The 57,671-nt window shown below is 65.0% G+C and carries 44 protein-coding genes and 1 tRNA gene (1 of these 45 running past the window's edge); 27 read left to right on the top strand and 18 right to left on the bottom strand.

The genetic code is table 11. The features are described from left to right. From J3U95_RS14295 to dnaE, 5 genes are all read left to right on the top strand, one after another. Positions 1–2,528: the 3' portion of a DUF4214 domain-containing protein gene (locus tag J3U95_RS14295; protein ID WP_208279233.1), read on the top strand. It extends 745 nt beyond the left edge of the window; only the last 2,528 of its 3,273 coding nucleotides appear in the window; its start codon lies beyond the left edge, outside the window; its stop codon occupies positions 2,526–2,528. Between the two features lie 290 nt (positions 2,529–2,818). Then, complete coding sequence (locus J3U95_RS14290; protein WP_208279232.1) at positions 2,819–6,175, top strand: DUF4214 domain-containing protein; 3,357 nt, start codon at positions 2,819–2,821, stop codon at positions 6,173–6,175. Between the two features lie 283 nt (positions 6,176–6,458). Further along, complete coding sequence (locus J3U95_RS14285; protein ID WP_208279231.1) at positions 6,459–10,247, top strand: DUF4214 domain-containing protein; 3,789 nt, start codon at positions 6,459–6,461, stop codon at positions 10,245–10,247. A 105-nt stretch (positions 10,248–10,352) separates the two neighbouring features. Next, complete coding sequence (locus tag J3U95_RS14280) at positions 10,353–11,885, top strand: class I SAM-dependent methyltransferase (RefSeq protein ID WP_208279230.1); 1,533 nt, start codon at positions 10,353–10,355, stop codon at positions 11,883–11,885. A gap of 154 nt (positions 11,886–12,039) precedes the next feature. After that, positions 12,040–15,534: a DNA polymerase III subunit alpha gene (gene dnaE, locus J3U95_RS14275; RefSeq protein ID WP_208279229.1), complete on the top strand. Its 3,495-nt coding sequence runs from the start codon at positions 12,040–12,042 to the stop codon at positions 15,532–15,534. Between the two features lie 53 nt (positions 15,535–15,587). Here the strand turns inward: dnaE and J3U95_RS14270 are convergent, their stop codons facing one another. Then, positions 15,588–16,406 carry a glycosyltransferase family 2 protein gene (locus J3U95_RS14270; protein ID WP_208279228.1) on the bottom strand — a complete coding sequence of 273 codons (819 nt, stop codon included), beginning with the start codon at positions 16,404–16,406 and terminating at the stop codon, positions 15,588–15,590. Between the two features lie 87 nt (positions 16,407–16,493). On the opposite strand from J3U95_RS14270, the gene J3U95_RS14265 reads away from it, so the two are divergent. Further along, complete coding sequence (locus J3U95_RS14265; RefSeq protein WP_229519840.1) at positions 16,494–17,735, top strand: O-antigen ligase family protein; 1,242 nt, start codon at positions 16,494–16,496, stop codon at positions 17,733–17,735. Then, on the top strand, positions 17,725–19,449 hold the full coding sequence (gene msbA, locus J3U95_RS14260) for a lipid A export permease/ATP-binding protein MsbA (RefSeq protein WP_208279226.1): 1,725 nt from the start codon (positions 17,725–17,727) through the stop codon (positions 19,447–19,449). Before J3U95_RS14265 ends, msbA begins: the two co-directional genes overlap by 11 nt. Before the next feature lie 8 nt (positions 19,450–19,457). On the opposite strand, the gene J3U95_RS14255 is transcribed toward msbA, so the two are convergent. Further along, positions 19,458–21,719, bottom strand: coding sequence for a family 1 glycosylhydrolase (locus tag J3U95_RS14255; protein WP_208279225.1), 2,262 nt, complete (start codon positions 21,717–21,719; stop codon positions 19,458–19,460). A gap of 151 nt (positions 21,720–21,870) precedes the next feature. Between J3U95_RS14255 and J3U95_RS14250 the strand changes: the two genes are divergently transcribed. Then, complete coding sequence (locus J3U95_RS14250) at positions 21,871–22,107, top strand: hypothetical protein (RefSeq protein WP_208279224.1); 237 nt, start codon at positions 21,871–21,873, stop codon at positions 22,105–22,107. On the opposite strand, the gene J3U95_RS14245 is transcribed toward J3U95_RS14250, so the two are convergent. After that, complete coding sequence (locus tag J3U95_RS14245; RefSeq protein ID WP_208279223.1) at positions 22,104–23,594, bottom strand: class I adenylate-forming enzyme family protein; 1,491 nt, start codon at positions 23,592–23,594, stop codon at positions 22,104–22,106. The genes J3U95_RS14250 and J3U95_RS14245 overlap by 4 nt on opposite strands. Before the next feature lie 198 nt (positions 23,595–23,792). Here J3U95_RS14245 and J3U95_RS14240 point away from each other — a divergent pair, with 198 nt between their 5' ends. The 4 genes from J3U95_RS14240 to J3U95_RS14225 are packed head-to-tail and all read left to right on the top strand — an operon-like array spanning position 23,793 to position 26,854. Continuing rightward, the gene (locus tag J3U95_RS14240; protein WP_208279344.1) at positions 23,793–24,677 is read left to right on the top strand and encodes a formate dehydrogenase accessory sulfurtransferase FdhD; all 885 of its coding nucleotides are present in this window, start codon (positions 23,793–23,795) and stop codon (positions 24,675–24,677) included. Continuing rightward, positions 24,678–25,385, top strand: coding sequence for an ABC transporter permease (locus tag J3U95_RS14235; protein WP_208279222.1), 708 nt, complete (start codon positions 24,678–24,680; stop codon positions 25,383–25,385). Next, a complete protein-coding gene (locus tag J3U95_RS14230) occupies positions 25,382–26,035 on the top strand; it encodes an energy-coupling factor ABC transporter ATP-binding protein (RefSeq protein ID WP_208279221.1) in 654 nt (217 codons plus the stop codon). The genes J3U95_RS14235 and J3U95_RS14230 overlap by 4 nt, the downstream gene beginning before the upstream one ends. Positions 26,036–26,050: 15 nt before the next feature. Next, entirely contained in the window at positions 26,051–26,854 is an 804-nt protein-coding gene (locus tag J3U95_RS14225; RefSeq protein ID WP_208279220.1) for an ABC transporter substrate-binding protein, read from the top strand. A 6-nt stretch (positions 26,855–26,860) separates the two neighbouring features. Here J3U95_RS14225 and J3U95_RS14220 read toward each other — a convergent pair whose 3' ends face one another. From J3U95_RS14220 to J3U95_RS14205, 4 genes are all read right to left on the bottom strand, one after another. Further along, positions 26,861–27,805, bottom strand: a complete 945-nt coding sequence (locus tag J3U95_RS14220) for a zinc ribbon domain-containing protein (RefSeq protein ID WP_208279219.1) — start codon at positions 27,803–27,805, stop codon at positions 26,861–26,863. A 129-nt stretch (positions 27,806–27,934) separates the two neighbouring features. Continuing rightward, positions 27,935–30,346 (bottom strand): catalase, encoded by a 2,412-nt coding sequence (locus J3U95_RS14215; RefSeq protein ID WP_208279218.1) that lies wholly within the window; start codon positions 30,344–30,346, stop codon positions 27,935–27,937. A gap of 145 nt (positions 30,347–30,491) precedes the next feature. Then, a complete protein-coding gene (locus J3U95_RS14210) occupies positions 30,492–30,680 on the bottom strand; it encodes a molybdopterin-binding protein (RefSeq protein ID WP_208279217.1) in 189 nt (62 codons plus the stop codon). A 430-nt stretch (positions 30,681–31,110) separates the two neighbouring features. Continuing rightward, on the bottom strand, positions 31,111–31,629 hold the full coding sequence (locus J3U95_RS14205; RefSeq protein WP_229519838.1) for an HD domain-containing protein: 519 nt from the start codon (positions 31,627–31,629) through the stop codon (positions 31,111–31,113). Between the two features lie 344 nt (positions 31,630–31,973). Here J3U95_RS14205 and J3U95_RS14200 point away from each other — a divergent pair, with 344 nt between their 5' ends. Beyond that, on the top strand, positions 31,974–32,147 hold the full coding sequence (locus J3U95_RS14200) for a hypothetical protein (protein ID WP_208279216.1): 174 nt from the start codon (positions 31,974–31,976) through the stop codon (positions 32,145–32,147). A 143-nt stretch (positions 32,148–32,290) separates the two neighbouring features. On the opposite strand, the gene rng is transcribed toward J3U95_RS14200, so the two are convergent. The 9 genes from rng to J3U95_RS14155 all read right to left on the bottom strand — a co-directional run bounded on the left by rng (position 32,291) and on the right by J3U95_RS14155 (position 40,244). Then, positions 32,291–33,754, bottom strand: a complete 1,464-nt coding sequence (rng, locus tag J3U95_RS14195; protein WP_208279215.1) for a ribonuclease G — start codon at positions 33,752–33,754, stop codon at positions 32,291–32,293. A 68-nt stretch (positions 33,755–33,822) separates the two neighbouring features. After that, on the bottom strand, positions 33,823–34,440 hold the full coding sequence (locus J3U95_RS14190) for a Maf family protein (protein ID WP_208279214.1): 618 nt from the start codon (positions 34,438–34,440) through the stop codon (positions 33,823–33,825). Positions 34,441–34,494: 54 nt separating this feature from the next. After that, positions 34,495–34,965: a 23S rRNA (pseudouridine(1915)-N(3))-methyltransferase RlmH gene (rlmH, locus tag J3U95_RS14185; RefSeq protein ID WP_208279213.1), complete on the bottom strand. Its 471-nt coding sequence runs from the start codon at positions 34,963–34,965 to the stop codon at positions 34,495–34,497. A gap of 8 nt (positions 34,966–34,973) precedes the next feature. Then, a complete protein-coding gene (gene rsfS / locus J3U95_RS14180; RefSeq protein ID WP_208279212.1) occupies positions 34,974–35,690 on the bottom strand; it encodes a ribosome silencing factor in 717 nt (238 codons plus the stop codon). Then, positions 35,690–36,376, bottom strand: coding sequence for a nicotinate-nucleotide adenylyltransferase (locus tag J3U95_RS14175; RefSeq protein WP_208279211.1), 687 nt, complete (start codon positions 36,374–36,376; stop codon positions 35,690–35,692). Before J3U95_RS14175 ends, rsfS begins: the two co-directional genes overlap by 1 nt. Continuing rightward, positions 36,373–37,284 carry an oxygen-dependent coproporphyrinogen oxidase gene (hemF, locus tag J3U95_RS14170; protein WP_208279210.1) on the bottom strand — a complete coding sequence of 304 codons (912 nt, stop codon included), beginning with the start codon at positions 37,282–37,284 and terminating at the stop codon, positions 36,373–36,375. The genes J3U95_RS14175 and hemF overlap by 4 nt, the downstream gene beginning before the upstream one ends. 85 nt (positions 37,285–37,369) lie before the next feature. After that, the gene (purD, locus tag J3U95_RS14165) at positions 37,370–38,635 is read right to left on the bottom strand and encodes a phosphoribosylamine--glycine ligase (protein ID WP_208279209.1); all 1,266 of its coding nucleotides are present in this window, start codon (positions 38,633–38,635) and stop codon (positions 37,370–37,372) included. Between the two features lie 12 nt (positions 38,636–38,647). Then, the gene (locus tag J3U95_RS14160; protein WP_208279208.1) at positions 38,648–39,373 is read right to left on the bottom strand and encodes a YebC/PmpR family DNA-binding transcriptional regulator; all 726 of its coding nucleotides are present in this window, start codon (positions 39,371–39,373) and stop codon (positions 38,648–38,650) included. Positions 39,374–39,452: 79 nt separating this feature from the next. Continuing rightward, complete coding sequence (locus tag J3U95_RS14155) at positions 39,453–40,244, bottom strand: DUF2182 domain-containing protein (RefSeq protein ID WP_208279207.1); 792 nt, start codon at positions 40,242–40,244, stop codon at positions 39,453–39,455. A 343-nt stretch (positions 40,245–40,587) separates the two neighbouring features. Between J3U95_RS14155 and J3U95_RS14150 the strand changes: the two genes are divergently transcribed. From J3U95_RS14150 to J3U95_RS14120, 7 genes are all read left to right on the top strand, one after another. Then, positions 40,588–41,025: a methylglyoxal synthase gene (locus J3U95_RS14150; protein WP_229519837.1), complete on the top strand. Its 438-nt coding sequence runs from the start codon at positions 40,588–40,590 to the stop codon at positions 41,023–41,025. 22 nt (positions 41,026–41,047) lie between these two features. After that, positions 41,048–42,025: a quinone oxidoreductase family protein gene (locus J3U95_RS14145; RefSeq protein WP_208279206.1), complete on the top strand. Its 978-nt coding sequence runs from the start codon at positions 41,048–41,050 to the stop codon at positions 42,023–42,025. After that, a complete protein-coding gene (locus J3U95_RS14140) occupies positions 42,022–42,183 on the top strand; it encodes a hypothetical protein (protein WP_208279205.1) in 162 nt (53 codons plus the stop codon). The genes J3U95_RS14145 and J3U95_RS14140 overlap by 4 nt, the downstream gene beginning before the upstream one ends. Positions 42,184–42,187: 4 nt before the next feature. Continuing rightward, complete coding sequence (locus J3U95_RS14135) at positions 42,188–43,108, top strand: TIGR03571 family LLM class oxidoreductase (RefSeq protein ID WP_208279204.1); 921 nt, start codon at positions 42,188–42,190, stop codon at positions 43,106–43,108. Between the two features lie 572 nt (positions 43,109–43,680). Beyond that, on the top strand, positions 43,681–44,937 hold the full coding sequence (locus tag J3U95_RS14130; RefSeq protein ID WP_208279203.1) for a glycoside hydrolase family 2 protein: 1,257 nt from the start codon (positions 43,681–43,683) through the stop codon (positions 44,935–44,937). Between the two features lie 35 nt (positions 44,938–44,972). Continuing rightward, entirely contained in the window at positions 44,973–46,034 is a 1,062-nt protein-coding gene (locus J3U95_RS14125) for a LacI family DNA-binding transcriptional regulator (protein ID WP_208279202.1), read from the top strand. Positions 46,035–46,131: 97 nt separating this feature from the next. Next, the gene (locus J3U95_RS14120; protein ID WP_208279201.1) at positions 46,132–47,484 is read left to right on the top strand and encodes an enolase C-terminal domain-like protein; all 1,353 of its coding nucleotides are present in this window, start codon (positions 46,132–46,134) and stop codon (positions 47,482–47,484) included. 228 nt (positions 47,485–47,712) lie between these two features. Here the strand turns inward: J3U95_RS14120 and J3U95_RS14115 are convergent, their stop codons facing one another. Then, complete coding sequence (locus tag J3U95_RS14115; protein WP_208279200.1) at positions 47,713–48,360, bottom strand: DUF4136 domain-containing protein; 648 nt, start codon at positions 48,358–48,360, stop codon at positions 47,713–47,715. Positions 48,361–48,544: 184 nt separating this feature from the next. On the opposite strand from J3U95_RS14115, the gene pepN reads away from it, so the two are divergent. The 3 genes from pepN to J3U95_RS14100 all read left to right on the top strand — a co-directional run bounded on the left by pepN (position 48,545) and on the right by J3U95_RS14100 (position 52,450). Further along, positions 48,545–51,202, top strand: coding sequence for an aminopeptidase N (gene pepN / locus J3U95_RS14110; protein ID WP_208279199.1), 2,658 nt, complete (start codon positions 48,545–48,547; stop codon positions 51,200–51,202). Positions 51,203–51,233: 31 nt separating this feature from the next. Then, positions 51,234–52,235: a class 1 fructose-bisphosphatase gene (locus J3U95_RS14105; protein WP_208279198.1), complete on the top strand. Its 1,002-nt coding sequence runs from the start codon at positions 51,234–51,236 to the stop codon at positions 52,233–52,235. A gap of 139 nt (positions 52,236–52,374) precedes the next feature. Next, positions 52,375–52,450, top strand: a tRNA-Thr gene (locus J3U95_RS14100). Between the two features lie 213 nt (positions 52,451–52,663). On the opposite strand, the gene J3U95_RS14095 is transcribed toward J3U95_RS14100, so the two are convergent. Next, positions 52,664–52,972, bottom strand: coding sequence for a helix-turn-helix domain-containing protein (locus J3U95_RS14095; RefSeq protein WP_229493814.1), 309 nt, complete (start codon positions 52,970–52,972; stop codon positions 52,664–52,666). Positions 52,973–53,086: 114 nt separating this feature from the next. Between J3U95_RS14095 and J3U95_RS14090 the strand changes: the two genes are divergently transcribed. The 4 genes from J3U95_RS14090 to J3U95_RS14075 all read left to right on the top strand — a co-directional run bounded on the left by J3U95_RS14090 (position 53,087) and on the right by J3U95_RS14075 (position 57,599). Next, the gene (locus J3U95_RS14090) at positions 53,087–53,578 is read left to right on the top strand and encodes a hypothetical protein (protein WP_147936193.1); all 492 of its coding nucleotides are present in this window, start codon (positions 53,087–53,089) and stop codon (positions 53,576–53,578) included. Positions 53,579–53,591: 13 nt separating this feature from the next. Next, positions 53,592–53,861, top strand: coding sequence for a hypothetical protein (locus J3U95_RS14085; RefSeq protein WP_147936194.1), 270 nt, complete (start codon positions 53,592–53,594; stop codon positions 53,859–53,861). Positions 53,862–54,269: 408 nt separating this feature from the next. Continuing rightward, positions 54,270–54,704: a hypothetical protein gene (locus J3U95_RS14080; protein ID WP_147936195.1), complete on the top strand. Its 435-nt coding sequence runs from the start codon at positions 54,270–54,272 to the stop codon at positions 54,702–54,704. A 246-nt stretch (positions 54,705–54,950) separates the two neighbouring features. Then, positions 54,951–57,599, top strand: coding sequence for a restriction endonuclease (locus J3U95_RS14075; protein ID WP_229519836.1), 2,649 nt, complete (start codon positions 54,951–54,953; stop codon positions 57,597–57,599). Positions 57,600–57,671: the final 72 nt, after the last annotated feature.

Below are 57,671 nucleotides of genomic sequence, written 5' to 3'. Positions count from 1 at the left end.
CCCTGCAGGACGTGGTCGTGGCGCTGGCGCAGGGCGGCCTGCCGGCCGCGATCGAGGTCGTGTATCCGTCGGCTCCGTCGACTCCGGCGCCGAGCGGCGTCACGCTCAAGTTCCTGAGCGTCGACCAGGGCCCCGACGACAGCGTGAACGATGCCGTCACCAACCAGCAGGTGGTCGACGTCAAGTTCGGCTATACCGGCGAGCTGCGTCCGGGCCAGGGTTTCCAGTACAGCACCGATGGCCAGAACTGGACCGACATCGCGGCGGTCGACCGGGTCATCACCATCAAGCACCTCGACCTGCTGGACCTGGGCAAGGAAGAGGGCGGCCTCGAATACCGCATGGGCATCATGGAAGTGATCGGCGACCTGGTGACGACCGTGCAGGTGCGCGTGATCGACGCCAACAAGAACCCGGTCAAGACGCTGGCGCAAAAAATCACCTATGACACCACCGGGCCGTCCGGTGACCTGAGCTTCGTGCGCATCGAAGGCAAGGCCGATGGCGCGCTGGTGACTGATCAGGACAGCGCCAGCGTCACCTTCACGATCGACGAGCGCGACGGCGGCATCGTCCAGTGGCGCCTCAAGGGCGACGATGGCTGGACCAACGTCGACAAGATTGGCGGCAACGGCCACTTCACCCTGGAAGGCATCGACCTGCGCGAAGCCGACCCGACGGTCGAAGTGCGTGTGATCGACGCCGCCGGCAACGTCGGCGACACCATCAGCCGCACCATCGACGGTCCGTTCGCGGCCAACCTGACGGCGACGCCCACGGTCAATGGCCTGACCATCACCAGCCCGATCGCCGGCTCGCTGGCGCTGGGTCCGTCCCCGCTGTTTTCGACCGACAAGGATGGCGGCGCGATCAAGGGCACCGTCACGGTCGGCCAGCAGCAGTTCGAGTCCGCCGGCACCCTGAGCGTGATGCCGATCGGCGGCGGCACGCCCCTGGCCGACCCGAGCGGCCGCGTCTACCACTTCGGCACCGCAAAGGGCGAGCTGCTGTCGGGCATCACCCACCAGTGGGGCTTCGGCGGCAATGACACGCTGCGGGGCACCAAGGGCGACGATTTCCTCAGCGGCGGCGATGGCGACGACGAGATCTTGAGCTATGGCGGCAGCGACGTCATTTCGGGCGGCGCCGGCGGCGATACCATCACGCTGGTCAAGGATGGCGTGTCCAGCACCCTGTTGTACGAAGCCGGCGATACGCTCACGGGCGAATTCCTCAACGGAGGCTCGATCGCCGGCATGGACCAGATCAGCGGCGCCGAAGCGGGCGACGTGCTCTCCATCCTCGGTTTCGACGGCAGCGCCGTGCAATCCGTCGGCAAGGGTTATCTGACGACCACCGCCGACGGCCAGGCGGCTGTCGTGCGCGGCAGCGTGACCTCGAGCGGCGGCTTCGAGACCGACCTCAAGGGCACCGCCTACCTGCTGCAGTGGACCCAGGATGCCACCATCAACAGCCTCCTGTTCACTGACTACGCCAGCAACGGCGGCCCGAGCCTGACGTTCAAAGGCAGCGCCATCACGCTGGCGAAGATGCCGGTGGCGTCGAACGTCTATAACGTCCAGTTCGGCTTCGAGGCCGGCGTCGACACCACCTTCACCCTGGTCTCCATGCCGGACCAGGCCAAGCCGGTCGCTACCACCGTTAATGGCCTGCTCGCGGATGGCGAGTTCATCTTGACCGACGTGCGCAGCGGCCAGCAGGCGACCGAGTACACGGACGGCCCAGGCTTCGGCGTCAAGGACGGCGGCGTAGTCCAGCTCGACGGCACCCTCGCGGCCGGCATCTACCGCATGGCGTGGGATGGCGAGACCTTCGCGACCGCGGGCGGCACCCTGGCGGCCAACCAGGTCACGTTCGCGGGCGGTGTGAGCGGCAAGGTCGTCGTGCCGGGCTTTACCATCTTCAGCGAGCTCAAGCTCAAGGACGGCATCAGCGGTAACGACAACAGCCCCTTCAACTTCCTGTACCGCAGTACGGCCGGCACCAGCGCCGAACTCGTTACCGGTTACAACGCCGACGTGGTGATCGCAGACGAAGGCGCGGTGAACGTCGTGTACAACGACGTCAATATCAGCGCACAAGACCTGATCCTCGGCTTCGGCGTCGACGACAGGATCACGCTGGGCGGCGATGCGCAATTGGGCCTCGAGAAACACGCCAATGGCAAGCTCGAATGGGCCGCCGAAGGCGACGTGGTGGAAATCCTGGAGATGACCGAGGCCGCATCGATCGCGCTTGACGCGACCTTTGTCGTCGACCACCTGGCCCAGGAGGGCTCGCTGACCCTGGAAGCGCTGAACGGGCGCCTGAACCTGGAGACGATGAAGGCGGGCGACAGCCTGCTGATCCTGGCCAAGGACGCGTCCAGCGACGCTGCGATCCTCCTGTACTACACGGAGCAGGATGGCAACGGCGAGATCAATGCCGACGAAGCGACCCTGCTGGCGGCCTTCGTCGATGGCGTGCCGACCATGGAGCAGATCACCCTGGTCGGGCTGCCGGATTGAACTGAACGTTGAACGTCGTGGGCGTCATGAGGCGCCCACGCGGAGCCCCGTTTGCATCATGCAACGGGGCTTTTTTTTGGGGATATCAAGTCGCAAATATGAAATTTTTCTCATGATTTTTGATGCTGAGTTATGCCATAGACATGTTGCAGCATTAAAATTGTCGAATTTATGTCGGCAAAAGACGACAAGGCGGTAAAAACTGAAAATTTGTGTATGCCTGTAATCACACGTGTGGAGATAATTGACGCATGGCAACTCTCGCCATGCCTACCCAATCTTTATCTCACATGAGCACACTGAGCAACTTCGACTCGACCGTCAATTCCTTCTACCTGGCCTTCTACGGCCGGCCTGCCGATCCGGCTGGCCTGAAATTCTGGTCGCAGCACCTCGCCGCCAGCAACGGCGACCTGGGCGCCATCACCCAGGCATTCGCCACCTCCGAAGAAGCGCAGGTGCGTTTCGGCGCCGATTCGCTGGGCGACCGCATCGGCGAGATCTACCAGCAGCTGTTCAACCGCACGATCGATGCCGATGGACTGGCCTACTGGACCGACGTGGTCGAGCAGGGCGGCGCCTCGCTGGCCGACGTCTCGATCGCCATCCTGGGCGGCGCCCGCGGCAGCGACCTGACCCTGTCGGCACTGCGCCAGAAGGCGGTCGACGACTTCACCGCGCAAGTCGAGGCATCGGGCAGCGAATACAGCGGCTATGCGTCGATCGAAGCGGCCCGCATCCTGGTGCGCGCCGTCACCGCGAATGCCACCGATGCCGACGTGGCGCAACTGGTGAAATCGGCGGTCTCGTTCGCCGATACCGCCAGCAAGACGCCGGCCGTGGTCGAAGCGATCGCCGTCAACACGACGCTGCTGGCGCTGTTCGACACCACGCGCGGCAAGGGCGATCCGGTCGCGCTGGCGCAGGCGCTGGCCGACACCGCCAAGGCCGCTGCCGGCGACCCGGTCACGCTCGAATCGCTGCTGCGCGGCGGCGGCATGGACAAGGTGCTCAAGGTGATGCCGGCCGCGGCCACCCTGAAGGACGTCGTCAAGGCGCTGGCCGAAGGAGGCCTGCCTGCGGCCGTCGAAGTGGTGTATCCGACCGCGCCGGGCGGCACCCCGACCCCGACGCCTGCGGCCATGAAGCTGTCGTTCGACAAAGTGGCCCAGAGCCTGGACGACCATGTGCTCGACAAGACCACCAATCTCGCCCACGCCGACGTCACGTTCAAGTACACCGGTCCCGACCTGGTGAAAGGCCAGCACTTCGAGTACACCATCGATGGCGGCAAGAGCTGGCTCATCGACGGCCTGAAAGAAGATACCGTCGCCAACACCGTCACCATCCAGGAACTGTACCTGGGCGGCGTGCGCGATGCCGACCGCGTCGGCACCGTGTCGGTCCTGGACTTCGACGCCCCGGCCAACGTCACGACCTCGATCCAGCTGCGCGCACGTGAAGGCAGCCGCGACATCGCCTCGGCCACGACCGAGATCGTCTACGACCGCGCCGCACCGGAGGCGTCGCTGACCTTCCTCGGCATCGACGGCAAGGCGGGCAACACCACCACCGAAAAGATGGTCGACGTCGACTTCACGCTGGCGGGCGAACTCGGCGCCGGCGACTTCATCGAGTACCGCATGCTGGGCAGCGACACCTGGACCACGCTCGACGGCAAGTACGTCAAGGACGGCATCGTGACCATCCCGGGCGTCGACCTGAGCACGGCCGACCAGACCGTCCAGGTGCGCGTGACCGATAACGCGGGCAATGCCACCGAGACCGTCGCCCAGCTCATCGATGGCCAGGACGCCGTCCCGCAGCCACCGACCTTCATGATCCTGCCAACCAGCAAGGGTCTGTACGTTGACAGCACTGTGCAAGGCACGTTCCAGCTGGTCGATGACAAGACCGTCACGCCCCTGAAGTTGAGCGAGGTCGAGTACGCTCCAGGCATGAAGATCCCTGTCATCGGCGCGCAGGAAGATCAGGTCAAGGGGACCTTCCAGTTCACCCCGAGCGGTGGAACGCCGATGACCCATCCCCAGACCGGCGACTACGTCTTCAACTTCGGCAGCAACGATGACGACATCATGTCCGGCGCGATCGTCTGGGGCTTCGACGGCGACGACATCATTACTGGCATCGGTAGCCAGACCAATCTGTTCGGCGGCGACGGCAACGACACGATCACGGGCGGCGCCGGTCGCGACCTGATCATCGGCGGCAAGGGCGGCGACCTGATCGATCTCGGCAAGGACGAGGTTTCAGACACCGTGCAGTACGAACTGGACGATGTTGACGAGCTGCCCTTCGTCAACAACACCAGCACCGCCGCCATCGACAAGATCAGCAATTTTGGCGTGGGCGATGAGCTGCGTATCGGTATCATGTTCGGCCAGACGCCGGTACGCAAGACCGATTACCTGAGCGCCGGCGGCAATCCCGACGAGTACGCCATCGTGCGCGGTTCGGACGACGGCGGTGTCTTCATCAAGGGCTCTGAGGAGAGCGACGACGACTACATGGTCCAGTGGAGCAATGGCGGCAAGGTGACCAGCACCATCCTGCACAATTTCGGCACCACGGCGCCGAACCTGTTTGCCTATTCGGGCGGTTCGTCCCTCATGCTCAAGCCGGTCATCAATTACGAGTTCGACGATCTCTATCTCAATCTGGCATCGGGCACCAGCCTGGCTGACATCCGCATCAAGAACGGCTACATCACGAATATCGCCAACCTGGATACGTTCAAGCTGGAGGACTTCAGCACCGGCGCGGCCAAGGCATTGCCGGGCTACGATGCCCTGCCTGGCACGGAAACGGTCCAGCAAGGCAGCACCCTGGTCTTCAAGACGGCGTTGTCGGCCGGCGTGTTCAAGATGAGCTGGGCGAACGACACCTTCCAGACCATCGATGGCTTCGTGAATGCGGGCGAGGTGTATTTCGCGGGCGGCGCGGGTGACACCGCAGGCAATGCGGATGCTACCTTCTCGCATCGCGGGTTTGTGCTGGACAAGGCGCCAGAGATCGTCAACAGCGACGTGGCGGGCGACGATTCCCCCGGCAACGATGGCTTCATCACCAATGCCATGGGTCCGGTACGTATCGACACCGGCGCAGGCAATGACGTCATCGTCGACCAGGGCAGCGACGTGACCGTTGTCTACGACCGCATCGACGACAGCGCGCAAGACCTGATCTTCGGTTTCGACAAGGCCGACACGGTACTGCTCGACGGCGAAATCGCCGCCGCGCTGCGCAAGGATGGCAACGACGACATCGCCTGGGCCTATGACGGCGACGACATCCTGGAGACGACCGAAGGCGCGACCGTGACCATCAAAGGCTACGTCAACATCGGCACTCCTTACGGCGGCTGGGGACAGTTCAGCGGCGATCTGCTGGGCGAGCTCAATCTCAAGCTCAATGTCGACAACATCGCGCAGGGTGAGCATCTGCTGATCCTCGCCAACGGCGACCGCGGCGACAGTAACGTCCTGTTCCTTTATCAGAATACGGACGACAACGGCAGTATCGATGCAGCAGAACTGACGACGATCGCCATGTTCGCCGATGGCGCGATCTCGACCGGCAACATCGAGCTCGTCGGCACCCAGATCCTGGGCGGCATCGAAGCTTGATTCACGCCTTCGGTTGATGTGAAAGCCCTGCCGGGATGACCGGCAGGGCTTTTTTCATGGCGTTGTCACGTGCTTTCACTTTGACCGAGTTCGCTACGCCGCATGCATATTATTATGGTGTTAACAAGTAGAAAAGCGGTCAATACATAAAATTATGCTATTTTTCTGTAGGTAAAATCCTACATAAACGCTAAAAACAAAAAATATTTCCAGTTCGCAATTACATTTCGATACATACTCATTATGCATGGCAAATGCCATACATAATTAATTGATATCGACCATGAGCCAACTGACATCCCACGAATCCACGGTTAATTCCTTCTACCTTGCCTTCTATGGCCGTCCGGCCGACCCTGCCGGCCTGAAGTTCTGGGCCGAGCAGCTGGCCAACAACGATGGCGATCATCGGGCCATCATCGACGCCTTCGCCACCTCGCGCGAAGCGCAGGTGCGCTTCGGCGACGACACGCCTGCCGAACGCATCGCCGAGATCTACCAACAGCTGTTCAACCGCGCGCCCGAACAGAGCGGCGTGGATTACTGGGCGGAAGTCGTCGCACAAGGCAATGCCTCGCTGGCCGACGTCGCCATCGAGATCCTGAAAGGCGCGCAGGGCACCGACAAGGGCCTGCTCGACCTGCGCCAGCAGGCGGTGGATGCGTTCACCGTCGAAGTGGAAACGTCGGGCAGCGACTATGCCGGTTACTCCTCCATCGAAGCGGCGCGCGTACTGGTGCGCGCCGTGACGCCCGGTGCATCGCAGGAAGATATCGCGCAGCTGGTGAAAGCAACCGTGGCCTTCGCCGACATCGCCTCGAACAAGCCGGCCGTGATCGACGCGATCGCCACCGGCAGCAGCCTGCTGGCGCTGTTCGACACCCCGCGTGGCCTGCTTGACCCGGTGGTCCTGGTCCAGGCCCTGGCCGACGTGGCGCAGGCCGCCGCCGGCAACCCGGTCACGCTGGAGTCGCTGCTGCGCGGCGGCGGCATGGCCCAGGTGCTCAAAGTGATGCCGGCCAACGCCACCCTGCAGGATGTCGTCGACGCGCTGGCCACCGGCGGCCTGCCGGCCGCGATCGAAGTCGTGTATCCGAGCGCGCCGGCGACCCCGTCGCCATCGGCGCCCGTGTCGTCGCTCAAGTTCGACAGCGTGGAATCCGGCGCCGGCGACCGCGACCTCAAGGACCACGTCACCAAGGTCGAGCAGGCCGACGTCAAGTTCACCTACGATGGCGCCATCAAGGCCGGCCAGAGTTTCCAGTACACCATCGATGGCGGCAAGAACTGGATCAGCGCAGGCATCGATACCTCCACCCGCGGTGTCGTCGTGCTCAAGGACGTCGACCTGACCATCGGCGCGCAAGACCTGCCGCCGCCACCGCCGCCGCGCATGGGCACCATGGAGGCCGGGCCGGTCGAGGATGTCCTGACCACGGTGGAGCTGCGCCTGGTGGACGCGAACAAGGTGGAAATCCTGTCGGCCACCGAGACGCTCGTGCTCGACCGATTTGCCGAGATGCTGGACGTCGAGCTCGTGAACGCGGCGGCCGAATACTTCCCCGGCCTGAGTGATGGTCTGACCAATGTCCCCGAGTTCGTGGTCGATGGCCTGGAGAAGGGCGCGATCGTCCAGTACCTGTACCAGTCGCCTGGCGCCAATATGGCGACCTGGGTCGACACCATGCCGACGCTGCAGGATGGCAAGCACACGATCTCAGTGCGCCAGCGCGATGCGGCCGGCAATACCAGCGCCGAGGACGAGATCACGTTCACCCTGGACACCAAGGCGCCGGTGCACACGCCTGGCCTCAAGTTCGCCACCGATAACGGCGGCCTGAGCGACCGGATCGTCACCATCTCCAACCTCGATACCGACGAACCCACCGGCTGGCAGTACTCGACCGATAACGGCGAAAGCTGGAAGTTTGGCGGCGTCAACACGGCAGACCATGTCCAGTTCGACCTGACCACCATCGACCAGGCCAGCGGCACCTTGCTGGTGCGCCAGCTGGATGCCGCCGGCAACGAAGGTGCCGCATCAGTCGGCCTGCAATATTCCTACGATAATGTCCCACCTACCGAGACGCTCACGTTCGTGCGCATCGAAGGTGGTCTCGAGGGCATCTCCAAAACGGGCGATACCAGCGCCGACGTGGTGTTCAGCGTGGCCGGCAAGAACGACGGCATCGTCCAGTGGCGCCTGAAAGGCGAGCAGGACTGGAACGATGTGACGAGCTACAACGGCGCCACCTTCACCATCGCCGGCGTGGATCTGTCGCAGGCCGACCAGACCATCGAGCTGCAAGTGGTGGACCCCGCCGGCAATGTCGGCGACACGCTCGATATCCTGATCGATGGCCCGGTGGCGCCCTTCAAGCTGCGCGCCACGCCGGAAGGCCTGCGCGTGGACAGCACGGTGGCGGGCGTCATCAAGCTCGGCGCGACGATCGTGACCTCCGACCATGCCAGCCAGGGCGCGATCGATGGCCGGGTCGTGGTGGGCGAACAGCCTGCGCGCGCGTCCGGCACCCTGTCGATCACGCCGGTCGACGGCGCCGCGATCGCGGACGAGAGCGGCACATCCTATTGGCTCGGCAGCGACGCCTACGACACCCTGAAGGGCGCCAACCTGTGGGGCTTCGCAGGCAACGACACACTGATCGGCACGGCAGGCAACGACTACCTGAGCGGTGGCGACGGCAACGATGAGATCATGTCCATGGGCGGCGCCGACACCATTTCCGGCGGCAAGGAGGCCGACACGATCATCCTGCGCAAGGACGGCGTCGCCAGCACCCTGGTGTACCAGGCCGGCGACACCGCGACCGGCCAGTTCGCCAACGGCGGCTACATGAACGGCATGGACCGGATCCAGGATGCGGAGCTGGGGGACATGCTCAAGGTGGGCGCGATCTTCGGCTACGTGGACGAGATCAAGAGCACGTTCCTGACCAGCGTCGATGCCGACCAGGTGGCAGTCGTGCGTGGCAATGCGGACAGCCGCTTCACCGCCGATCCGAGCGGCACCTCGTACATGGTGCAATGGACTGATGGCGTCAACATCAACAGCATCATCGTGGCGGGATTCGGCGCCACCGGCTTCAGCCTCGAGGTCGACAGCGACCGCGGTATCCTGACCATGGTCGCGCCACCCGCGGTCATCTCGACCTTCGCGGGCATCAGTTACGACTTCTCGGCCAATGCTGCGTCCTTCCTGCTCGAAGGCACGCCAGACGACGTCGTGCAGACCGACGAGACGAATGGGATGCTGCCGAACCAGGATTTCAAGCTGTACACGCTCGATTCCGGCTTCCTGGCGCCGGCTGCTCCGGGCTATGACGCCGCGCCAGGCTTCGGGGTGGACGGCACTGGCCGGATGCACTTTGCCGACGCGCTGGCGGCGAATGTCTACATGATGTCCTGGGGTACCGATACCTTCGCCACCGCGAGCGGCAGCTTCGATTCGGCCGGCATCCTGTTCGCGGGCGGCGTCGACGGCCACATGGTCCAGCAGGGCATCGGTCTGCAGTCCGACGGCCTGCAGACCTGGGTCAAGCTCGACGGCGGCGTGCGCGACCGCGGCACTGAATCCAAGAGCCTGCTGTACGTCAGCGAAGCGGGAACGACGACCACGGTGACCACCGGGGTACACCAGGACGTGGTCGATGCCACCGCCGGCGCGGTGACCATCGTCTATAACAAGCTCGACAGTGCTGCGCAGGACATGATCGTCGGCTTCGGCGCCGACGACAAGATCGAGATACGTCTTCCGTTGTTCCCAGGTAAGGGCTTGATCAACACCAATGGCCCTCTGGTCAGCGACGAGATCGGCATTGAGGGATCCGCTACCCTGGCGACCCTGAAGCCCCAACTCGACGGCCGCGCCATCTCGTCCACCGCTGGCACGGTATTCCTGGTGGAGGACAGATTGAACGATGCAGGCATGCTGATCCACTACGTCAACAGCGATAACGACGAAGTGGCCGAGGCCGGCGAAGTGACCCTGATCGCCACCTTCACCGGCGGATTGCCGGACATGGACCAGATCATCCTGGTCGGTATGCCTTGACCACGGTAAGGTAGCCACCCCCGCCGCAACATGCTGCGGGGTTGGCCGGCGGGCGCGGTGCCGGTTACCATGCAACGGCGCCGCGCTGCTTAGAAAGGAAATCCCATGCAAGACTGGTCCGATGGCTACATGACCGAGGTGGCCTATACCTTCGGCTACTATCCCGAACTGAATCCCCTGCGCGCCCGGCTGGCGCTGCTCGAAGCGGGCATCGTGCCGCCCGAGATCCACACCGCCTGCGAACTCGGCTTCGGCCAGGGCATGAGCGTCAACATCCACCAGGCGGCCTCCGGCGCGCAGTGGCACGGCACCGACTTCAACCCGGCCCAGGTCGGATTCGCGCGCGAACTCGCGCAGGATACGCCGCTGGCGGCCAGGTTGTCCGACGAAGCCTTCGACGCCTTTTGCAGCCGCGATGACCTGCCGCAGTTCGACTTCATCGCCCTGCACGGCATCTGGAGCTGGATCTCGGACGCCAACCAGGCCGTCATCGCCAGCTTCATCGAGCGCAAGCTCAAGCCCGGCGGCGTGGTCTATGTCAGCTACAACACCCAGCCCGGCTGGGCCGCCATCGGTCCGCTCACCGAATTGATGGCCGGCTTCGACGCGGCCTCGAACCCGCCCGGCATCGGCCCGGCCGCGCGCATCGATGCCGCCCTCGAGTTCGCCGACCGGCTGATGGCCAGCGGCGCGCTGTACGGCAAGGCCAACCCGCAGGTGCTGGAGCACCTGAAGCGACTGCGCGGCCACGACCGCCGCTACCTGGCCCACGAATACCTCAACCGCGACTGGGTGCCGATGTCGTTCGCACGCATGCGCGGCCGGATGGAGGGGGCGCGGCTGCAGTTCGGCACGTCGGCCCACTATCTCGACCACGTCCCGATGCTGAACCTGAGCACGGCCCAGCAGGAACTGCTGGCCGGCATACCGGACGTGAACCTGCGCGAAACCACGCGCGACTTCATGGTCAACCGCCTGTTCCGGCGCGATTACTGGGTGCGCGGCGCGCGCCGCCTGGCGCCGGGCGAGCGCGCCGAACGGCTGCGCGCGCAACGTGTGATCCTGGCCACGCCCGCGGCCAGGGTCAAGCTCAAGGTCAGCGGCGTCCAGGGCGAGGCCAGCCTGCACGAAGACGTGTACCGTCCCATCCTCGACGCGCTGGCCGATCACCGGCCGCGCTCGCTGGGCGAGATCGAGCGCGCCGTGGCCGCGCACGGCGTGAACCTGGCCCGCATCGTCGAAGCGATCACGATCCTGGCCGGCACCGGCGTGCTGCACCCGGCCCAGTCCGACGAGGCGATCGAACTGGCCCGGCCGGCGACCGCGCGCATCAACGCGCGGCTGTGCGCCATGGCGCGCTATGCCGAGGACGTCAATGTCCTGGCGTCGCCGGTCACCGGCGGCGCGGTCCAGGTCGGACGCATCGACCAGTTGTTCCTGCTGGCGCGCAGTCGCGGCGCGGGCGGGCGCGATGACTGGATCGCCTTCGCCAGCGCGGCGCTCGCGGCCCAGGGCCACCGGATCTTGCGCGACGGCCAGCCGGTAGAGGCCGGGGAGCAGCAGCGGATGCTGCAGGCGCAGGCCGAAGTGTTCGAAATGGAAAGGTTGGAAGTGTTCCAGGCCTTTGGTATTGCATAAATATCTGGGCCAGGGACGTGAACGGCAGCGGTGGCGCGCTGTACTACCTCACCCAGATTGTCTTCGACGTCCACATTGGCAGAATCACCACGGCGACGGCGCCGGCGGCGAGCCCGGCATGCCGCGACCGTCCCGGTCGCGGTAAAATATCCGGATGACTTCCCCGACTTTCACCCACCTGCGCGTCCACTCCGAATACTCCATCGTCGACGGCCTGGTCCGCATCGACGACCTGGTCAAGGCGGCCGTCAAGGACAACCAGCCGGCGCTGGCCGTGACCGACCTGGCCAACACCTTCTGCCTGGTGCGTTTCTACAAGGCGGCGCGTGGCAAGGGCATCAAGCCGATCGTCGGGGTCGACGCCTGGATCACCAACGACGACAACCGCGACAAGCCGCACCGCCTGCTGATCCTGGCCAAGAACCACACCGGCTACCTGCAGCTGTGCGACCTGCTGGCGCGCGCCTGGCTCACCAACCAGCACAAGGGCCGCGCCGAGCTGCGCACCGAGTGGCTGGAGGCGCTGGCCACGTCCGTCTCGACCCTGCATCCCGACGAGCCCCAGGCCAATGCCCTGATCGTGCTCTCGGGCGCCCATTTCGGCGACGTCGGCCAGGCGATCGAGAATGGCGACCTGGCGAAGGCCGAGGCCAATGCCGCGCGCTGGGCGAAGATATTCCCGGGTCACTTCTACATCGAAATCCAGCGCGCCGGCCAGCCCAACCAGGAGCAGCAGGTGCGCCATTCGGTGGCGCTGGCCGGCCGCCTGGGGCTGCCGGTGGTGGCGACCCATCCGGTGCAGTTCCTGGACAAGAGCGAATTCATCGCCCACGAGGCGCGCGTCTGTATCGCCGAGGGCGAGATGCTGGCCAACGCCAAGCGCGTGCGCCGCTTCAACGAGAACATGTGCTTCAAGTCGCAGGACGAGATGCTTGAATTGTTCAAGGACCTGCCGGGCGCGCTCGCCAATTCGGTCGAAATCGCCAAGCGCTGCAACGTCACGCTCACGCTGGGCAAGCCGCAGCTTCCGAACTTCCCGACCCCGGGCATGACGATCGACGAATACCTGGTCGCGGAAACGAAAAAAGGTCTCGAGGAACGCCTGGTGCAGCTGTATCCGAACGAGGCGCAACGCGAGAAGGAGCGTCCGCGCTACGAGGCGCGCCTGGAGTTCGAGAACAAGACGATCATCAACATGAAGTTCCCGGGCTACTTCCTGATCGTTGCGGAGTTTATCCAGTGGGGCAAGAACAACGGCGTGCCGATCGGCCCGGGCCGCGGCTCCGGCGCGGGTTCCCTGGTCGCCTATGCGCTGAAAATCACCGACCTCGATCCGCTGAAGTATAACCTTCTGTTCGAGCGTTTCCTGAACCCGGAACGCGTCTCGATGCCCGACTTCGACATCGACTTTTGCCAGGAAAAGCGAGAGCTGGTGATCCAGCACGTGAAGGACCTGTACGGCCGCGACGCGGTGTCGCAGATCGCCACCTTTGGCACCATGGCGGCCAAGGGCGCGATCCGCGACGTCGGCCGCGTGCTCGACTTCGGCTACAACTTCTGCGACGGCATCTCCAAGCTGATCCCGTTCAAGCCGGGCAAACCGGTCTCGATCGCCGAGGCGATCGAAGAAGAACCGCTGCTCAAGGAGCGTCTCGAAAACGAAGAAGAAGTCAAGCAGCTGCTCGACCTCGCCCAGCAGGTCGAGGGCATCACGCGCGGCATCGGCATGCACGCCGGGGGCGTGCTGATCGCGCCGGGTAAACTTACCGACTTCTGCCCGCTGTACACCCAGGGCGGCGACGCCGGCGTGGTGTCGCAGTACGACAAGGACGACGTGGAGGCCGTGGGCCTGGTCAAGTTCGACTTCCTGGGCCTGACCACGCTGACCATCCTCGACCGCGCCGTCAACTACATCAAGGATCTCGATCCGGAGGAGAGCGAATTCGACCTGGCCAAGCTGCCGCTGGACGACCGCGCCTCGTACAAATTGCTGAGCGACGCCAAGACGGTCGCGATCTTCCAGCTGGAGTCGCGCGGCATGCAGGGCATGCTGAAGGACGCGCGTCCCGACCGCTTCGAGGACATCATCGCGCTGGTGGCGCTGTACCGTCCGGGCCCGATGGACCTGATCCCCGACTTCTGCAAGCGCAAGCACGGCGAGAAGTTCGACTATCCCGATCCGCGCACCGAATCCATCCTGTCCGAGACCTACGGCATCATGGTCTACCAGGAGCAGGTGATGCAGATGGCGCAGATCGTGGGCGGCTACTCGCTGGGCGGCGCCGACATGCTGCGCCGCGCGATGGGTAAAAAGAAAGCCGAAGAGATGGCCGAGCACCGCGAGATCTTCCGCGCCGGCGCCGCCAAGGACGGCCTCTCGACCGAGAAGGCCGACGAGATCTTCGACTTGATGGAAAAGTTCGCGGGCTACGGCTTCAACAAGTCGCACGCTGCCGCCTATGCGCTGCTGTCGTACCACACCGCCTATCTCAAGGTCCACCATACCGCCGCGTTCATGGCAGCCAACATGTCGCTGGCGATGGAAGACACCGAGAAGATCAAGATCCTGGTCGAGGATGCGAAAGAGGTCTGCAAGCTCGTAATCCTGCCGCCGGACGTCAACGAATCGCAGTTCCGCTTCACGCCGGAAGGCGAGCCGAAGTCCAAGACCGGCAAGCAGGTGACCAATATCCGCTACGGCCTGGGCGGCGTGAAGGGCGCGGGGCAGGGCGCGATCGAGGCCATCATCGCCGCGCGCCAGGAGGGCGGCAAGTTCAAGGACTTGTTCGATTTCTGCAAGCGGGTCGACCGCAAGCAGATCAACCGCCGCACCATCGAATCCTTGATCCGCGCGGGAGCGATGGATGCCTTCGGGGTCGACCGCGCCGTGTTGCTGGCCTCCGTCGCGTTCGCGATGGAAGCGGCCGGCCAGGCGGCGGCTGCCGCCAACCAGGTCAGCCTGTTCGGTGGCGACGATTCCGACCTGGTGGCGCCGCCCGAGTACGTCAAGGCCACGCCCTGGACCGACCGCCAGAAGCTGTCCGAAGAAAAGATCGCGCTCGGCTACTACCTGTCGGGACATATGTTCGACTCGTATGCGCAGGAGGTGCGGCGCTTCGCCAAGACCAAGTTGAAGGACCTGGAACCGTCGCGCGACCCGCGCATGATGTGCGGCGTGATCACCGGCGTGCGCACCCAGATGACCCAGCGCGGCAAGATCCTGATCGTGGCGCTGGACGACAAGACCGCCGTGCACGAGGTGACGATCTATAGCGAGGTAGCCGAGGCCAACAAGCACGCCCTCAAGGAAGACGAGTTCCTGCTGGTGGTCGGCAAGGTGTCCGAAGACCGCTTCAACGGCGGCCTGCGCATCACGGCCGAGAAGGTGTTCGACATCGCGGCGTCGCGCATCCAGTACGGGCACAAGCTCGAGATGGACCTGAGCACTTCCGTCGATCCGGCCAAAATCGCTGAAGTGCTGCAGCCCTACCGGGTGCAGGACGGGATGCCGGTCAGCCTGCGCCTGGAAACGAACGGCATTCCCTATGTCGTCCAGCTGGGCGACGACTGGCGGGTGGGGCCGTCGGATACGCTCAAGCAGGCGCTCGAGCTGACGCTGGGGGCAAAGGACGTGGCGGTCGAGTACTGATCGTGGGCTGACCTTCCTCCTGGGCGAAGGTCCGTGCTGTACGGAGATCGTGCTCAGTGCTCGCGCAGCCCGATCGTCGCCTGCGTCGTCCCGTTCGCGGCCCGCTCCAGGACCACCTTGCGGTTGCTCGATTCCTGGTCGCGCTGCGCTTCGCGGTGCCACAGGTGCAGCACCTCGGTGGCCAGCGCGCCGTCCTTGCGCATCACGCCGGCGTGGAACAGGCGCACCACCAGGTCCGAATCCTCGTGGCCCCAGCCGGTGAAACTTTCGTCGAAGCCATTCACCTGCACCAGATCCGACTTCCACACCGCCAGGTTGCAGCTCTTGATACGGCGCCAGCTGAACTTGCGGCGCACGCGGCCGAGGTCGGGCCAGCGCAGCATCGTCTGGATCACCTTGTTCATGTCGCCGGACAGGCGATGGCGCAGGCGTTCGCCCACCGACATGCCCGCGACGTCGATGTGTTCGCGCAGTGCGCGCTCGGTCAGCCCCTGGCTCAGCAGGATGCGGCTGCCGGAAACCAGGAAGCCGGGTTGCGCCAGCGCCCGGTGGCGGCGGATGAAGTCGCGCTGCGGGACGCAATCGCCGTCCAGGAAAATGATATAGTCGCCTGTTGCCGCGAGTGTGCCGCGGTTGCGCGCCATGGCGGCGCGAAAGCCGTCGTCCGGCTGCCAGACATGTTTCAGGGGCACCGGCGACCTGGCGGCCAGGCGCTCGATGCAGTCCCGCGTGTTGGCAGTCGAGCCGTCATCAGCGATAATGATTTCGAAATTCTTGTCGTCCTGTAAAAAACAGGCTTCCACCACCGCCTGCAGGGCGTCGGGCCGGTTGTACGTGGTGATCACGACCGAAATTGTCTGTGTTTGCTGCATTGCTGTCCGATTCAATAGCCGACTAGGTCGCAAGAATATCCCACAAGAACCTGAATGAACAATAAGCCGCTGATGTCCCGGGAGCCAATGCAGGTTTGGATCGGCTTCCAGGTCTTCCTGTTTCCCTTCCTTAGCCTGACCACGCCTTCGGGCATCGGATTTTCTAGCCTCCTGTTCCTGCTGTCGGCCCTGTGCGTGCCGCGCAAGGCCTGGGCCGCGTTGACGCCGCACTGGAAAGAGATCCGCTGGGTGGTCGTGGCCTTCTGGTTCCAGTTCGCGCTGGCCATCGTCGCCGTCCTGATCCGCCCCGAGGCCGGCCTCGATACCCTGGACAAGCCCTCGCGCATGCTGCTCGGAATGAGCTGCATGGCACTGGTCCTGCTGGCGCGGCCGTCCCCCGCCGTCCTGTGGTGGGGCGTGGTGGCCGGCAGCGTGGCCGCGCTGCCCTTCGTCGCCTGGCAGCGCATCGTGCTGCAGGTCGAGCGGCCCGGCGGCTTCTTGAATGCGATCACCTTCGGCGACCTGGCCCTGGTGCTGGGCCTGGTGGCGCTGACGGCGGCGATCGATTATCGCCACCATACCCGCAAGGCGCTGCTGGCGGGGATCGGGACGGTGGCCGGGCTGGCCGCCTGCATGCTGACCGGCACCCGCGGCGCCTGGGTCGCGCTGGCGCTGGCCGCGCTGCTGCTCCTCTCCTATGCCCAGCTGCTGAAGAGCCGCAAGGTGCGCCTGCTGCTGGCCGGCAGCTTCGCCCTGGTCGGCGCCGCCTTCCTCGTGCCGGCCACCGGCATGCAGGAACGCGCGCTGCAGGGCGTGGACGACGTCCAGACCTGGGTCGATGGCGGCAACGTCTTCACCAACGTCGGCACCCGGCTCGAATTGTGGAAAGGCGCGGCGATCCTGATCGAGGAGCGGCCGCTTTTCGGCCTGGACCGCAACGCGGTGCGCGCCGAGATCCGTCGGCTGGTTGAGCAGGGCACGCTCGATCCGGCAATCCTGTCGCTCGAACACCTGCATAATGACGCCCTGCAGGCGCTCGCCACCGGCGGCGTGTTCGGGCTGGCGGCCTGGATCGGCATCCTGGCGGCGCCTTTCATCTTCTTCGCGCGCCAGATGGGCCGCGTCGGCCTGGACGCGAGAGGGCGCTTCGCGCCGGCGCTGGCCGGCATGCTGGTGGTGCTGTGCTACTTCAGCTTCGGCCTGACCGAAGTCATTTTCTGGTCCCTCAAGGGCAGCATGTTCTATGCGCTGATGGTGTTCCTGCTCATGGGATTCTGCCTGGCCGCCGGCCCGGCGAGGGAAGCAAAGGTTGAACAACGTGGAAACTAAAGTGATCGTCCGGCGCCTGCTCGCGCTGGTCAAACCGTATCAATCGCGCGCCTGGATGGCGCTGCTGTCGATGGCCATCACGGCCGCCACCCAGCCGCTGCTGGGCGAGGCGCTCAAGGTCCTGCTCGACGACGGCTTCAAGGAGAACGTCGGCTTCAGCCTGTGGTGGATTCCCACCATCCTGGTGTCGATCTTCATCCTGCGCGGCATCGGCACCTTCGGCACCGCCTATTTCAATAACTGGGTGCTGTCGCGGGTCCTGAACGACATGCGCGCCATGGCATTCGAAAAGGTATTGCGCCTGCCGGTGGCGCGCTACCAGGACGAATCGACGGGCAAGATCATCAACACCGTGGTCAACGACGTGCGCCAGGTGGTGGACATGATCCAGTCGGTGTTCGTGGCCTGCGTGCGCGACGTGCTGGTGGTGATCGGCCTGCTCGGCACCCTGCTGTACCTGAACTGGAAGCTGACCCTGGTCGCCATCATCGTGATCCCGCTGACCGCCGTCATCGTGCGCACCACTACCAAGCGCCTGCGCAACCTGAACCGCGAGAGCCAGCGCGTCACCGCCGAGATGACCGGCGTGGTCGAGGAAGCCGCGCGCGGCCACCAGGTGATCCGCGTGTTCTCGGGCGAGAAGTACGAGCGCCAGCGCTTCCACAAGCGCAGCGAAGCCCTGCGCGGGTTCTCGCAGCGCATGACGGTGGCCTTCGCCGCCACCACCCCGGTGACCCAGATCGCCACCTCGCTGGCGTTGTCGCTGGTAATCGTGCTGGCGATCCAGGCCGACATGACGGTGGGCGAATTCACCCAGTTCGTGACGATGATGCTGATGCTGCTCACGCCCCTGAAATCGCTGGCCGAGGTGAACGGCCCGATGCAGCGCGGGATGGCGGCGGCCGAGACGGTCTTCGGGATCATCGATTCGGAACCCGAGGTCGATACCGGCAGCCGCGAACTGGGTCGCGCACGCGGCCACCTGGTGCTGGAAAACGTGGTGTTCCGGTATCCGAACGCACTGAACCCGGCCATGAACGGCGTGTCGCTGGAGGTGAAGCCGGGGCAGACGGTGGCGCTGGTGGGCGTGTCGGGCGGCGGCAAGTCCACTTTCGTGAACCTGGTCACCCGTTTCTACGATCCGGAAGGAGGCCGCCTGTTGCTCGACGGCGTGCCGTACACCGACATCAAGCTTGCCTCGCTGCGCGGCCAGCTGGCGATGGTGAGCCAGAACGTGGTGCTGTTCGACGATACGCTGGCGGCCAACATCGCCTACGGCGCCGAGCAGGTCGACTACGAGCGCCTGGCGGCGGCGGTGCGCGCCGCGCACCTGACCGACGTCGTGGCGCGCCTGCCCGACGGCATCGACACCCGCATCGGCGAGAACGGCTCGCGCCTGTCGGGCGGCCAGCGCCAGCGGGTGGCGATCGCGCGCGCGATCTACAAGGATGCGCCGCTCCTGATCCTGGACGAGGCGACGTCGGCGCTGGACAACGAGAGCGAACGCGCGGTCCAGGCGGCGCTCGACACCCTGATGGCAGGCCGCACCACGATCGTGATCGCGCACCGCCTGTCGACGATCGAACGCGCCGACCGCATCGTGGTGATGGAGGCCGGGCGCATCGTCGAGCAGGGGACGCATGACGAACTGCTGGCGCACAAGGGCATGTATGCCAATCTCTATCACTTGCAGTTCACGGCGGCACAAGAGTAGGGCGTCGCTCAACGCGCGTAATGCGCCGCCTCCCCCGCGTGCTCGTGACCAAGGCTGACGCCATTGGCCCGTTCCTGCACCGCTTCCACATAGCGCTTGAGCGCATCGTCCAGCGACGGCAACAGCAGGCCGCGCTCGCTGCTCATGGCGCTGTAGGCCGGCCGCCGGGCGGCGTAGCCGCACTCCTCGATCGAAACTTCCTGCAGCCGCTCGCCCGAGACCCCGGCCGCCGCACAGGCGCGCTGGGCCAGCTCGAACCAACTGAGCGCCTCCCCATTCGTCAGGTGCCAGATTCCTCGCTCGCGGTCGATCAGGAGGTCCAGCGACACATTGACCAGGTCCGGCACATAGGTCGGCGACACGGTGACGTCGCCCGCCGCCTCAAACGGCAGGCCGATGTCGAGCGCGTTCAGGGCCTGGGTGACGAAATTGCGCTGGTCCCAGGGGCCGAAGAAGGCACTTGTGCGTATCACCAGCGCCTGCGGGTCGGCGTCCAGCACGCGCTGTTCGGCTTCGAGCTTGCTGCGCCCGTACACGCCGAGCGGGTTGGCGGCATCGGATTCCACGTACGGCTGTCCTTTGACGCCGTCGAATACCAGGTCGCTCGAATAGGTCATGAAGCGCAGTGCGTGGCGGATGCAGGCCAGCGCCAGCACGGTCGGTCCCAGCGTGTTCTCGCGCATGCAGCGGTCAAAGTCGGCTTCGGCCTCGTCGACCCGCACGTAGCCGCCGGCATTGACGATCGCCCACGGCTTGAAGCGCACGATCGCCGCTTCCACCGAGGCCGGGTCGGTGATGTCCATCTCCTGGCGCGTCAGCACGTGGCAGGCCAGGTTGCGCTTTTCGCAGATGCGCTTGAAGCTCGACCCCAAGGTGCCGCTGGCGCCCGAGATCAGGATCGGCTGCACGGGGGTTGACTTGAACTGGCTGCGCACGGCGATGTCGGCCACCGCCGTGCGGGTCGCGACCGGCTTGCACCAGAACCGGCCCGGCCGGCGCCACCAGCCTTCGCCCTGCAGCACCGGATTGGACAGCGGCCGCTTGCTGGCCAGCTCGCGCATCAGGGTGGCCACTGCGGTCGGCCGCGGCGCCGGGCCGCGCACGTCGAACGGGCCCGGCTCGTAGTAGCCGCGGCATTCGGTCACCAGGCAGTTCCAGTCGAAGGAGCCGAGCAGGGCCCACACCGTGACCGCGCGCACGTCGGCGCCTTGCTGGCGCGCCTTGAGCGCGGCATTCCAGATCTCGAGCAGCCAGCGCATCTGGTCTTCGCGGTTGGCGTCGATATGGGCTTCGGTGACCGCGATCGGCAGGCCATAGCGTTCCCAGGTTTCCATCAATAGCGGGCCGATGCCCGGCGTCGGCGTGGCCAGCGCGCGCGGCGCCTCGATGTCGGCGTGCGGCACGCCGCGAAACACATGGCGATGGGTTTCCGGATAGCGCTCGGGACGATGGTCGAGCCAGCGCTCGCTGGTAATGTAGTAGTTCACGCCGATCACGTCGGGTGGGCAGGGGTTGTCGCGGAACCAGCGCAGCTCTTCCTCGCCGGCGCCGGAGTCGCGCAGGTAGTTCCACAGTTGATGGTTCTCGTCGATCATCCCGCACAGCAGGTCCCAGGCCAGCCAGCGGCGTTCGTTGAAGAAGCCGCTGATCTCTTCCATCTCGGGGGTGCCATAGGTCTTCGACAGGTCGTCGGTCTGCACCAGTTTGGCATGAGGATTGACGGCGCGGATCGCGCGCATCGACAGCACGGTGGCGCGGCACTGCACCAGCAGGGCGCGGATGAAGGTGGCTTCGTCGCCGCCATGCGGATACCAGACCCCGGCCAGGCCCGAGAAGCGCGCCGTGGTGCAGATCTCGTTGACCGGCGTATAGTACTCGACCCAGGGATAGCGCGCCGCCACCGCGCCGGCGTAGTCGGCCAGCAGATCGGGGAAGGCGGGATCGACCAGGCTCGTATGGCGCGGGCCGCTGCCGTGGTGGACCAGGCCCACGATCGGATTGATGCCCAGCTGGCGCAGCGCCGGCAGGCGCTCGTCCGGCCAGGACCAGTCGGCCTTGTCGACGCCGTCGGGAGCGGTGCGTTCCCACAGCACCGGATAGCGGATCGCCCCGATGCCGAGGGAAGCGAAGCGTTCGATGTCTTGCAGACGGCCGGCGTGGCCGTTGCGGTCCATCTGGCTGAAGTAATTGTCGCGTACGCGGTTGACCGTGCATTCGAGACCGCCCCACAGGGCAAGGTCTTGCGTGGAAGGGCCGGTTTGAATATTCATGAAGTCGGTACCTGCGTAATGAACACAGATGCCAGCCTAACGGCCCGATGCAACCGCTTATGTGAAATGGCCCACATAATCGGCTTTTTTCGGACAAATCCTACTCTCTGTCGGCATTAAAATGGCGGCACGTTCAGCGAGGAGAATGGCGATGTACATGGTGTATTGGACAGTTGTCGGCGACGCCGCGAGCGAGCCCCATGCCCGGCCTTTCGACACCAGCGAGATGGTGCCGGCGATGCGGTTCGTGGAAGAGCTGCGCCAGCGCCAGCGCGCCGGCGAAGGCGTGCGCTTCATCACCATGTGCTCGGAGCATCCGGACGCGGTGGGGCATCCCGGCGTGGATGTCACCGGGCCCGAATACAACTGGAAGAAGCGGCGGCTCTAGTGGGGTAAGCGGGACTTGAGGATCTTGCCGCTCGGCGCCGCCGGCAGCGCCTCCATGAACACAATGCGCGCCGGGCGCTTGTAGGGCGCCAGGCGCGGTAGCAGCCAGGCTTGCAGCGTCGCTTCGTCGACCCCGCGCGCCTCGACGAAGGCCACCACTTCTTCCTCGGCCGCCGGCAGCGGCCGGCCCACCACGGCCGACTGCACGACCGCCGGATGCGCGTTCAGCGCCGTCTCGACTTCCACCGGGTAGACGTTGAAGCCGGAACGGATGATCAGCTCGCGCGTGCGGCCCAGCAGGAACAGGGCGCCGTCGGGATCCTGGCGCGCCAGGTCGCCGGTGGCCAGCCAGCCGCCTGGCTGCAGCGCGGCCGCGGTGGCGGCTGGATCGCGGTAGTAGCCGCGCATTCGCCCCGGACCGCGCATCCACAGCTCGCCCGCCTCGCCTTGCGCGGCCTCGAGGCCGTCGCGCTTGACGATGCGCACCTCGACGCCGGGAATTGGCAGGCCGACCGCGCTGTCAGCGCGCGGCGCGTCGAGCCGGGTCTGGCTGACGGTCGGGCCGCCCTCGGTCAGGCCATAGCCGTTGTGCAGGGGCAGGCCGAACAAGGCCTCGACCGCGCGCTTGAGGACGGGATCGAGCGGCGAGCCGCCGGCGTAGCAAAAGCGCAGGCGCGAGGCAATCGGCGTGGCGCCATCGTCTGCCTGCGCCTGCGCCAGCAGGCGCGCATACATCGCCGGCACGCCCTGCACGATGGTCAGCTCGCCCGCGCGGATCGACGCCAGCAGGGCGCAAGCGTCGAAGCGCGGCGCCAGCCGCAGGCAGGCGCCCGCATACAGGGTGCCCAGCAGTACCGAGGCCAGGCCGTACACGTGCGAGACCGGCAGTCCGCCCCAGGCACGGTCGCCCGGGCTCAGGCCGCGCAGGCGGCTCGAGGTGGCGGCCACGAACAGCAGGCTGGCGTGGCTGAGCATCACGCCTTTCGGCTGGCCGGTGGTGCCCGTGGTGTAGACCAGGGCCGCGACCTGGTCGCCGCCGGCGTCCACCGGCTCGGGCGCGCAGGCATCGATCAGCGGGCCGGCCAGCACGCCGTCGGCGCAGGGCAGGGCGCCGGCGCGCGCCGCGTGCCGCGCGGCATCCGCCGAATTGCCCGTCACATAGAGCACGCGGCGCGCGCCGCTGTGCGCCTGGATGGTTGCCAGCTCGCCCTCGCTCAGGCGCGCGTTGACGTTGACGCTCCAGGCGTCGATGACGGCGGCGGCGAACAGCAGCGCCACCTGGGCGACGCCGTTCTCGGCCACCACCATCACGCGGTCGCCGGGACGCACGCCGAGTTCGCGCAGCAGCGCCGCGTAGTCATCGGCGACGGCCGCCAACCGTGCGTACGACCACGCTTGGCCGTCCTCGATCAGCGCCGGGTTGTCCGGGGCGTGCGCGGCGCCGTGGCGCAGGATGTCGCTGATGCGGCGATAGTCAGTGGAATGCATGACGGTGAGTGGATCGACAGGGGCAGATGTTATACCGCCTGGAGCGGTGCATCGCAAGCGAACTTGCATAAAAGTAAATGGTTTCAGCCGTGCGCCGCCCCTGGAGGTTTATACTGTTTTTTGTAAAACCGCCAACAACCGACAGGAGACAGTGCCTTGGCCAGGAAGGACGCAAGCGGCAACGGGATGCACAGCGTGATGCGCAGTCATGCGCGCCATGGGTCTGCGGCCGGGCGGCCGGTGCTGTCCGAGGCGCGCGCCGTCCTGACCCACGAGGTGCTGGCCATCGACGAACGGGGACGCCGTTCCGCCATCGCCATTCCGGCCGAACGGCCGCTGACGATCTATGTCGACCGGCGCGAGCTGGTCACCCTGATGACCCTGGGCGGCGCGCCCGAGGCGCTGGTGCTGGGCTACCTGCGCAACCAGCGCCTGGTGCGCGCGCTGGAAGACATCGTGTCGATCCAGGTCGACTGGTCGGTGGACGCGGTGGCCGTGGTCACCCGCCACGGCATCCAGGACGTCGATGCGCGCACCGCGAAGAAGGTGGTCACCACCGGCTGCGGCCAGGGTTCGGTGTTCGGCGGCCTGATGGACGAGGTGGACCAGATTGCGCTGCCTGCCGACGCGCGCCTGGCGCAATCTGGCGTCTACCGCATCGTCGACACCATCCGCACCCAGCAGTCGGTGTACAGGCAGGCCGGCTCGGTGCACGGCTGCGCGCTGTTCACCGGCGACGGAGAATTGCTGTATTTCGTCGAGGACGTGGGCCGCCACAACGCGGTCGACGCCATCGCCGGCCTGATGTGGCTCGACGGCGTCGATGGCGCCGACAAGGTGTTCTATACCACCGGCCGGCTCACGTCCGAGATGGTGATCAAGGGCGCCCAAATGGGCATCCCCTTCCTGCTGTCGCGTTCGGGCACCACGCAGATGGGCCAGATGGTGGCCGAGCGGGTCGGCATGTCGCTGCTGGCGCGCTGCAGCGGACGTCATTTCCTGCTGCTGGCTGGGCATGAACGCCTGGTGTTCGAGCCGCAGCTGCTGGACACGCCCTACGTCCGTCCTGACCTGCGCGACTAGATGGGGTTGCTGGACGCTACCATGCACGCCTTCGCGCTGCTGTTCAGCGGCGACGCGGCCCTGTGGCACATCGTCTGGGTCTCGATCAAGACCAGCCTGCTGGGCCTGATGCTGGCCACGCCGCCGGCGGTGCTGCTCGGCTACCTGATCGCCATGCACCGCTTTCCGGGGCGGCGCATCGCGGTCTGGCTGGCCCAGGCCGCGCTGTCGCTGCCCACCGTCCTGATCGGCCTGCTGCTCTACCTGATGCTGTCGCGGCGCGGGCCGCTGGGCGGGCTCGAATGGCTGTTCTCGCAGCCTGGCATCGTGCTGGGACAGTTGATCATCGGCCTGCCGGTGCTGCTGGCCTTCACGCTGGCGGCGGTGCAGGCGCTCGACCCACGCTACGCCGAGACCGCGATCGCCCACGGCGCTTCGCGCATGCGCGTGATGTTCACCGTGCTGCACGAGGCGCGCTATGGCGTGATGGCGGCCGTGATCAGCGGCTTCGGGCGCGTGATCTCGGAAGTCGGCTGCGCGCTGATGGTGGGCGGGAATATCGAGGGCGAGACGCGCACCATCACCACCGCGATCGCGCTCGAGACCAGCAAGGGCGAGTTCGCCCAGGGCATCGCGCTGGGCATCGTGCTGGTGACGCTGGCGCTGCTGATGAACGGCGTGCTGGTGCTGCTGCAGGGAGAAGCGCACAACCCCGGGGCGCGGCTATGAACGCACTGCTCACGGTGCACGGCCTGCGCAAGGCCTATGGCGAGCGCCTGCTGTTCGACGTCGCCCGGCTCGACATCGAGAAGGGCGGCGCCTACGTGCTGACCGGCGCCAACGGCACCGGAAAAAGCACGCTGCTGCGCATGCTCGGCGGCCTGGAACGGTGCGATGCCTGCACGGTCGAATTCGAAGGCAGCCGCCTGCCGCTGTATCCGTATCCGCGGGAGCTGCGGCGCGGCATCGTCTATGTGCACCAGCATCCGATCATGTTCTCGACCAGCGTCGGCCACAACATCGCCTACGGCCTGCTGGCGCGTGGTGTGGACAGGCAGCTGGTGCGCGGCCTGGTCGACGAGGCGATGGCCTGGGCCGGCGTGCTGCACCTGCGCGACAACGATCCTTCGCGCCTGTCGGGTGGCGAAAAACAGCGCGTGGCGCTGGCGCGCGCGCGCGTATTGCAGCCGCGCCTGCTGCTGCTGGATGAACCCACGGCCAACCTCGACGGCGCGGCGCGCGAGCAGGTGATCGGGCTGATCCCGACCCTGGTCGGGCAGGGCGCCAGCGTGGTGATGGCCTGCCATGACCGCGACCTGATCAACCTGCCCGGCGTGCGGCGGCTCAAGCTGCGCGAAGGACAACTCGAAGTACGATAACCCAAGGAGATCAACATGCAACGCCGTTCACTGCTAGCCGTTTTGCTGTGCGCCACCTTCGCTTCGCCATTGGCGCTGGCGCAGGAAGTGATCAAGCTGTCGACCACCACCAGCACCGAGAACTCGGGCCTGCTCAAGCACCTGCTGCCGGTGTTCGAAGCGAAAACGAACACCAAAGTCCATGTGATCTCGGTCGGCACCGGCAAGGCGCTCGAACTGGCCAAAAACGGCGACGTCGACGTGACCCTGGTCCATGCGCGGGAGATGGAAGACAAATTCGTCGAGGAAGGCTGGGGCGTGGACCGGCGCGACGTGATGTACAACGATTTCATCGTGGTCGGCCCGGAATCCGATCCGGCCCGCATCAAGGGCTCGAAGGACGTGATCGACGCCTTCAAGCGCATCGCGGGCGCGAACGTCAAGTTCATCTCGCGCGGCGACAACTCGGGCACCGACGTGATGGAAAAGGGCTACTGGCAGCGCGCCGCGGTCAAGCCGCAGGGCGCCAACTATGTGTCGGCCGGCCTGGGCATGGGAGAGGTGCTGAACATGGCGGCCGAGATGCGCGCCTACACGCTGACCGACCGCGCCACCTATGGCGCCTACAAGGCGAAGACCGGACTGGCGATCGTGGTCGAAGGCGACAAGCGCATGTACAACCCCTACGGCATCATCGCCGTCAATCCCGCGAAGCACGCGGGCGTGAACTACAAGGGGGCGAAACAGCTGATCGAGTGGATCACCTCGCCCGAAGGACAGGCGCGCATCGCCTCGTTCAAGCCGGCCGGCGAGCAGCTGTTCTTCGCGCCGCTGCGCTGAAGCCTGTCAGCGCGACGGATCGTTCATCCCGGTCATGCTGACGACCTGGCCATCCTTGGCCACGACGCCATCCTCGAGCACGAACGTCGAGGCGCCGTTGACGTCCGGTAGTTCGAGCTCGATCGTGTCGCCGCGCTGCACGTAGCTGCCGCGCGCGGCGCAGGTGCCGAACATCGGCGTCGGCCTGAGCCCGGACGCATCGGCCAGCAGGAAGAAGAACAGGGTCTCGCAGCTAGCGCCGCGGCCGCCGCTGCTGGCCATCAGGATCGCCTCCTTGCCGCCCGACAGCGTAAAGCTGCGCAGCGGGAACTGCCAGCCGGCGTCCTCGCCGCTGAACAGGACCCTTCCGCCCAGGGTGACGGCGCGGCTGCCGTCGGCATTCGTGCGGCGGTCGAGCAGGCCGGCGACGGTCGACAGCGAGGCCGGCAGGTTGTCGGCATTGCTGTCGACGATGCCGCGCGCGGTGACGGCGGCGTCGTTATCGCGCGCCGGCGCTTCGCTGCGCTGCACGGTGACGGCGCGGTCCACCTCCACATCGGGCGCGAGCATGGCCGCCAGTACGCCAAGGACGATGGCGGCGATCGTGATGCCGATCCCCCACTGCGACCATTTTCTCTGTACCCGGTTGAAGTGTTCCAGGCTGTCCCACTGCTTGTTCTTCCAGGCCATCTCGCGGCCCTTGAAGCCGAGCCAGAACGCCATGATCCAGCCGACGTAGGGAACCATCGCCAGCAGCCCGATCCAGCTGCGGTTGCCGATCGCCCAGATCCAGTTGAGCAGGAAGGCGCCCCAGCTCCAGCCCTTGACTCCTTCCGGAATGTCGCCTTCCGGCTGCGGCGCGGGCGCGGAAGGTTTGTCCAGGTTGACCGGGGCCGTGCCGGCGGCCTTGCCGCAGGCGGAGCAATAGGCGGCGTCGGGCGCCATCTGCGCGCCGCAATGTGAACAGAACATCGGAGACTTTCCTGCTGGTTGAAAAATCGTATTGACAAAGAAAACGGCGCCGCGAACTTCGCGGCGCCGCTGGTCGATTATAACGATCGGCGCGGGTGGGAAACTAACTCTTTCCCACCGTGGCCGGGATCAGACCGATGGCGGATCGGTCTCGCGCGCGAACACGCGATGGCCGGCCAGCGCGGTCTTGAAGGCGTCGAGCGCCGCGTCGGCATTGGCCGGGTCGCCCATGATCAGTCCCGGATCGGCCGAACCGTCCGGCAGCTTCTGCGGGATCATGGCTTTCGTCAGCAGGCTTGACCCGGAACCGTAGGCCAGGATCGGCTTGCCGTGGCGGTACTGCTCGCGCAGGAACTCCAGCACCTGGGCATTCTTCGCCAGCGCCTCGACCGCCTGCGCGCCGTCCGGCACGATCACGGCGTCGTACATCACCGACGGCCCGGCCTCGACCGAGATCTCGACGTCGATCGGATCGCCGTCGCGCGCGGTGACCTTGCCCAGCATATTGCCGACCAGGCGCGGCACCGCGCCGTCCTTGAGCAGGCTCGCGTACTGCTTCTTGACCGCCTTGTCGTCCACGCCGCTGGCGATCAGCACCGCGACGCGGCGGCCCTTGATGCCGACCTGGCCTGGACGGCTCAGCAGCGACAGCGCCGGCGACGGCGGGTAGGTGGGGATCGGCGCATCGGTCGCCAGTGGCAGCGGCTCCGGCACCTCCAGGCCCAGGCCCTCGGCGACGCGCGCCACCAGGATATCATCGACGTTGGCCAGCAAGGCCAGCATGCGGATGCGCACCGCAGGCGTCTGCACCCGCGTCAGCTCGAACCGGAAGGCGTTGACGATGTGGTTCTGCTCGGCCGGCGTCTGGCTTTGCCAGAACAGGCGCGCCTGCGAATAGTGGTCGGCGAACAGCTCGGGTTTGCCGCGCACCTTGTCCTCGCTGATCCGTTCCGGGAAGCTGGTGAAGCCCATCTTGCCGGCCTGGAAAGGACAGCCGCCGCCCAGCGAATTGGGCTCGTAGTTCACGCGGCCGCGGTTGATCGCCTGGCGGTGGAAGCCATCGCGCTGGTTGTTCTGGATCTGGACGATCGGCGAGTTGATCGGGATCTCGTGGAAATTCGGGCCGCCCAGGCGCGTGAGCTGGGTGTCCTGGTAGGAGAAGTTACGGCCCTGTAGCAGCGGGTCGTTGGTGAAGTCGATGCCCGGCACCACGTGCGAGGTGCAGAACGCCACCTGCTCGGTCTCGGCGAAGAAGTTGTCGGGGTTGCGGTCCAGGACCAGCTTGCCGACGGGCCGCAGCGGCACCAGCTCTTCCGGGACGATCTTGGTCGGGTCGAGGATGTCGAAGGCGAAGCCGGCGGCCTGCTCTTCGGTGAAGACCTGCAGGCCCAGTTCGTACTCGGGGAAGTTGCCGGCTTCGATCGCCTCCCACAGGTCGCGCCGGTGGAAGTCGGGATCGGCGCCCGAGATGCGCACCGCTTCGTCCCACACCAGCGAGTGGGTGCCGGCCAGCGGCGTCCAGTGGAATTTCACGAAGCGCGATTCGCCCTGCGCGTTCACCAGGCGGAAGGTGTGCACGCCGAAGCCCTGCATGGTGCGGTAGCTGCGCGGGATGGCGCGGTCGGACATCGTCCACATCAGCATGTGCGCGATCTCGGGCGACAGCGAGGCGAAGTCCCAGAAGGTGTCGTGGGCGGTGGCCGCCTGCGGCATCGCGTGGTGCGGTTCCGGCTTGGCGGCGTGCACCAGGTCGGGGAATTTCATCGCGTCCTGGATGAAGAACACGGGGATGTTGTTGCCGACCAGGTCCCAGTTGCCTTCCTCGGTATAGAACTTGACGGCGAAGCCGCGCACGTCGCGCGCTGTGTCGGTCGAGCCGCGCTCGCCGGCCACGGTCGAGAAGCGCACGAACACCGGGGTGCGCTTGCCCTTCTTCGAGAACGGCACCGCCCGCGTCAGGTCGCTCAAGTCTTCATAGGCCTCGAAGTAGCCGTGGGCGGCCGAGCCGCGCGCATGCACCACGCGCTCGGGGATGCGTTCGTGGTCGAAGTGGCTGATCTTCTCGCGCAGGATGAAGTCTTCGAGCAGGGTCGGGCCGCGCAGGCCGGCCTTGAGCGAATGCTGGTTGTCGGCCACCGGCACGCCCTGGTTGGTGGTCAGGTGACGCTTGGCCGGGTCGACGCGCACGCGGTCGAGCGGGTCCGTGGTCGGGTTCTCGCCCTCCGGCGGCTTGCCCGAGCCGACCTTGTCGTTGGCGATGATTTCGCTGGCGGTGCTGCCGGTGGCGGCGTGCGTGGACGGCTTGAACTGTTCGCCTTCGGTCGGCGTGCGCGCGGCGTCGCCGTATTCACTGGCCTTGGTGGCGTTGTAGGGACGGTCGGCCGACAGTTCCTGTTCGGACGGGATCTTGTCGCGCAGGCGGTCGGCGACCGGGTTGCTGACTCCCAGGCTCTTCGGTGGATCGGCGTCCGAGGGACCGGAAACGGTGCTCAGGATCGAGCCGGCGCCATCGACAGGGGTGGAATGGTTGGAAGTGGTCATTCTTGTCCTCTCTGCTTGTAGGGTTTTGAAGTAACCTCAACAACATAGCCCAGCAAGAAAGTCCGGCTCTGTGAGATGACACACACAATGCAATAAATGCATCAAATTATTTCTATGAGCTTGATAGGCGAACCCTATCAAGAGCTCATTCCATGATCTGGCGCACTTCGATCGAGCGCAGCCATTTGACGTGGCGCGGGCCGGTGCGCAGGTCGTCGGCGGACAGGAGCGCCAGCGGACCCTCGGCATGGGGCAAGGGCTGGCCGTCGCGTTCGAACAGCACCAGCACGTTCTCGCCGGCCCTGGCGTTGAACAGTTCGTTCCATGAGAACACCACGGCGTACTTGTCGTCGGCGCTGGCGATGATGGCCAGCTTCTTGACCGTGTTGTTGTCGTGGTGACGATGCCGGCTTCCTTCAGCAGGTCGCGCAGGCGGACGCCGCGCACGACGCTCCTGCTGCCGAATTTACCAGCGACACGCACTTCGGCTAGTTCGGTCGACGGACGCTGGCGCAAGTTTTCGACGGTCAGGGCCAGGCTGCGTTCGACGCCGCCGCCGATGGTAAGCGCGGGCGCCACGTGCGCCAGGGCCGGTGTCGCGCAGGCGAGAGAGAGAACGAAGGCGAAATACGATAGGGCCAGGCAGGTCAGGTGTCGCATGGTTTCCTCTTCAGGTAGTCAGTGAGTACTGAACTACGTGGGCGAGGCTGCTCTGGATACGGCGCACCGGCGCGCCTGCGGCTACCGCAGATGACAAGGCATCGTTACAATTGCGATGGCGACGGTGGTTGCGCTGCGATGGCCTGCATCAGATTCGCCCGCGCGCGTTGTTCGAGCCGCGTGTGCAGGGCAGGCGTCGAGTAGAGCTGTCGACAACCGAGAAACCCCTCCAGGATGGCCGTGCGCTTGCTCGCGTAGATATCCGGCGCAACCCAGGCGTACTCGGCGCGAATCTGGCGCTGGTACTCGGCAAAACGCGGCGGCGCCGCACCCAGGATGGCGAGGTCGATATCGACCAGAAGCGCGGCGTCGGCCGACGTGGGCGACGCCGTGTGGCAGGTCGCCATGATGAGGTCGTGGACGCGCCGGCAAGCGTGCGCATCGAGGCCTGCCGCATCGAGCGCCTGCACGGCCCACTGCGCCGAACGCGCCTCGTTATCGTGGGCATGCACGTCATAGACGGCGTCGTGGAACCACAGCGCCAGTTCGACTGCATGGGGATGCTGCGCCTCGGCGTGCAGTTCCTCGAACAGCGCAAGGCGTTCTTCGAGATGCTGCAGCATATGGTAGTGGCGTTGCGGTTAGGTCCAGGCAAGCAGCAGGCGCTCGAACAGTCCACGGGGTGGGCTGCGACCGAGCATCGCCCAAGACGAACGCAAATGTGGCTCCAGCGAATCCATGATTATTCTTGTCCTAAGGCCCAATGTCTTAATCATACGCGACGGTGCTGGATCGACGGCGTGGTAGTGGCGCCTGGCTGTGATTAGTCGATCACTTGGGGTACTTCAATCGACTGTAGCCACTTGACGTGGCGCGGACCGTACGGCAAATTGAGAATGATCTGAGGCATTACAACTAGCAATCTAATCAATAAGCGATTTTTTTTGCAACTGTATGAGGAGAAATGATGGGAATTTTCGATAACTTATTTGGAAGCAAAAGCAATTCAAATACGTTTACCCACGGTGCGATTCCGGGCGGACGCCAAAAGAACGATGGCGGTCATGACCACCGCACTAATGCTGGCAACGATCGGACGCCAGCGCAAAGGGAAGGCGATAAAAAGCGCCGCAAAGACTGAAGGGAGGGAGCTGAAGCGACACTTCGCTTTAGCTCTCAAAAGCTAACAATCCTTATAGCTAACACCAGGGTTACGCTTCTGGAAATATGGAGTCTTCATCTAAAGCGAGATGCGCTGGGCGATGATGTCGCTCAGATTTGTTGTCACATCAAAATGACATCATACTGTTCCTGGTGATACCCCTTCTCGACCTGCAGCGAAATACGCTTGCCGATGAAGTCGCCCAGCATGGCGAGATGCTGCGATTCTTCTTCGAGGAACAGGTCGATCACCTCCTGCCCCGCGACGATGCGGAATTCGCGCGGGTTGAACTGCTTGGCTTCGCGCAGCAGTTCGCGCAGGATCTCGTAGCAGATCGTGCGGCTGGTTTTCACCTGGCCCTTGCCCGAGCAGGCCGGGCAGGGCTCGCACAGGATGTGGGCCAGCGATTCGCGGGTGCGCTTGCGCGTCATCTCTACCAGGCCCAGGGCCGAGAAGCCGCTCACCGAGACCTTGGTGCGGTCGCGCGCCAGGGTTTTCTTGAGCTCGGCCAGCACCGCGTTGCGGTGCTCGTTGTTCTCCATGTCGATGAAGTCGAGGATGATGATGCCGCCCAGGTTGCGCAGGCGCAGCTGGCGCGCGATGGCGTGCGCCGCTTCCAGGTTGGTCTTGAAAATCGTGTCGGCGAAATTGCGTCCGCCGACGTAGCCGCCGGTATTGACGTCGATGGTCGTCATCGCCTCGGTCTGGTCGACGATCAGGTAGCCGCCCGATTTCAGGTCCACGCGCCGGCCCAGGGCGCGCAGGATTTCCTCTTCCACGCCGTACAGGTCGAACAGCGGCCGCTCGCCGGTGTAGTGCGCCATGCGCGACAGCACGCTCGGCGTGTAGACCTGGGCGAATTCGGCGAGCTTCAGGAAGTTCTCGCGCGAGTCGACCTGGATGCTGGCCGTCTCGTCGTGCACGAAATCGCGCAGCACGCGCTGGGCCAGGCTCAGGTCCTGGTACAGCAGGGTGGTGGGCGGCAGGGTGCGCGCGCCCTGGACGATGGCGCCCCAGGTCTTGCGCAGGTAATCGACGTCGGCGGCGATGTCGTCGCTCGACGCTTCCTCGGCCATCGTGCGCACGATGTAGCCGCCTTTTTCCTCGGCCGGCAGCAGGCTTTGCAGGTGCGTGCGCAGGCGTTCGCGCTCGGCTTCCTTTTCGATCTTCTGCGAGATGCCGATGTGGTGGTCTTGCGGCAGGTACACCAGCATGCGGCCGGCGATCGAGATCTGGGTGGAAAGGCGCGCGCCCTTGGTGCCGATCGGGTCCTTGATGACCTGCACGGTCAGCACCTGGCCGTCGAACAGCAGTTTTTCGATCGGGGTGGGCGGGGCGTTGCCGCCGTCATGGCTGCGCGCTTCCCAGATGTCGGCCACGTGCAGGAAGGCGGCGCGCTCCAGGCCGATGTCGATGAAGGCCGACTGCATCCCCGGCAGCACGCGCACCACCTTGCCCAGATAGACGTTCCCCGCCAACCCGCGCGTGAGCGTGCGCTCGATGTGCAGCTCCTGTACCGCGCCCTGCAGGACCAGCGCCACGCGCGTTTCCTGCGGTGTGATGTTGATGAGGATGTCTTCGTTCATGGACCCTGCCGTGCGTATTGTTCAGGGTGACATGATACACGCGCCGGCCCTGGGGCCGAAGCGGGCAATCAGATTGCCAGGCCCGCCTTGCGCAGCAGGTTGGCGGTCTCGAACAGGGGCAGGCCCATGATGCCCGAATGGCTGCCCTCGATGTGCTCGATGAACAGCGCCGCCGGGCCCTGGATGCCGTAGCCGCCGGCCTTGTCGTAGGGTTCCAGCGTGGCGCAATACGCCCTGATCCGGGCCGCGGTGAGGGTGGCGAAGCGCACGTTGGACACTTGCGTGACCTGCTCGGCCACGTGCTGTGAGTGCACGGCCACCGAGGTCAGCACCTGGTGGGTACGGCCGGACAGGCGCTCCAGCATGGCCACCGCCTCTCGGTTATCCGCCGGCTTGCCGAGGATCTCGCCGTCGATGGTGACGGTGGTGTCGGCGGTTAGCACCGGCCGCAGCGGCTGGCGCCGCTGCAGCAGGAGGTTGTAGGCGAAGGCGCCCTTGGCCCGGGCCACCCGCGCCACGTAATCGTGGACGTCTTCGCCCGGCAGCACATCCTCGCTGACGTCGACCACGCGGCCCGGGTCGCTGCGCAGCAGCATCAGTTCGAAGTCGACCCCGATCTGGCGCAGCAGTTCGCGCCGGCGCGGGCTCTTGGAAGCGAGATAGATTTTATTGTGCTGGTTTTTCATCGCTGTTCTTGATCGCTGTTGTTGACCGCGTTTCTTGATCGCTACTGGGCCGCTTCAGACCCTATGGTAAGGATGGTTCTGGGTGATCGACCAGGCGCGGTAGAGCTGTTCCGCCAGCATGACCCGGACGATTCCGTGCGGCAGGGTCATGCTGGAGATGCGGATCAGTCCTTCGGCACGCGCCTTCAGCTCGGGATCGAGGCCATCGGCCCCGCCGATCAGGAAGGCGGTGTCGCGGCCGTCGCGTTGCCAGGTTTCCAGTTGTTGCGACAGACCGACGCTGGTCAGGTCCTTGCCGCGTTCGTCCAGGGCGATGATGCGCACGCCCTTCGGCAGGGCCGTCTCGATGCGCTCGCGCTCGAGCGCCATCGCGGTGACGGCGGTCTTGCTGCCGGAGCGCTCAACCGGCTTGATCTCCTTGAGCACGATGCGCAGCTCGGGCGGCATGCGCTTCGTGTATTCGGTGAAGCCGGATTCGATCCAGGCCGGCATCTTGTGGCCGACCGCGGCAATGATCAACTGCATGAGGACCCTTACTCAGCGTCCTTCTTGATGCGGCGGATCACCTTCTTGACCGGCGCATCGGCGGCCGGGGCGGCCTTCGGTGCGGCAGTCTTGCTCACGCGCTTCGGCGGCTTGGCCTTGGTCGCTTCGACGGCGGCGATTTCGGTCTTGCTCGGTGCGACCTTCACGGTCTTGCCGGTCGGGACTGCCTTGGCGGCGGCTTTCTTGGCGGCTGGCTTCTTGGCTGCGGTCTCGGTCGTCGCGGCGGCCTTGGTCGCGCGCTTGGCGGCCGGCTTGCGTTCGTTGACCGGCTTGGCTTCTTCCTGCGCCTGGTTGGCGGCCAGGTGCTTCGACTTCGGCTTGACGGCGTCGGCTTCGATGCCCTCGACGGTCGACTTGCGCTTGGCGGCGCCCAGCTTGACCGGCTTCTCGCCCCAGATTTCCTCGAGGCGGTAGTATTGACGGATGGCCGGCTGCATGATGTGGACGATCATGTCGCCCAGGTCGACCAGCACCCATTCGCCGGTGTCTTCGCCTTCCAGGCCGACCACGTCGCCGCCCGCCGCCTTGACCTTGTCGCGCACCGAGGCGGCCAGCGCCTTGGTCTGGCGGTTCGACGTACCCGAGACCACGGCGATGCGGTCGAACAGGCTGGTCAGGTGGGTCGTGTCGAACAGGACGATGTCCTGGCCCTTCACATCTTCCAGGGCGTCGACGACGAGGGTTTGCAGTTTCTTGATATCCATTAGTTTTTGTACAGGTTATGTTGTTGAATATAGTCTAGCACTTGCGCCATCCCGAGCGCGCTTGCATCCGCGCCGGATTGCAAGGCCGCACGGAGCTGGCTGGACGAGAGGTCCACATCCAGCGTCGGCGCAAGGCAGACTTTTCCGTGCGCCAGCAGGCGCACGGTGTCGGGCGTTGCAAGCCGCGTCGACAGTTCTTGGGCCACCATCGGTGGCAATGCTTCCTGCGCCAGGTCGTAGCCGGGACGCGTCGCCACGCCCAGGTTGGCAAGGGCAAACAGCTCGCGCCATTCGTTCCAGCTATCGAGCTTGCGCAACTGGTCGGCGCCCATCAGGAACACGATCGAGGTGCGCGGCCCAAGTTCCTTGCGCAGCGCGCGCAGCGTCTCGACCGTATACGTTGGCGTTTTCCGTTCGATTTCCTGCAGGTCGATCGTGACCGGCAGGCTCGGGCTCTTCAATGCCTCGAAAGCCAGTTCCAGCATTGCGACCCGGTCGCGGTCGCTGGCCTGGAGGCCATTCTTTTGCCACGGCTGGCCGGCCGGCAGGATGCGCAAGGTGTCCGGCCGCAACAGGCCGGCGAACAGCCGCGCCAGCGCGACGTGGCCCTGGTGCACCGGATCGAAGCTGCCGCCGAGGACGGCGATGCAGCGGTTGCGTCCCGGCGCGCTCCTGGTGCCGGTCACGGCGCCAGCCAGTCCCGGTGCACCAGGAAGTCGGAATACAGTCGTGCTTCAGGGCTGCCGGGTTCGGGATGCCAGTCGTAGCGCCATTTGACGATCGGCGGCATCGACATCAGGATCGCCTCGGTCCGTCCGCCCGACTGCAGGCCGAACAGGGTGCCGCGGTCCCACACCAGGTTGAACTCGACGTAGCGTCCGCGCCGGTAGGCCTGGAAGTCGCGCTCGCGTTCGCCATACGGCTGGTCCTTGCGGCGCTCCAGGATCGGCAGGTAGGCGTCCAGGAAGCGCTCGCCGACGGTCCTCACCATGGCATACGATTGCTCGAAGCCGAGCTCGTTGAAATCGTCGAAGAAGATGCCGCCGACGCCGCGCGGTTCCTTGCGGTGCTTCAGGTAGAAGTAATCGTCGCACCAGGTCTTGAAGCGCGGATGCAACCCGTCGCCGAACGGCGCCAGCGCGTCGTGGCAGACCTGGTGGAAGTGGCGCGCGTCCTCGGCTTCGCCGTAGTACGGGGTCAGGTCCATGCCGCCGCCGAACCACCAGACCGGCTCCTTGCCGGGCGCGGTCGCCTCGAAGAAACGCACGTTCATGTGCACCGTCGGAGCATAGGGGTTACGCGGATGCAGCACCAGCGACACGCCCATCGCTTCCCAGGCGCGGCCCGCCAGCTCCGGACGCACGGCGGTGGCCGACGCCGGCAGCGTGGCGCCGCGCACGTGCGAGAAATTCACGCCGCCCCGTTCGAGGACGTTGCCTTCCTCGACCAGGCGCGAGATGCCGCCGCCGCCCTCGGGGCGCTGCCATTCCTCGCGCAGGAACGGCTTGCCGTCGACCTGTTCGAGATCGTGGACGATGCGCGCCTGGAGCTCGAGCAGCCAGGCCTTGATGGCGGCGGGATTGGGGGAAGACATGAAGAATGACCGGCTTGGAATGAAAAGTGGGCCGATTGTACACCGGCCCACCGAATGTCTACATCTGGCGTTGGTTGAGAAAGGATTACTTTACGCCGCGCCAGCCGATGTCGCGCCGGTACTGCGCGCCATTGAAGTGTATCTTCTCGACGCTTTCATACGCCTGCTTCTGCGCCATCTTGACGCTGTCGCCCAGGCCCACCACGCACAGCACGCGGCCGCCGCTGGTCTGCAGCTTGCCGTCCACGAGTTTGGTGCCGGCGTGGAAGGTGACGCATTCCGGCACTTCCGCAGGGATGCCGTCGATGACGTCGCCCTTGCGCGGGCTGTCCGGATAGCCGGCAGCCGCCATCACGACGCCCACGGCGGTGCGGCGATCCCATTCCAGCTCGACCGTGTCGAGGGTGCCGTTGCAGGCGTGTTCGAGCACGGTGGCGAAGTCGCTCTTCAGGCGCGCCATGATCGGCTGGGTTTCCGGGTCGCCCATGCGGCAGTTGAACTCGAGCGTGCGCGGGTTGCCCTCGGCATCGATCATCAGGCCGGCGTACAGGAAGCCGGTGAACGGGATGCCGTCGCGCGCCATGCCCTGGATGGTCGGGTTGATGATCTCGCGCATCACGCGCGCATGCATCGACGGCGTCACGATCGGCGCCGGCGAGTAGGCGCCCATGCCGCCGGTGTTCGGGCCCTGGTCGTTGTCCTTCAGGCGCTTGTGGTCCTGGCTGGTGGCCAGCGCCAGCACATTCCTGCCGTCGCACATGACGATGAAGCTGGCTTCTTCGCCGGCCAGGAATTCCTCGATCACGATGCGGGCGCCGGCATCGCCGAAGGCGTTATCGGACAGCATGTGGTCGACCGCAGCGTGGGCTTCTTCCAGCGACATCGCGACCACCACGCCCTTGCCGGCCGCCAGGCCGTCGGCCTTGATGACGATCGGCGCGCCATTGGCGTCGATGTAGGCGTGGGCCGCGGCGGCGTCCGAGAATGTCTCGTACTTCGCGGTCGGGATGCCGTGGCGGTGCATGAAGGCCTTGGCGAAATCCTTCGAGCTCTCGAGCTGGGCCGCCTCGCGGGTGGGGCCGAAGATCTTGAGGCCGCGCGAGCGGAACAGGTTGACGATGCCGGCCGCCAGCGGCGCTTCCGGGCCGACCAGGGTCAGGGCCACGCCTTCGGCCACCACGAAGTCGGCCAGCGCTTCAGGGTCGGTCACGTCCACCGTCACCAGGCGGTCGTCGAGCGCGGTGCCGCCGTTGCCGGGCGCGACGAAGACCGTCTGGATGCGTTCCGATTGGGCCAGTTTCCACGCCAGCGCGTGTTCGCGGCCGCCCGAGCCGACTACGAGGATTTTCATATTCGCTACCAATTATTCTTCGATCACGGCGTTGGTGAAGACTTCCTGGACATCGTCCAGGTTTTCCAGCGCATCGAGGAGTTTCTGCATCTTGACCGCGTCCTCGCCCGTGAACACGGTCTCGGTGGCGGGCTTCATGATGACTTCGGCCACTTCGGCCTTGAAGCCGGCTGCTTCCAGTGCTTCCTTGACGGAGGAGAAGGCATGCGGATCGCACAGTACTTCGAAGCCGCCTTCTTCGTCGGCCATGACGTCGTCGGCGCCGGCTTCGAGCGCGGCTTCCATCAGTTTGTCTTCGTCGACGCCCGGCGCGAACAGGAACTGGCCGGTGTGCTTGAACATGAAGGCGACCGAGCCTTCGGTGCCCATATTGCCGCCGAATTTGCTGAAGGCGTGGCGCACTTCGGCCACGGTGCGGACACGGTTGTCGGTCAGGCAGTCGACGATGATCGCCGCGCCGCCGATGCCATAGCCTTCGTAGCGCACTTCTTCATAGTTGACGCCTTCGAGCTCGCCCGAGCCGCGCTGGATCGCGCGGGTGACGTTATCCTTCGGCATATTCGCGTCCGCGGCTTTCTCGACCGCCAGGCGCAGGCGCGGGTTGGAAGCGATGTCGCTCCCGCCCATGCGCGCGGCCACGGTGATCTCCTTGATCAGGCGCGTCCAGATCTTGCCGCGCTTGGCGTCGGTAGCGGCTTTTTTATGCTTGATATTGGCCCATTTGCTGTGTCCAGCCATGTCGAGAATTCCTTAGACGGTATGCAAGAGTGGCCGATATTCTAGCATAGGCCCCCCTTGCAAAAACGTCGCTCAACTGTCACGGAAACAACAGTCTGGTTCCTAAAGCGAGCAAGGCCAGCCCACCCGCACAGGCGATCCAGTGGCCGCTGGCGAGGCGGATCTCGGCCACCACGAACAGGCCGACGACGGCGATCGCGGCCGGGTTGTCCGGGCCGGCGGCCAGCAGCAGGAGCATCAGCAGCCAGCAACAGCCCAGGCACTGGCGGGCATGAAAGGCGCCGCGCCAGAATGCGCCGGGCAGGCCATGGCGCCAGCCGGCCAGGATGCCGGGCAGCGGCGCCCGGCAATGCTCCAGGCAGGCATGCTTGGCGGGTGTCCACTGGTAGACGCCGGCCGCCACCATGGCCAGGCCGAGCAGGAGAGGGTGGCGCACGGCGCCGCCGTGGTTGGACTCGTGCAGCGTCCATTGGGCGATCGCGGCCAGCAGCGCGAAACCGGTCCAGGCGCCCAGGTAGCCGAGCACGAACAGCCAGGTGCGCAGGCGCGCCCGCTGGGCCGCGTGCTCCCCGGCGATGCGCGCGAACAGCACCGTGGCGCGGCTGGCCAGCGGCAGCATCATGGCCGTGCACAGGCCGGCCCAGGTCAGGAACACCAGGGCCAGCTGGCCGGCCTGGTAGGCCAGGGAGGGGGCGGCGATGGCCCTCGCGCCGGCCGCTGCCGCGTCCGCGACGAGGGGTGTGCTGCCGAGCACCAGGCCGCCCAGCACGAGGCCGGCCCAGCACAGGCTGGCCAGCAGTGATACGACGATCAGGGCCAGCAGCAAAAAGCGGTCGCGGCCAAGGCGTGTTTCGACGTCACTCAGGTTCATTGCGGCGCTCCCGGTGGACCCGTGCGCTCAGACTTCGAGGTCATGATCGATTCTCCATTTTGGTTGAGATGCATGGTTTCGACCGGTCGCGCCTCGACCCCGTTCGGCGGGCGCGGCCGGATGCGTCTTGACGCCGAGGCCGCCGTTGCCGGGTGAGCCCTGGAGATGACGCCAGCGGTGCAACTCCTTTACCACGCGCGCGGTGCTGCATCGCCGTGATCGCGCCCGTCGCGACGCCGAACTTCGGTGCCGCCGCCACAGTCTTGTGCCGCGCTTGATCGCTTTCAGAACGTTTCAGCGCCGTCGTGGTTTATATGACCGCATGGTCGAATGCGGTATTCTTATGAGCGTCCCGACTACACCAACCGCCGCCCACGACATGACCATCACGACCGCCGCCCCACGCATCGCACTGATCGCCCACGACAAGAAGAAGGACGACATGATCTCGCTCGCCGCCGAGTACCGCGAGTTCCTGCAGGGCTGCGCCCTGTCGGCCACCGGCACCACCGGCGGGCGCCTGATCAACGAGCTGGGCCTGAACGTCGAGCGCAAGCATTCGGGGCCGGTCGGCGGCGACCTGCAGATCGGTTCCCTGCTGGTCGACGGCCTGATCGATTGCGTGATCTTCCTGCGCGACCCGATGACGCCGCAGCCGCACGAACCCGACATCAACGCCCTGGTGCGCGCCTGCGACGTGCACAATATCCCGTGCGCGACCAATGTCTCGACCGCGCGCCTGGTGCTGTCGCAACTGATGGGCGCGCGCAGCGCCGTTTGACCCACCTGACAAAGGAGTAGCCATGCTCGCCAAAGCGATCCGGATCGCCGCCACCGGCGGCCCAGAAGTGATGGAATACGTCGACGTCGAGGCGCAGGCGCCCGGGCCGGGCGAGGCGCGCATCGTCCAGCACGCGATCGGCCTGAACTTCATCGACGTGTATTTCCGCACCGGCCTGTATCCGCAGCCGCTGCCCGGCTATCTCGGCAAGGAAGGCGCGGGCGTGGTCGAGGCGGTGGGCGAGGGCGTGACCCACGTGCGGCCGGGCGACCGCGTGGCCTATGCCGGCGGACCGCTGGGCGCCTATGCCAGCGTGCGCACCATGCCGGCGCGCTTCCTGGTCAGGCTGCCGGACGCGATCGGCTTCGAGACCGCGGCCGCCATGATGCTGCAGGGATTGACGGTGCAATACCTGCTGCGTCAAACCTATCGGGTCGAGGCCGGCGACACGATCCTGTTCCACGCCGCGGCCGGCGGCGTCGGCCTGATCGCCTGCCAGTGGGCGCGCGCGCTCGGCGTGCGCCTGATCGGTACCGTGGGTTCGAAAGAGAAGGGCGAGCTGGCGCTGCGCCACGGCGCGGCCCACGTCATCAACTACAACGACGAAGACATCGTGGCGCGCGTGCGCGAGCTCACCGGGGGCGAGGGCGTGCCGGTGGTGTACGACTCGGTGGGCAAGGACACCTTCACCGCCTCGCTCGACTGCCTGCGCCGGCGCGGCCTGATGGTCAGCTTCGGCAACGCCTCGGGCGCGGTCGAGCCGTTCGCACCAGCCGAGTTGTCGAAGCGCGGCTCGCTGTTCCTGACCCGGCCGACCCTGTTCGACTACATGAGTAACCAGGAAGAGCAGGAGGCGATGACGGCCGAGCTGTTCGAGATGGTCGGCAGCGGCAAGGTCGAGGTCGAGGTGCGCCAGACCTTTGCCCTGGCCGAGGCGGGCGAGGCGCACCGCGCGCTGGAAGCGCGCCGCACGACCGGTTCGACGGTGCTGCTGCCATGAGAGACACACGCGACGACGACCCGCTGCCGCAGTTGCCGCCGTCGGCGCAGCCGTCGGGCGACGGCGTGCCAAAGTTCGGGCGCCTGCTGATCGTGCTGGTGCTGGCCATGCTGGTGGTGGTGGCGCTCACCTTCGGCTCCGAAGCCTATTTCACCTGAGCCCATGGAGGACTTCAATCGCGCATACGGGCAAGTCTTCGTTCCCGGCCGCCTGACGGTCGGGCTGATGACGCCCATGGCGGGACAGGCCGGCGCCCTGGCCGACCTCGCACTGGCGCAAGCGCATGCGCGCCTGGCCGACGCGCTGGGCTTCGCCGCCCTCTGGACCCGCGACGTGCCGCTGATGATCCCGCAGGGCAGCGCCAACGAGACCGCGGCGCTGGACGACCCCTTCCTGTGGCTGGCCGCGCTGGCGGCGGTGACCGAGCGGGTCGTGCTCGCCACCGGGGCCATCGTGCTGCCGCTGCGCCATCCGCTGCACGTGGCCAAGGCGGCTCTCACCCTGGACCGGATCAGCCACGGTCGCCTGCTGCTGGGCCTGGGTTCGGGCGACCGTCCCGAGGAATTCTCCCGTTTCGGGGCCGACCTGGAGACGCGCGACGTCGCCTTTCGCGAGCACTGGAGCGCCCTGCACGCCGCGCTGGCGCCGGCGCCGGTCGTGGACCCGGAACGGTACCGCGTGCTGCCCCCGCCGCAGGCGCGCATTCCGATGCTTGCGGTGGGCAGCGCGCGACAGTCGCTGCAGTGGATCGCCGAACATGCCGACGGCTGGGCTAGTTACCACCGCGAGGAAGACCGGCAAAAAGGCCGGATCGCCCTCTGGCACATGGCGCAGGACCAGCGCTCGCCGGGAATGCGCAAGCCCTTCATCCAGTCGGTGCTGCTGGACTTGCTGGACGATCCGGCGGCGCCGGCCCAGGCGATCGAGCTTGGCCTGCGCACCGGCCGCCATGCGCTGGCCGCCTATCTGGAACGCATGCGCGAACTCGGCGTCGCCCACATCCTGTTCAACCTGCACCGGGGCGCGCGTCCGGCGGAGGACGTCCTGCACGAGTTGGGTGCCGAGATCCTGCCCCAGCTTTAGTCCTGTCCTCACAAAGGTTTAACCGCCGAGTATCTTCTTGACACAAAAAACTGTCCCGCTACGATTGTTCAGCATTAGATGCCGGTAACAAAAAATCACACCGGTCGGCGCCAGCCGGAGAGCGCGAGACAACCATGAAGCATCTTGGCAATGCATTGGGGGCGGGCGCTGTGCGCGCTGGTCCTGTACTGGCATGTGGAGGCAACGGCGCAAACGTCGGCGCCTGTAGTGGAGGCGGAGGCGTCAGCGCCGCTGCAGAACATCTACGGCCGCGGTACCTGATCCTGAACGGCCGCTGGAACTACATCGTCGACCGTTCTTTCAAACTTACGCAAAGCTAACCGTAGTTAACTTTCCTGTTGAATTCCTGCTTCACCGGAGATGGTTTCACCTGACAATGTACATGCCAGGCCAGCGCCTTCTCCTCCACAGGCAGGGGCGGTGGAACTCACCGCCAACAGCTTCACCGGCAACCAAATGCAGCCGCCGGTGGTTGTAAGAGGGCCGAGACAACAGATAGTTCCCAAAGTTGTCTTGTCAACAGAAGTTTCTGTACCAGGACGACCCCGACCGTGAACACCGACTGGTGGAAGTATGGCGGCATCACGCGCGACGTGCTGCTGGCCGAAGTCCCCGCCACCTATATCGCCGACTACAAGGTGCAGCTGGCCAAGGGCGACCTGAAGCGCATCCAGGGCTACGTCCAGCTGGCCGGCGCCCAGCCGCGGCAAAGCGTCAGCGTGACGATTCCCGCGGCCGGCATCCGGACCACGGTGCAGGCCGACGCCAGCGGCCGCGCCGCCATCGACATCCCTGCCGGCAAGCTGCGCTACTGGTCGCTAGACGCGCCGACCCTGTACGACGTCGAGATCGCGGCCGGCCCGGACACGGTGAAGGACAGGGTGGGTTTCCGGACCATCGAGACCCGCGGCCAGGACATCCTGCTCAACGGGAAATCGATCTTCTTGCGCGGGATCTCGTTGCACGACGAGAACCCGCTGGCCCAGGGACGCCTGCGCGGCGAGGGCGATATGCGCATGATGCTGCAGTGGACGCGCGAGCTCAACGCCAACTTCGTACGCCTGGCCCACTATCCGCACAGCAAACAGATGTCGCGCCTGGCCGACGAGATGGGCCTGCTGCTGTGGGCCGAGGTGCCGGTGTACTGGACCATCTCGTGGACCAATCCCGACACCTACCGCAACGCCGACCGCCAGCTGACCGATATGGTGGTGCGCGACAAGAACCGCGCCAGCGTCATCGTCTGGTCGATCGGGAACGAGACCCCGGTGGGCGAGCCGCGCAACGTCTTCATGGGCCGGCTGGCCGACACCGTGCGCGGCCTGGACGATACGCGCCTGGTGGCGGCGGCGCTCGAAGTGCACCGCGAGGGCCAGCGCGTCGTGGTCGAGGACCCGCTGGCCGGCAAGCTGGACCTGGCCAGCTTCAACGAATACGCCGGCTGGTACTGGAGCGATCCCGAGGACATGCTGAACTACCGTTTCGACATCAAGGTGAACAAGCCGGTGGTCGTCAGCGAGTTCGGCGCCGATGCGCTGGGCGGCCATCACGGCGACGCCACGACCCGCTGGACCGAGGAATACCAGGAGCGCCTGTACCGGAACCAGTTCAAGCTGCTGACCGCAATCCCCGGCCTGAGCAGCATGACGCCGTGGATCCTGGCCGACTTCCGCTCGCCGCGCCGCCCGCATCCGCAATACCAGGATTTCTGGAACCGCAAGGGCCTGATCTCGGACACCGGCCAGAAAAAGAAAGCCTTCCACACCCTGAGGCGCTTTTACGATGGCATGCAGCAGAAATACCGATAGGGGCCCTGGCATAGTGCGGTGCTAGAATCCCGGCCATGGAAACCCCTGCCCCGAAGGACGCACCAGCTACCGCCCGCAAGAGCCGCAAGGGCGCCACGCCCACGGTGCGCGACGTCGCCCGCCTGGCCGGCGTGGCGCCGATGAGCGTCTCGCGCGCGCTGAACAATCCCGATTCGGTCTCGCCCGAGATCCTGCAGCGCGTGCGCGAGGTGGTGGACCGGGTGGGCTACGTGCCGAACCTGCTGGCCGGCGGCCTGGCCTCCAAGAAAAGCCGCATGGTGGCGGCGGTGGTGCCGACCATCAGCGGCTCGGTCTTCCTCGAGATGGTGCAGGCGCTCACCGACGGCTTGGCCGCGCGCGGCTACCAGCTGATGCTGGGCCAGGCCGGCTACGAGAACTCGCGCGAGGATGCGCTGCTCGAGGCCATCATCGGGCGCCGTCCGGACGGCGTGGTGCTGACCGGGATCATGCGCTCGGAGCAGGGCCGGCGCCGCCTGCTGGCCAGCGGCATTCCGGTGGTCGAGACCTGGGACCTGACCGACAGCCCGATCGACATGCTGGTGGGCTTTTCGCATGAGCAGATCGGCAAGGCGGTGGCCGAATACCTGCACGGGCGCGGGCGCCGCAGGATCGCCGCCATCAGCGCCGACGACGAACGCGCGGTGCGCCGCAACCGCCAGTTCGCCGACACCGTGCTGGCGCTGCAGCCGGGGCTGGGCACGGATCGAAAGGCGGTGCCGACCTGCATCGTCCCGGCGCCAACCTCGCTCGGCAGCGGCCGCGCGGGCCTGGCAGAGCTGCTGGCGCGCGATCCCGGCATCGACGCCGTGTTCTGCAGCTCCGACATGATGGCCCAGGGCGTGCTGCTCGAGGCGCTGGCGCTGGGCATCAAGGTGCCCGAACAGCTCGCCGTGGTCGGCCTGGGCGACCTGGCGTTCTCGCGCGACCTACATCCCCCCTTGACCACGGTGCGCATCGACGGCACCGCCATCGGTTCCACCGCCGCGCAGCTGATCATCGACCGCGCCGAAGGCCGGCCGGTGGAGGAGCCGGTGCGCGACGTCGGCTTCGTCATCGTCGAACGCGGCAGCAGCTAAACCCCCTCCGATGCATTGACTTCTTCGTCAAGATACCGGTATCATCGTCTCATCTTGATACCGGTAACATGCAGTTCGTAAAATTATTTAGGGAAGAATGATGACCATGGAATCTTCGACGCCGGGCGGCACGCCGTTGATCACCGCGATGCGCGTGGTGCCGGTCGCGGGCCGCGACGGCATGCTGCTCAACCTCAGCGGCGCCCACGCGCCGTGGTTCACCCGTAACCTGGTGATCCTCACCGACAGCAGCGGCCAGCAGGGCGTCGGCGAAGTGCCGGGCGGGGAGAGCATCCGCCAGACGCTCGAGGATGCGCGCGCGCTGGTCGTCGGCCAGCCGATCGGCGCCTGGAACGGCGTGCTGCGCTCGATGCGCACGGCGTTCGCCGGACGCGATGCGGGCGGGCGCGGCCAGCAGACCTTCGACCTGCGCGTGATGATCCACGCGGTGGCCGGCGTCGAATGCGCCTTGCTCGACCTGCTGGGCAAGTTCATGGGCGTGCCGGTGGCCGACCTGCTGGGCGACGGCCGCCAGCGCGACCAGGTCGAGATGCTGGGCTATCTGTTCTACGTGGGCGACCGCAAGGCCACCGACTTGCCCTATGCGTGCGAGCCCGATGCGGCCGACGAGTGGCTGCGCCTGCGCCACGAGCCGGCGATGGACACCGACGCCATCGTGGCCCAGGCGCGCGCCGCGCAGAAGCGTTACGGCTTCAAGAGCTTCAAGCTCAAGGGCGGCGTGCTGCGCGGCGAGCAGGAAATCGAGGCGGCGCGCGCGCTCAAGGAAGCCTTCCCGCAGGCCGGCATCACGCTCGACCCCAATGGCTGCTGGCTGCTGCAGGATGCGATCCGGCTGTGCCGCGACATGAAGGGCGTGCTGGCCTATGCCGAAGACCCGTGCGGTCCCGAAGGCGGTTATTCGGGCCGCGAGACGATGGCCGAGTTCCGCCGCGCCACAGGCCTGCGCACCGCCACCAATATGATCGCCACCGACTGGCGCCAGCTGGCGCACGCGGTGCAGCTGGGGGCGGTGGACATCCCGCTGGCCGACCCGCATTTCTGGACCATGCAGGACACCGTGCGTGTGGCCAAGATGTGCGAAGCCTGGGGGCTGACGTGGGGCTCGCACTCGAACAACCACTTCGACGTCTCGCTGGCGATGTTCACCCATTGCGCGGCGGCGGCGCCGGGCGACATCACCGCGATCGACACCCACTGGATCTGGCAGGACGGCCAGCACCTGACCCGCAATCCGCTGCGCATCGTGGACGGCATGGTCACCGTGCCGACAACGCCAGGGCTGGGCGTGGAGCTCGATATGGACGCGGTGGAGGCCGCGCATCAGCGCTATTCTCAGATGGGGCTGGGCGGGCGCGACGATGCGGTGGGGATGCAGTACCTCGTTCCGAACTGGAAGTTCGATAGCAAGAAACCGTGCATGGTGCGCTAAGACACACCGGCACTACCGTTGTCTCTCGCTGTCTCTAGTTGGCCCGTCGCCTTGCGTGACGGGCCTTTTTTGCGTGCGCACCACAAAAATTGATTCAAATCGCCTGCCTCAAAACGTCATTCCCGCGAAGGCGGGAATCCAAGTACTGCCAGCGCTGTCGAAACGCTAAGGACTTGGATTCCCGCCTCCGCGGGAATGACGTAGTAAGGCTAACTTAGGTGGCCAGGATCAGCCCTTCGGCTCCTGCGTCACCTCGACCCGCCGCGCCACGCCCGACGGTCCCGGGAAGCCTTCGAAGGCGCTGTGCACCAGCGCCGGCATGATTTCCGGCGTCGACATATTGCGGCTGGTGTTGTGCACCGTGACGTCGAACAGGCGCTTGCCGTCGCGCGCCGACTTGATCGAGACCTGCAGTTCGCGCCGGTAGTGGTGCTCGATCGAGGTCTGGTAGGCCGGATACGGACCCCAGAACGGATCGTAGAACGGGCTGTACCAGCCGCCCCAATAGCGGCGATGGAAGCCGCGGTAGCCGTAGCCGTAGCGGGCGCCCGGATAGAAATACGGCGTCATGATCGGTTCCAGCACGCGCACCGGCAGGTCGGTGGTGGTGAAGCGCATCGACACCGTCAGCGCCGGCGTGGCACCCTCGGCGTCGCGGAAGCCCTGGCGCGCCAGCTGGGCGCGCACCAGTTCCTGGTAGCTGCGCCATTCCAGCGTGTCGTCCTGCGGCGACGGCACCTCGAACACATAACTCTTGTCTTCCATCTGGGCCGGCCATTGGTGGAAGGTCGTGACGTCGCTGCGGATGGTGGTCGCGCAACCGCCCAGGAGCAGCGCAAGCGCCGTGCCGGCGGCGACCATGATGAGGCGTTTCATACAATCTCCAGATTATTTGTGCGGAATTTCCCCGATGATCAAGCTTACCGCTTGTTCAAGAACAATGAACCGGGTTTTACACCCCGTTACCGTGCATACACTGCGATACATGGAATCGAACGAAGCACCGGAAAAGCTTGTTGGTAAAATAAGCACTTCTCCACTGTGTTCTTGGACTCTTCCTATGCGCACCGATACGCCCCAGACCATTTACCGGAAAGACTATACCCCGCCAAGTTACCTTGTGGATACTGTCGAGCTCGGCTTCGACCTGGATCCCGCGCGTACGGTCGTGGCCAACCGCCTGACCTTGCGCCGCAACCCGGCGGCAAGCGGGCGGGCCATCGAGCTGCATGGCGAGGAGATCGAGCTGGTGGCGCTGCGCCTGAACGGCAAGACCCTGGGCGGGGCCGACTATACGCTGGCCAACAATCTCCTGACCATCCACGAGGCGCCGGACGACGTGGTGCTCGAGATCGAATCGGTCTGCGTGCCCGAGCAGAACACGACGCTCAGCGGCTTGTATGTATCGAATGGCAACTTCTTCACTCAGTGCGAGGCCGAAGGCTTCCGCCGCATCACCTATTTCCCGGACCGCCCTGACGTGATGGCCAAGTACACCGTGATGCTGCGCGCCGACAAGGCGCGCTATCCGGTGCTGCTGTCCAACGGCAACCTGATCCAGGAGGGCGATCTCGACGATGGGCGTCACTATGCGCTGTGGGAAGACCCGTTCAAGAAGCCCTCTTACCTGTTCGCGCTGGTGGCGGCCAAGCTGGTGTGCCAGGAAGAGACCTTCCGCCTGGCGGACGGCCGCGACGCCCTGCTGCAGGTGTGGGTCGAAGAAGGCAACCTGGACAAAACCGATTATGCGATGCAGTCGCTCAAGCACAGCATCCGCTGGGACGAAGAGAAATACGGCCTCGAGCTCGACCTGGACCGCTTCATGATCGTCGCCACCAGCGACTTCAACATGGGCGCGATGGAAAACAAGGGCCTGAACATCTTCAACACCAAGTTCGTGCTGGCCAACCCGCGGGTGGCGACCGACGTCGACTTCCAGGGCATCGAGGCGGTGGTGGCGCACGAATACTTCCACAACTGGACCGGCAACCGCGTGACCTGCCGCGACTGGTTCCAGCTGTCGCTGAAGGAAGGCCTGACGGTATTCCGCGACCAGGAATTCACGGCCGACATGATCGGCACCGACACTGGCCGCGCCGTGACCCGCATCGACCAGGTGCGCACGCTGCGCCAGCACCAGTTCCCCGAGGATGCCGGCCCGATGGCGCACCCGGTGCGTCCCGACTCCTTCGTGGAGATCAATAATTTTTATACGGTGACGGTGTATGAGAAGGGCGCCGAAGTGGTGCGCATGTACCAGACCCTGTTCGGCGTCGACGGCTTCCGCAAGGGCATGGACCTGTATTTCGAACGCCATGACGAACAGGCGGTCGAATGCGACGATTTCCGGCGCGCGATGGCCGACGCCAACGGCCGACGCCTGGACCAGTTCGAACGCTGGTACAGCCAGGCCGGCACCCCGGTGCTGCGCTTCGAGGGCCGCTGGGACGAGGCCGTCCATACCTACACGCTCAAGCTGATCCAGTCCTGCCCGCCGACGCCGGGCCAGCCGCACAAGCTCCCGTTCCACATCCCGGTCGCGGTCGGCCTGCTCGACGCCGCCGGCAACGACATGCGCCTGGTGGTCGATAGCGTCGACCGCGGCACGACGGCGGTGCTCGAGCTGACCCAGGCCGAGCAGACCTTCGTCTTCACCGACGTGAAGGAGCAGCCAGTGCCGTCGGTGCTGCGCGGCTTCTCGGCGCCGGTGATCCTGCAGGGCAGCTATACCGATGCCGACCTGCTGCACCTGTTCAGCCATGACAGCGACCCGGTCAACCGCTGGGAAGCGGGCCAGCGCCTGGCCATGAGCCGCCTGCTCAAGCTGACCGGCGAGGCCATGGCCAAGGGCAATAGCGGCGCCAGCCTGAACCTGGACGAGACCTTCATCGAGGCGATGCGCAAGGTCCTGGTCGACGAGACCCTCGACCCGGCCTTCCGCGAACAGGCGCTGCTGCTGCCGTCCGAGGGCATGGTGGCCGAGCAGATCGACGGCGTCGACCCGCTGGCCGTGCACATCGCGCGCCAGTTCATCCGCGCCGACATCGGCGCGCGCCTGCGCGGCGAGCTGCTGGCGCAGTACGAGGCCAACCTGACGCCGGGGCCGTACAGCCCGGATGCGCAATCCGCCGGCAAGCGCGCGCTCAAGAATATCGCGCTGTCCTACCTGAACGCGGCGCCCGACGAAGAGAGCGTGGCGCTGGCCCAGCGTCAGTTCGACCAGGCCGACAACATGACCGACCGCGCCGCGGCGCTCAGTGCGCTGATCGCATCGCGCGTGCCGGAAGCCGCCGACGCGCTGGACGTGTTCTACCAGGAGTTCCAGGGCGAGGCCCTGGTGGTGGACAAGTGGTTCATGATGCAGGCCGCGGCCCCGACCACCGACGTTGCGGCCGTGCGCGCGCTGATGCGCCATCCGGCCTTCACCCTGCGCAACCCGAACCGCGCGCGCAGCCTGGTCGCCGCCTTCTGCATGAACAATCCGGTGCAGTTCCACGCGCCGGACGGCAGCGGCTACGCCTTCTGGGCCGAGCAGGTGATCGCGCTCGACGCGCTCAACCCGCAGGTCGCGAGCCGCTTGGCGCGCGCCATGGACCGCTGGCGCCGTTACGCGCCGGCGCTGCAGGAGCAGATGCAGGCCGCGCTGCAGCGGGTGGCGGGGCAGGGCAAGCTGTCGAACGACGTGCGCGAAGTGGTCACCAAGGCGCTCGCGAATTGATAACAATATTTAAACCAAACCTGAGGAAGTCATGAAACGCGTAAGTTTGACGCAATACCTGGTCGAAGAGCAGCGCCTGCACCAGAACATCAACGCCGAGCTGCGCCTGCTGATCGAGGTCGTCGCCCGCGCCTGCAAGCGCATCAGCTATTCGGTGAGCAAGGGCGCGCTGGGCGAAGTGCTGGGCAGCGCCGAGACCGAGAACATCCAGGGAGAAGTCCAGAAGAAGCTGGACGTGATCTCCAACGAGATCCTGCTCGAAGCGAACGAGTGGGGCGGCCACCTGGCGGCGATGGCGTCCGAAGAGATGGAAACCATCCGCCAGATCCCGAGCCGCTATCCGATGGGCGAATTCCTGCTGCTGTTCGATCCGCTGGACGGCTCGTCGAACATCGACGTCAATGTCTCGATCGGCACCATCTTCTCGGTGCTGAAGGCGCCGGAAGGCATGAAGCAGCCGACCGAGCAGGACTTCCTGCAGCCCGGCACCGCCCAGGTGGCGGCCGGCTATGCGGTCTACGGCCCGCAGACCATGCTGGTGCTCACCACCGGCAACGGCGTGCACTGCTTCACGCTGGACCGCGAGATGGGTTCGTGGGTGCTGACCCAGAGCGATATGCAGATCCCGGTCTCGACCAAGGAATTCGCCATCAATATGTCCAATAAGCGCCACTGGCATCCGCCGGTGCAGCGCTATGTCGACGAGCTGCTGGCGGGCAGCACCGGCCCGCGCGGCAAGGATTTCAATATGCGCTGGATCGCCTCGATGGTGGCCGACGTGCACCGCATCCTGAACCGCGGCGGCGTCTTCATGTATCCGGCCGACCTGCGCGATCCCGCGTCGCCGGGCAAGCTGCGCCTGATGTACGAGGCCAACCCGATGGCGATGATCGTCGAGCAGGCCGGCGGCGCCGCCACCGACGGCCAGGGCCGCATCCTGGAGATCCCGCCGACCAAGCTGCACCAGCGCGTGCCGGTGTTCCTGGGCTCGAAGGAGGAAGTCGAGGTCGTCACGGGCTATCACGGGGCCTGAATGTCCTGATTTCGGCCGATAATGCGGCACGCTAGCGATACACACTAGCAAGTTTGCCGCATTGTTTGCTAGAATATGGTTCTTTCGTCACGGCGGCTACCTCGTCGTGCGCCGAAAGGCAAGGCGAAGCACAGGTTTCGCCGCTGTAGCTCAGTCGGTAGAGCAGCGCATTCGTAATGCGAAGGTCACCAGTTCGATTCCGGTCAGCGGCACCAAGAATTTGCAGTAAGATCAAAGGGTTACATGATTTTTCATGTAACCCTTTTTTCTTTCGTGGCGCTGTAAGCGAGTTGTGTAACCGCTGTGTAACCCGGCTTACTCAACATTAGCCTTGCAGGTTGAGTGCCCGCATCCTATCGATTGGGAGCCTGCCTTGCTTTATGGGCGCGCTAGAGGTGGTCGTAGATTCATCCACAGCAGGCAGCATGCTACTGCGCTTCCTCGACGTTCCCAGTCTCTGATAGGAGCCGCTCGACCGCGCCGATAACACCTTGTCTCTCGTGCGCAGGGATGCGGTGCAAGCGAATGAGAATCAGGGCCATGTCATCTTCCTTGCAATAGAAGTAGCATTCCGGGACATCCAGTACTTGGGCGACTCGCTCGACCAATGAGAAGTCCGGCACATGCTTCCCCCGCTCGTACTGGTTCATACGCGCGCTCGAAGACATCTCATCGATCCCCGCCAAGACACCAAGTTTTTCTTGAGACAGGCCGGCCCGTAAGCGAGCCTCCTTCATTCGCTTCCCAAACAAAGACATCCATAGCCCCTAAAGGCTAAGATATTCTTAGTATTTTATTGACGTCACACTAAGGAATCCTTAGGATTGCTGACCTAGAATAGGAGGCAATCAATGATTCACACCCGTATTCCACCTGCGTCAACCCAGGACGATCGTATCGATGATTTTTTGGCCAAGACGGAGCGCGACCTGTTCATCCTGGAGGAAGCGGCGACACGCCGGGTACTCTTCGATAGCTTGAACAAGCGGCAGCTCATGGAGGTTGTGTGGACCCTCCAGGGGCGTGACTACCGCATTGAGCGACGTATGGGCACCGCACTCGACGACATCGGTAGGGATACTGGGGCAACTTACCAGTTCGGCGATCTTTTCGGCCTTGAATGGGATGTCTACTTCAAGAACGGCGCAGAGCAACCGTGGCGGAAATCCCGCCTTACCGCGTTCGGAGCGAACGAGCGCGAGGCAATCCTGAATCTGTTGGACGATGGCTTTCGACGCGCCGCGTGGGACGACTACTTCTACGTCCGGCTACGAGGCGTGACCGACCTGCGCGAGATGGGCACTACGTGTTTAAACACCAGAAGCCGACTGGGCTTCTATTAAAGAAGAAAAGAAAATGAAACCTGAAAAAATCTGGCTGGTGGTGTTTTTAGCTGGTTGCGCTTCCACGACGGGCGTGATCTCGACGGGTAGTAATCAGTACATGGTTTCGCGAGAAGATAACGGTCCGGCTGCCTCACTGGGCCAGCTCAAGGCCGCGACGATGAAGGACGCAGGCGCGCACTGCGCTGGTCAAGGTAAAACGATGCTGATCCTGAGGGAGACTGATACGCCACGCTCGCTCGGCCAGTTCCCGCAAACCACGCTGCATTTCACCTGTACTTGAGCCGCATGGCTCCTAGCAGCTCCACGGCAGACAGTGCCATGCCGCTAGTCGCCCTATTTATTGTCGAGCTGGCATTGCGGCGTTACGATACTGGCCATGACGAGTTTCTCAGCCCCCTCAGTTCACGCCTGTCCCGGTTGCGGTGCCTTTTACCTTCGCCGGCGACTTCGTAGCTTTAATTTCTTCGGTGCCCGAGATTGGTCGGACGGTGTGCCAAGCATGTGGTGGCGCCAGGAACCATTGGTCCGTTGCAGTGCGTGCGCTGCGCTCTTTTGGCTGGAGGATATCGAGCCTGTCGGAATCATGCCCGACGCCCCACGGCCGATTGGCCAGTTTAAACGCGCGTGGCTTCGTTGGCGCCGTGACCCGCATGGGCTGCTTCACGGCGAAGAGGAGTGGAGCCGGGCCATGGCATCCTGGGGCCAGGCAGACTACATCGGCAGCGTGAAGTTTGAGGACGTCATATATGTCTTAGCCCGCTCCAAAGGGATAAGCAGGACCCGGCTGCTATGGCTGCGCAAGCGCATCTGGTGGGGGTTGAACGACCGCTACCGCAGCTGTCAGGATGGCTCTCCCATTCCCGATGTGCCAATTTGGCCGCAGGCTTTGGAGCGGTCCAACATGGAGGCTATCCTGGACATGCTGCGCGACGGCGATGGGAATCCATCGGACATGATCGAGCAAGGCGAATTGCTGCGCCAGCTTGGCCGTTTCGACGAGGCGATCGCGGTGCTAAAAGCTGTGCCGGCTGACGGACATAGCGAGGTCAGGGCAGTCAAGATCGAACGGCTCGCAAGAAGCGGCGATTCACAGGTGCGGGAGTTACACCCCGCGACATGGTGAGATGCAGTTAGTCGGGCTCTATACCTTGGTACAGCCACCAAGCATAGCGGGCATAAATCAGCGTCGATGTTTGCGGCGGTAATCCGCTCGCCCCAATAGGCGTGCGCTGTCCTTCTGTGTCTCGGGAGGCAACAGCATCACCACATTTTTAGCTGAGATTTCCCTTTGGTAAGGTAAAGTATCGCCCAACTCTTGACGATCAAGCCGGGCGTTGCTCGCTCGTGTATTAAAAGGAAATTATCAAGCATGTCCGCCCTGTCAAATCTTCTCGCTACCTTTCGCAACGCGGCCGTTAGCGAGCGCGAAAAAGGAACCTACTTTGAAGAGCTGATCGTCGCTTACCTACGGAATGAGGCAACCTACCGGGACCTCTACAGTGATGTCTGGACCTATGCGGAGTGGGCCAAGCTACAGGGCGTGGATGGGCGCGATGTGGGAATCGATCTCGTAGCCAAGACAGCGGGCACCAACGAATTCCACGCGATCCAGTGCAAGCTGTACGCCGAGGACTACCGGCTGCAGAAGGCCGACATCGACAGCTTTTTCACTGCTTCGGGCAAAAAACCGTTTGTTCACCGCATCATCGTTTGCACCACAAACCACTGGAGCACTCACGCCGAGGAGGCACTGCGAGACCAGCAGCCGCCCGTCAGCAAAATAGACCTAAACGATTTGGAGAACAGCCAGATTGAGTGGGGCAAGTACCAGCCGAAGACCGCGCCTGTGCTGAAGGTCAAGAAGGAGCTTCGGCCCCACCAGCAACAGGCGCTGGACGCCGCGCTGTCGAGGTTGCAGACCGTCGATCGAGGGAAGCTCATCATGGCCTGCGGCACTGGCAAGACGTTCACCAGCCTAAAGATCGCGGAAGCCCTGGCTGGTGCCGGCAAACGCGTATTGTTCTTGGTGCCAAGCCTGTCCTTGCTCTCGCAGACCTTGACCGAGTGGACACAAGAGAGCGCCACGCCGCTGCACAGCTTCGCAGTCTGTTCGGACAGCGACGTTGGCAAGAAGCGCCAAAAGGACGACGATACCGTCCAAACCTTCACCCACGAGCTGCGTTACCCGGCCACGACCCAACCAGCCCGCTTGGCCACCGAGATGGCCAAGCGGCACGACGCGGCGCACATGAACGTGGTGTTCAGCACCTATCACTCCATTGATGTCATCAGTCGTGCTCAGCAAGAGCATGGCCTGGCCGACTTTGATCTCATCGTCTGCGACGAGGCGCACCGCACCACCGGCGCCACTTTCGGCGATGACGACGAGAGCAACTTCGTCAAGGTGCATGACGCAGCCTTCATACGGTCAGAAAAGCGCCTGTACATGACAGCCACACCGCGCATCTACGGTGACAATGCGAAAGCGAAGGCCGAGGCGGGCAGTGTAGCGTTGTGCTCGATGGACGACGAGACCCTCTACGGCCCCGAGCTCCACGTCATTACCTTCTCCGAGGCAGTCCGGCGCGGCTTATTGGTAGACTACAAAGTCATCGTTCTATCCGTGGAAGAGAGTCACGTCAGCCGTCGCATCCAATCCCTGTTGAAGGACGAGAACAACCAGCTCAAGGTGGATGACGCCGCCAAGATCATCGGTTGCTGGAAGGCCTTGGCAAAACAAGGGCTCACGGGGGACCTGAGCGGCGATCACGAGGCCATGAAGCGCGCCGTGGCCTTCTGCCAGGTCATCGAGGTAAGCAAGGGCGCAAAGCCCCACAAGGTCAGCTCCAAAAATATCGCCGGTATGTTCCAGGCGGTGGTCGAGGCTTACCAGGAGTCCGAGGAGGACGACGCGGCATCGACGCTGGCCTGCGAAGCCGAGCATGTAGACGGCAGCATGAACGCCAGCGAGAAGGAGACCAAGCTCGCGTGGTTGAAGGCGGATGCCGCTCCCGACACCTGCCGAATCCTGAGTAACGTGCGCTGCTTGTCCGAAGGTGTCGACGTACCGGCCCTGGACGCAGTGCTGTTCCTGACCCCGCGCAACTCCCAGGTTGACGTGGTGCAGTCGGTCGGCCGTGTTATGCGTAATGCGCCGGGCAAGAAACGCGGTTACGTCGTCCTGCCGGTGGTTGTCCCGGCCGGCGTAGAACCCCACGAGGCTCTGAACGACAACAAGACCTACGCAGTGGTGTGGCAGGTACTGCAGGCGCTGCGCTCACATGATGACCGCTTCGATGCGATGGTCAACAAGCTGGACTTGGTCGGTAAGGACACCAGCAAGATGGAGGTCGTCGCCATCACGGACAAGGTTCAGCGGAAGCAGGACAAACCCAAAAAACCAAAGAACAAGGACACGGGGAAGGGCAGCTTCATCGTAGGCGAGTCGCCAGCCAAGCCTTACTACAAGCAAGAGCAGGCCTCTTTGTCTTTCGAAATCGGTGAAATTGAGAAGGCCATCTACGCCAAGCTGGTGCAGAAGGTGGGCAACCGCCACCATTGGGAGGACTGGGCCAACGACATCGCCAAGATCGCCCGCACCCATATTGACCGCATCACTGCCATCGTTGAAGACCCGGCCCACGAGAAGGAGCGAGCCGCCTTCAATGCCTTTGCCCATGAACTGCGCGATGACCTCAACGGCAGCATTAGCGACGGCGAAGTCATCGAGATGCTGGCCCAGCATCTCATTACCAAGCCGGTCTTCGATGCCCTCTTCGAAGACTACAGCTTTGCTCAGCACAACCCTATGTCGCTGGCTATGCAGGCTGTACTCGACGTGCTGCAAGAGCACCGGCTGGACAAGGAGGTCGACACCCTTCAGCGCTTCTACGACAGTGTGAAGATGCGCGCACAGGGCATCGACAACGCGACTGGGAAGCAGAAGATCGTCGTCGAGCTCTACGACGGTAATCCCCCCACAGAAAGAGCGCGTTTAGAAGTAGAATTTTCTACTTAAGAACAGAAAGCTCTACATGAAGACGTCCCGTTTTACCGACAGCCAGATCATCGCCATCCTCAAGCAAGCCGA

The sequence above is a fragment of the Massilia oculi genome, from assembly GCF_017582745.1.
In the GTDB taxonomy this organism is placed as follows: Bacteria; Pseudomonadota; Gammaproteobacteria; order Burkholderiales; family Burkholderiaceae_D; genus Telluria; species Telluria oculi_A.
This window is presented reverse-complemented; position numbering and strand designations above follow the sequence as displayed.

Coding starts and splice junctions, on each gene's coding strand:
- J3U95_RS14290 (WP_208279232.1), top strand. CDS start 2,819: ATGAGCACACTGAGCAACTTCGACTCGACCGTCAATTCCTTCTACCTG.
- J3U95_RS14285 (WP_208279231.1), top strand. CDS start 6,459: ATGAGCCAACTGACATCCCACGAATCCACGGTTAATTCCTTCTACCTT.
- J3U95_RS14280 (WP_208279230.1), top strand. CDS start 10,353: ATGCAAGACTGGTCCGATGGCTACATGACCGAGGTGGCCTATACCTTC.
- dnaE (WP_208279229.1), top strand. CDS start 12,040: ATGACTTCCCCGACTTTCACCCACCTGCGCGTCCACTCCGAATACTCC.
- J3U95_RS14270 (WP_208279228.1), bottom strand. CDS start 16,406: ATGCAGCAAACACAGACAATTTCGGTCGTGATCACCACGTACAACCGG.
- J3U95_RS14265 (WP_229519840.1), top strand. CDS start 16,494: ATGCAGGTTTGGATCGGCTTCCAGGTCTTCCTGTTTCCCTTCCTTAGC.
- J3U95_RS14255 (WP_208279225.1), bottom strand. CDS start 21,719: ATGAATATTCAAACCGGCCCTTCCACGCAAGACCTTGCCCTGTGGGGC.
- J3U95_RS14250 (WP_208279224.1), top strand. CDS start 21,871: ATGTACATGGTGTATTGGACAGTTGTCGGCGACGCCGCGAGCGAGCCC.
- J3U95_RS14245 (WP_208279223.1), bottom strand. CDS start 23,594: ATGCATTCCACTGACTATCGCCGCATCAGCGACATCCTGCGCCACGGC.
- J3U95_RS14240 (WP_208279344.1), top strand. CDS start 23,793: ATGCGCAGTCATGCGCGCCATGGGTCTGCGGCCGGGCGGCCGGTGCTG.
- J3U95_RS14235 (WP_208279222.1), top strand. CDS start 24,678: ATGGGGTTGCTGGACGCTACCATGCACGCCTTCGCGCTGCTGTTCAGC.
- J3U95_RS14230 (WP_208279221.1), top strand. CDS start 25,382: ATGAACGCACTGCTCACGGTGCACGGCCTGCGCAAGGCCTATGGCGAG.
- J3U95_RS14225 (WP_208279220.1), top strand. CDS start 26,051: ATGCAACGCCGTTCACTGCTAGCCGTTTTGCTGTGCGCCACCTTCGCT.
- J3U95_RS14220 (WP_208279219.1), bottom strand. CDS start 27,805: ATGTTCTGTTCACATTGCGGCGCGCAGATGGCGCCCGACGCCGCCTAT.
- J3U95_RS14215 (WP_208279218.1), bottom strand. CDS start 30,346: ATGACCACTTCCAACCATTCCACCCCTGTCGATGGCGCCGGCTCGATC.
- J3U95_RS14205 (WP_229519838.1), bottom strand. CDS start 31,629: ATGCTGCAGCATCTCGAAGAACGCCTTGCGCTGTTCGAGGAACTGCAC.
- J3U95_RS14200 (WP_208279216.1), top strand. CDS start 31,974: ATGGGAATTTTCGATAACTTATTTGGAAGCAAAAGCAATTCAAATACG.
- rng (WP_208279215.1), bottom strand. CDS start 33,754: ATGAACGAAGACATCCTCATCAACATCACACCGCAGGAAACGCGCGTG.
- J3U95_RS14190 (WP_208279214.1), bottom strand. CDS start 34,440: ATGAAAAACCAGCACAATAAAATCTATCTCGCTTCCAAGAGCCCGCGC.
- rlmH (WP_208279213.1), bottom strand. CDS start 34,965: ATGCAGTTGATCATTGCCGCGGTCGGCCACAAGATGCCGGCCTGGATC.
- rsfS (WP_208279212.1), bottom strand. CDS start 35,690: ATGGATATCAAGAAACTGCAAACCCTCGTCGTCGACGCCCTGGAAGAT.
- hemF (WP_208279210.1), bottom strand. CDS start 37,284: ATGTCTTCCCCCAATCCCGCCGCCATCAAGGCCTGGCTGCTCGAGCTC.
- purD (WP_208279209.1), bottom strand. CDS start 38,635: ATGAAAATCCTCGTAGTCGGCTCGGGCGGCCGCGAACACGCGCTGGCG.
- J3U95_RS14160 (WP_208279208.1), bottom strand. CDS start 39,373: ATGGCTGGACACAGCAAATGGGCCAATATCAAGCATAAAAAAGCCGCT.
- J3U95_RS14155 (WP_208279207.1), bottom strand. CDS start 40,244: ATGAACCTGAGTGACGTCGAAACACGCCTTGGCCGCGACCGCTTTTTG.
- J3U95_RS14150 (WP_229519837.1), top strand. CDS start 40,588: ATGAGCGTCCCGACTACACCAACCGCCGCCCACGACATGACCATCACG.
- J3U95_RS14145 (WP_208279206.1), top strand. CDS start 41,048: ATGCTCGCCAAAGCGATCCGGATCGCCGCCACCGGCGGCCCAGAAGTG.
- J3U95_RS14140 (WP_208279205.1), top strand. CDS start 42,022: ATGAGAGACACACGCGACGACGACCCGCTGCCGCAGTTGCCGCCGTCG.
- J3U95_RS14135 (WP_208279204.1), top strand. CDS start 42,188: ATGGAGGACTTCAATCGCGCATACGGGCAAGTCTTCGTTCCCGGCCGC.
- J3U95_RS14125 (WP_208279202.1), top strand. CDS start 44,973: ATGGAAACCCCTGCCCCGAAGGACGCACCAGCTACCGCCCGCAAGAGC.
- J3U95_RS14120 (WP_208279201.1), top strand. CDS start 46,132: ATGATGACCATGGAATCTTCGACGCCGGGCGGCACGCCGTTGATCACC.
- J3U95_RS14115 (WP_208279200.1), bottom strand. CDS start 48,360: ATGAAACGCCTCATCATGGTCGCCGCCGGCACGGCGCTTGCGCTGCTC.
- pepN (WP_208279199.1), top strand. CDS start 48,545: ATGCGCACCGATACGCCCCAGACCATTTACCGGAAAGACTATACCCCG.
- J3U95_RS14105 (WP_208279198.1), top strand. CDS start 51,234: ATGAAACGCGTAAGTTTGACGCAATACCTGGTCGAAGAGCAGCGCCTG.
- J3U95_RS14095 (WP_229493814.1), bottom strand. CDS start 52,972: ATGAAGGAGGCTCGCTTACGGGCCGGCCTGTCTCAAGAAAAACTTGGT.
- J3U95_RS14090 (WP_147936193.1), top strand. CDS start 53,087: ATGATTCACACCCGTATTCCACCTGCGTCAACCCAGGACGATCGTATC.
- J3U95_RS14085 (WP_147936194.1), top strand. CDS start 53,592: ATGAAACCTGAAAAAATCTGGCTGGTGGTGTTTTTAGCTGGTTGCGCT.
- J3U95_RS14080 (WP_147936195.1), top strand. CDS start 54,270: ATGGCATCCTGGGGCCAGGCAGACTACATCGGCAGCGTGAAGTTTGAG.
- J3U95_RS14075 (WP_229519836.1), top strand. CDS start 54,951: ATGTCCGCCCTGTCAAATCTTCTCGCTACCTTTCGCAACGCGGCCGTT.